At 64.7% G+C, this 56,922-nt stretch carries 52 protein-coding genes (2 of these 52 cut by a window edge); 20 read left to right on the top strand and 32 right to left on the bottom strand.

Features of this window, described 5'->3' with window-relative positions:
• Together ppk2 and WN72_RS14985 are read left to right on the top strand one after the other, a co-directional pair.
• Positions 1–601: the 3' portion of a polyphosphate kinase 2 gene (gene ppk2 / locus WN72_RS14990; RefSeq protein WP_092214849.1), read on the top strand. The gene continues 320 nt to the left of window position 1, outside the view; the window shows 601 of its 921 coding nt (coding positions 321–921); its start codon lies off the left edge, out of view; it ends in the stop codon at positions 599–601.
• Between the two features lie 150 nt (positions 602–751).
• Positions 752–2,161, top strand: coding sequence for a TAXI family TRAP transporter solute-binding subunit (locus WN72_RS14985; protein ID WP_092214845.1), 1,410 nt, complete (start codon positions 752–754; stop codon positions 2,159–2,161).
• Here WN72_RS14985 and WN72_RS14980 read toward each other — a convergent pair.
• The 12 genes from WN72_RS14980 to WN72_RS14925 all read right to left on the bottom strand — a co-directional run bounded on the left by WN72_RS14980 (position 2,139) and on the right by WN72_RS14925 (position 18,149).
• Complete coding sequence (locus tag WN72_RS14980) at positions 2,139–3,218, bottom strand: zinc-binding dehydrogenase (RefSeq protein ID WP_092214842.1); 1,080 nt, start codon at positions 3,216–3,218, stop codon at positions 2,139–2,141. The two genes, WN72_RS14985 and WN72_RS14980, sit on opposite strands and share 23 nt — an antisense overlap.
• A gap of 60 nt (positions 3,219–3,278) precedes the next feature.
• A complete protein-coding gene (locus tag WN72_RS14975; RefSeq protein WP_027558505.1) occupies positions 3,279–4,223 on the bottom strand; it encodes a DMT family transporter in 945 nt (314 codons plus the stop codon).
• Positions 4,224–4,411: 188 nt separating this feature from the next.
• A complete protein-coding gene (locus tag WN72_RS14970) occupies positions 4,412–5,251 on the bottom strand; it encodes an aldo/keto reductase (RefSeq protein ID WP_092214839.1) in 840 nt (279 codons plus the stop codon).
• A gap of 186 nt (positions 5,252–5,437) precedes the next feature.
• The gene (locus WN72_RS14965) at positions 5,438–6,340 is read right to left on the bottom strand and encodes an SMP-30/gluconolactonase/LRE family protein (protein ID WP_092214994.1); all 903 of its coding nucleotides are present in this window, start codon (positions 6,338–6,340) and stop codon (positions 5,438–5,440) included.
• 388 nt (positions 6,341–6,728) lie between these two features.
• Positions 6,729–8,630, bottom strand: a complete 1,902-nt coding sequence (locus WN72_RS14960) for a methyl-accepting chemotaxis protein (protein ID WP_167380743.1) — start codon at positions 8,628–8,630, stop codon at positions 6,729–6,731.
• A 224-nt stretch (positions 8,631–8,854) separates the two neighbouring features.
• Positions 8,855–11,557 carry a nitrate reductase gene (locus WN72_RS14955; RefSeq protein ID WP_092214831.1) on the bottom strand — a complete coding sequence of 901 codons (2,703 nt, stop codon included), beginning with the start codon at positions 11,555–11,557 and terminating at the stop codon, positions 8,855–8,857.
• A 15-nt stretch (positions 11,558–11,572) separates the two neighbouring features.
• Positions 11,573–12,790 (bottom strand): NAD(P)/FAD-dependent oxidoreductase, encoded by a 1,218-nt coding sequence (locus WN72_RS14950; protein WP_167380742.1) that lies wholly within the window; start codon positions 12,788–12,790, stop codon positions 11,573–11,575.
• 10 nt (positions 12,791–12,800) lie between these two features.
• Positions 12,801–13,229, bottom strand: a complete 429-nt coding sequence (locus tag WN72_RS14945; RefSeq protein ID WP_027558500.1) for a globin family protein — start codon at positions 13,227–13,229, stop codon at positions 12,801–12,803.
• Positions 13,230–13,351: 122 nt separating this feature from the next.
• Complete coding sequence (locus WN72_RS14940; protein ID WP_027558499.1) at positions 13,352–14,731, bottom strand: MFS transporter; 1,380 nt, start codon at positions 14,729–14,731, stop codon at positions 13,352–13,354.
• A 338-nt stretch (positions 14,732–15,069) separates the two neighbouring features.
• On the bottom strand, positions 15,070–15,864 hold the full coding sequence (locus WN72_RS14935) for an ABC transporter ATP-binding protein (RefSeq protein WP_027558498.1): 795 nt from the start codon (positions 15,862–15,864) through the stop codon (positions 15,070–15,072).
• Positions 15,865–15,877: 13 nt separating this feature from the next.
• Positions 15,878–16,774 carry a nitrate ABC transporter permease gene (ntrB, locus tag WN72_RS14930; protein WP_092214825.1) on the bottom strand — a complete coding sequence of 299 codons (897 nt, stop codon included), beginning with the start codon at positions 16,772–16,774 and terminating at the stop codon, positions 15,878–15,880.
• Positions 16,775–16,838: 64 nt separating this feature from the next.
• Positions 16,839–18,149: a CmpA/NrtA family ABC transporter substrate-binding protein gene (locus tag WN72_RS14925; protein ID WP_092214822.1), complete on the bottom strand. Its 1,311-nt coding sequence runs from the start codon at positions 18,147–18,149 to the stop codon at positions 16,839–16,841.
• Between the two features lie 673 nt (positions 18,150–18,822).
• Here WN72_RS14925 and WN72_RS14920 point away from each other — a divergent pair.
• Both WN72_RS14920 and WN72_RS14915 read left to right on the top strand, forming a co-directional pair.
• Positions 18,823–19,662: a formate/nitrite transporter family protein gene (locus tag WN72_RS14920; protein ID WP_027558495.1), complete on the top strand. Its 840-nt coding sequence runs from the start codon at positions 18,823–18,825 to the stop codon at positions 19,660–19,662.
• Between the two features lie 67 nt (positions 19,663–19,729).
• Complete coding sequence (locus WN72_RS14915; protein WP_167380741.1) at positions 19,730–21,460, top strand: bifunctional protein-serine/threonine kinase/phosphatase; 1,731 nt, start codon at positions 19,730–19,732, stop codon at positions 21,458–21,460.
• A 55-nt stretch (positions 21,461–21,515) separates the two neighbouring features.
• On the opposite strand, the gene WN72_RS14910 is transcribed toward WN72_RS14915, so the two are convergent.
• Positions 21,516–22,559 carry a medium chain dehydrogenase/reductase family protein gene (locus WN72_RS14910; protein WP_092214990.1) on the bottom strand — a complete coding sequence of 348 codons (1,044 nt, stop codon included), beginning with the start codon at positions 22,557–22,559 and terminating at the stop codon, positions 21,516–21,518.
• A gap of 171 nt (positions 22,560–22,730) precedes the next feature.
• Between WN72_RS14910 and WN72_RS14905 the strand changes: the two genes are divergently transcribed.
• Positions 22,731–23,042 (top strand): hypothetical protein, encoded by a 312-nt coding sequence (locus WN72_RS14905; protein WP_092214819.1) that lies wholly within the window; start codon positions 22,731–22,733, stop codon positions 23,040–23,042.
• A 253-nt stretch (positions 23,043–23,295) separates the two neighbouring features.
• Here WN72_RS14905 and WN72_RS14900 read toward each other — a convergent pair whose 3' ends face one another.
• From WN72_RS14900 to WN72_RS14890, 3 genes are all read right to left on the bottom strand, one after another.
• Positions 23,296–23,715 carry a nuclear transport factor 2 family protein gene (locus WN72_RS14900; RefSeq protein ID WP_092214816.1) on the bottom strand — a complete coding sequence of 140 codons (420 nt, stop codon included), beginning with the start codon at positions 23,713–23,715 and terminating at the stop codon, positions 23,296–23,298.
• 85 nt (positions 23,716–23,800) lie between these two features.
• Positions 23,801–24,493 carry a helix-turn-helix transcriptional regulator gene (locus WN72_RS14895; protein ID WP_092214813.1) on the bottom strand — a complete coding sequence of 231 codons (693 nt, stop codon included), beginning with the start codon at positions 24,491–24,493 and terminating at the stop codon, positions 23,801–23,803.
• Positions 24,494–24,572: 79 nt separating this feature from the next.
• A complete protein-coding gene (locus WN72_RS14890) occupies positions 24,573–25,490 on the bottom strand; it encodes a dioxygenase family protein (RefSeq protein ID WP_092214809.1) in 918 nt (305 codons plus the stop codon).
• Between the two features lie 163 nt (positions 25,491–25,653).
• Here WN72_RS14890 and WN72_RS14885 point away from each other — a divergent pair, with 163 nt between their 5' ends.
• Entirely contained in the window at positions 25,654–26,928 is a 1,275-nt protein-coding gene (locus WN72_RS14885) for a serine hydrolase domain-containing protein (protein ID WP_092214988.1), read from the top strand.
• 52 nt (positions 26,929–26,980) lie between these two features.
• Here WN72_RS14885 and WN72_RS14880 read toward each other — a convergent pair whose 3' ends face one another.
• The 4 genes from WN72_RS14880 to WN72_RS14865 all read right to left on the bottom strand — a co-directional run bounded on the left by WN72_RS14880 (position 26,981) and on the right by WN72_RS14865 (position 30,515).
• A complete protein-coding gene (locus tag WN72_RS14880) occupies positions 26,981–28,300 on the bottom strand; it encodes a TRAP transporter large permease (protein WP_092214804.1) in 1,320 nt (439 codons plus the stop codon).
• Positions 28,297–28,812 (bottom strand): TRAP transporter small permease, encoded by a 516-nt coding sequence (locus tag WN72_RS14875; protein ID WP_027558487.1) that lies wholly within the window; start codon positions 28,810–28,812, stop codon positions 28,297–28,299. Before WN72_RS14875 ends, WN72_RS14880 begins: the two co-directional genes overlap by 4 nt.
• Positions 28,813–28,895: 83 nt before the next feature.
• Positions 28,896–29,894, bottom strand: coding sequence for a TRAP transporter substrate-binding protein (locus WN72_RS14870; protein ID WP_092214801.1), 999 nt, complete (start codon positions 29,892–29,894; stop codon positions 28,896–28,898).
• 387 nt (positions 29,895–30,281) lie between these two features.
• Entirely contained in the window at positions 30,282–30,515 is a 234-nt protein-coding gene (locus WN72_RS14865) for a hypothetical protein (RefSeq protein WP_027558485.1), read from the bottom strand.
• A 138-nt stretch (positions 30,516–30,653) separates the two neighbouring features.
• On the opposite strand from WN72_RS14865, the gene WN72_RS14860 reads away from it, so the two are divergent.
• From WN72_RS14860 to WN72_RS14850, 3 genes are all read left to right on the top strand, one after another.
• Entirely contained in the window at positions 30,654–30,998 is a 345-nt protein-coding gene (locus WN72_RS14860; protein ID WP_092214799.1) for a DUF1236 domain-containing protein, read from the top strand.
• Positions 30,999–31,349: 351 nt separating this feature from the next.
• Entirely contained in the window at positions 31,350–32,807 is a 1,458-nt protein-coding gene (locus tag WN72_RS14855; protein WP_092214987.1) for a sensor histidine kinase, read from the top strand.
• Positions 32,808–32,823: 16 nt separating this feature from the next.
• On the top strand, positions 32,824–33,960 hold the full coding sequence (locus tag WN72_RS14850; protein ID WP_092214796.1) for a mandelate racemase/muconate lactonizing enzyme family protein: 1,137 nt from the start codon (positions 32,824–32,826) through the stop codon (positions 33,958–33,960).
• Positions 33,961–33,973: 13 nt separating this feature from the next.
• On the opposite strand, the gene WN72_RS14845 is transcribed toward WN72_RS14850, so the two are convergent.
• From WN72_RS14845 to WN72_RS14835, 3 genes are all read right to left on the bottom strand, one after another.
• Positions 33,974–34,438 (bottom strand): DoxX family protein, encoded by a 465-nt coding sequence (locus tag WN72_RS14845; protein ID WP_092214793.1) that lies wholly within the window; start codon positions 34,436–34,438, stop codon positions 33,974–33,976.
• A 73-nt stretch (positions 34,439–34,511) separates the two neighbouring features.
• Entirely contained in the window at positions 34,512–35,870 is a 1,359-nt protein-coding gene (locus WN72_RS14840; RefSeq protein ID WP_027558481.1) for an MFS transporter, read from the bottom strand.
• Positions 35,839–36,906, bottom strand: coding sequence for an amidohydrolase family protein (locus WN72_RS14835; protein WP_092214790.1), 1,068 nt, complete (start codon positions 36,904–36,906; stop codon positions 35,839–35,841). Before WN72_RS14835 ends, WN72_RS14840 begins: the two co-directional genes overlap by 32 nt.
• A gap of 177 nt (positions 36,907–37,083) precedes the next feature.
• Between WN72_RS14835 and WN72_RS14830 the strand changes: the two genes are divergently transcribed.
• Together WN72_RS14830 and WN72_RS14825 are read left to right on the top strand one after the other, a co-directional pair.
• Positions 37,084–37,638, top strand: coding sequence for a MarR family winged helix-turn-helix transcriptional regulator (locus WN72_RS14830; protein WP_051378005.1), 555 nt, complete (start codon positions 37,084–37,086; stop codon positions 37,636–37,638).
• A gap of 16 nt (positions 37,639–37,654) precedes the next feature.
• Positions 37,655–38,851: a 3-hydroxybenzoate 6-monooxygenase gene (locus WN72_RS14825; RefSeq protein WP_092214784.1), complete on the top strand. Its 1,197-nt coding sequence runs from the start codon at positions 37,655–37,657 to the stop codon at positions 38,849–38,851.
• 6 nt (positions 38,852–38,857) lie between these two features.
• Here WN72_RS14825 and WN72_RS14820 read toward each other — a convergent pair whose 3' ends face one another.
• Positions 38,858–39,589, bottom strand: a complete 732-nt coding sequence (locus WN72_RS14820) for a cytochrome c biogenesis CcdA family protein (protein WP_084334233.1) — start codon at positions 39,587–39,589, stop codon at positions 38,858–38,860.
• A 206-nt stretch (positions 39,590–39,795) separates the two neighbouring features.
• Positions 39,796–40,062 (bottom strand): hypothetical protein, encoded by a 267-nt coding sequence (locus WN72_RS14815; RefSeq protein ID WP_027558477.1) that lies wholly within the window; start codon positions 40,060–40,062, stop codon positions 39,796–39,798.
• Positions 40,063–40,556: 494 nt separating this feature from the next.
• On the opposite strand from WN72_RS14815, the gene WN72_RS14810 reads away from it, so the two are divergent.
• From WN72_RS14810 to WN72_RS14790, 5 genes are all read left to right on the top strand, one after another.
• On the top strand, positions 40,557–41,606 hold the full coding sequence (locus WN72_RS14810; protein WP_027558476.1) for a LysR family transcriptional regulator: 1,050 nt from the start codon (positions 40,557–40,559) through the stop codon (positions 41,604–41,606).
• Between the two features lie 29 nt (positions 41,607–41,635).
• Positions 41,636–42,007, top strand: coding sequence for a helix-turn-helix domain-containing protein (locus WN72_RS14805; protein WP_027558475.1), 372 nt, complete (start codon positions 41,636–41,638; stop codon positions 42,005–42,007).
• Positions 42,008–42,386: 379 nt separating this feature from the next.
• The gene (locus WN72_RS14800) at positions 42,387–43,739 is read left to right on the top strand and encodes a L,D-transpeptidase family protein (protein WP_092214779.1); all 1,353 of its coding nucleotides are present in this window, start codon (positions 42,387–42,389) and stop codon (positions 43,737–43,739) included.
• A gap of 119 nt (positions 43,740–43,858) precedes the next feature.
• Positions 43,859–44,680 carry an enoyl-CoA hydratase gene (locus WN72_RS14795; protein WP_027558473.1) on the top strand — a complete coding sequence of 274 codons (822 nt, stop codon included), beginning with the start codon at positions 43,859–43,861 and terminating at the stop codon, positions 44,678–44,680.
• Positions 44,681–44,934: 254 nt separating this feature from the next.
• Positions 44,935–45,216 carry a hypothetical protein gene (locus tag WN72_RS14790; RefSeq protein ID WP_027558472.1) on the top strand — a complete coding sequence of 94 codons (282 nt, stop codon included), beginning with the start codon at positions 44,935–44,937 and terminating at the stop codon, positions 45,214–45,216.
• Positions 45,217–45,258: 42 nt separating this feature from the next.
• Here WN72_RS14790 and WN72_RS14785 read toward each other — a convergent pair whose 3' ends face one another.
• The 3 genes from WN72_RS14785 to WN72_RS14775 form a co-directional block, all read right to left on the bottom strand.
• Positions 45,259–46,338: an isocitrate/isopropylmalate dehydrogenase family protein gene (locus WN72_RS14785; RefSeq protein WP_027558471.1), complete on the bottom strand. Its 1,080-nt coding sequence runs from the start codon at positions 46,336–46,338 to the stop codon at positions 45,259–45,261.
• Between the two features lie 131 nt (positions 46,339–46,469).
• Positions 46,470–47,537 carry an alcohol dehydrogenase gene (locus WN72_RS14780; RefSeq protein ID WP_092214776.1) on the bottom strand — a complete coding sequence of 356 codons (1,068 nt, stop codon included), beginning with the start codon at positions 47,535–47,537 and terminating at the stop codon, positions 46,470–46,472.
• 148 nt (positions 47,538–47,685) lie between these two features.
• A complete protein-coding gene (locus WN72_RS14775; RefSeq protein WP_092214774.1) occupies positions 47,686–48,879 on the bottom strand; it encodes a CaiB/BaiF CoA transferase family protein in 1,194 nt (397 codons plus the stop codon).
• Positions 48,880–49,084: 205 nt separating this feature from the next.
• Between WN72_RS14775 and glgA the strand changes: the two genes are divergently transcribed.
• Positions 49,085–50,500, top strand: coding sequence for a glycogen synthase GlgA (glgA, locus tag WN72_RS14770; protein ID WP_092214771.1), 1,416 nt, complete (start codon positions 49,085–49,087; stop codon positions 50,498–50,500).
• 289 nt (positions 50,501–50,789) lie between these two features.
• Here glgA and WN72_RS14765 read toward each other — a convergent pair whose 3' ends face one another.
• The gene (locus WN72_RS14765; RefSeq protein ID WP_167380746.1) at positions 50,790–51,740 is read right to left on the bottom strand and encodes an oxygenase MpaB family protein; all 951 of its coding nucleotides are present in this window, start codon (positions 51,738–51,740) and stop codon (positions 50,790–50,792) included.
• A gap of 84 nt (positions 51,741–51,824) precedes the next feature.
• Entirely contained in the window at positions 51,825–52,973 is a 1,149-nt protein-coding gene (locus WN72_RS14760; RefSeq protein ID WP_092214767.1) for a patatin-like phospholipase family protein, read from the bottom strand.
• 198 nt (positions 52,974–53,171) lie between these two features.
• Between WN72_RS14760 and WN72_RS14755 the strand changes: the two genes are divergently transcribed.
• A complete protein-coding gene (locus tag WN72_RS14755; RefSeq protein ID WP_167380740.1) occupies positions 53,172–54,053 on the top strand; it encodes a LysR family transcriptional regulator in 882 nt (293 codons plus the stop codon).
• Between the two features lie 22 nt (positions 54,054–54,075).
• Here the strand turns inward: WN72_RS14755 and WN72_RS14750 are convergent, their stop codons facing one another.
• A complete protein-coding gene (locus WN72_RS14750) occupies positions 54,076–54,786 on the bottom strand; it encodes a peroxiredoxin-like family protein (RefSeq protein ID WP_092214978.1) in 711 nt (236 codons plus the stop codon).
• An 83-nt stretch (positions 54,787–54,869) separates the two neighbouring features.
• Positions 54,870–55,154 (bottom strand): hypothetical protein, encoded by a 285-nt coding sequence (locus tag WN72_RS14745; RefSeq protein WP_167380739.1) that lies wholly within the window; start codon positions 55,152–55,154, stop codon positions 54,870–54,872.
• A 237-nt stretch (positions 55,155–55,391) separates the two neighbouring features.
• Here WN72_RS14745 and WN72_RS14740 point away from each other — a divergent pair, with 237 nt between their 5' ends.
• Both WN72_RS14740 and WN72_RS14735 read left to right on the top strand, forming a co-directional pair.
• Positions 55,392–55,871, top strand: a complete 480-nt coding sequence (locus WN72_RS14740; protein ID WP_092214759.1) for a cupin domain-containing protein — start codon at positions 55,392–55,394, stop codon at positions 55,869–55,871.
• 141 nt (positions 55,872–56,012) lie between these two features.
• A protein-coding gene (locus WN72_RS14735) for an MFS transporter (RefSeq protein ID WP_092214756.1) crosses the window boundary here: on the top strand, positions 56,013–56,922 show its 5' portion. 293 nt of this gene lie beyond the right edge of the window; the window shows 910 of its 1,203 coding nt (coding positions 1–910); it begins with the start codon at positions 56,013–56,015; the stop codon falls past the right edge of the window.

The raw sequence follows: 56,922 nt of genomic DNA, 5'->3' as shown, positions 1-56,922 counted from the left end.
CATCTGCCGCGTCGCGGCGCTCCCCGCCCCGAGCGAGCGCGAGCGTACGCAATGGTACTTCCAGCGCTATGTGGCGCACCTGCCGGCCGGCGGCGAGATGGTGCTGTTTGACCGCAGCTGGTACAACCGCGCCGGCGTCGAGCGCGTGATGGGCTTCTGCACCGACGAGCAGTACCAGGAGTTCTTCAAGACCGTGCCGGAGTTCGAGCGGATGCTGATCCGCTCCGGCATCATCCTGGTCAAATACTGGTTCTCGATCACCGACGACACGCAGCAGTTCCGCTTCACCATGCGCATCCGCGACCCTCTGAAGCAATGGAAGCTGAGCCCGATGGACGTCGAGGCCCGCACCCGCTGGGAGGCGTACACCAAGGCCAAGGAGACCATGCTGGAGCACACGCATCTGCCGGACTCTCCGTGGTGGATCGTCGATGCCGTGGACAAGAAGCGCGCCCGGCTCAACTGCATCGCGCATCTGCTCGACCAGATCCCGTACCAGGAAGTGGCGCGCGTGCCGGTGGTGCTGCCGGATCGCGTGCGCAATCCCGACTATCACCGCGGCCCGATTCCGCCGGAGATGTACGTGCCGGCGAAATACTGACGGCGCCTGCCGCTAAAGCGCGATGAGATTGGGATGAATCGTCATCGCGCTTTAGATTGTTGCTTGAGCATGATCTTTTCGGAAAACCGCGGCGCACTTTTCCGGATCATGCTTTAGCGGCGGACCGGCTTTTCGGACGAGGACAGCGTGATGCCCGTGCCGAGCGATCTGAGCGTGACCAGGGATTCGACCCGCCGCCGCGCTCGCCTCAGCCCGTGGCTCGCGCTGGCGAGCGCGCTGTCCGTGCTGACGGTTGCGCTCGCCCTGTCCTATTGGGCCTGGCAGCCGGCGACGCTGCGCATCGCCGTCGGTCCTGCCGGCAGCGACGACCAGACACTCATCGCGGCGCTGGCGAAGGCGTTCGACGCCAAGGCCGGCGCGATACGCCTTGTCCCGATCGAGACCGACGGCACGCTGCAAAGTCTCAATTTGCTCGGCACCGGCAAGGCGGATCTTGCGGTGGCGCGCGGCGATCTCGCAATGCCGGCCGAGACCAATTCGGTTGCGATCCTGCGGCGGAATTTCGTGGTGCTGTGGGCGCCGACGGGGCGCAAGGGCGCAGCGCGGTCCAAGGTCACCGAGATCGCATCGCTCAGCGGGCGCCGCATCGGCGTCGTCGGCCTCGGCGATGCCAATGTCGACGTGCTGCGCGTCATCCTGGCGGAATCAGGCGTCAACCCGCAGAAGGTGACGATCACCCAGTTTGGCACCGACCGCATCTCCGAGATGACCCAGGATGCCGCGCTCGACGCCTTCATGATGGTGGGGGCGCTCGACGACAAGGTCATCGCCAGCACGATCGCCACGACCGCGCGGCTGCGCGGCGAGCCCAAATTCCTGTCCGTCGACGTTTCCGACGCGATCGCCGAGCGGCACCCGCTCTATGAGTCCGAGGAGATTCCGGCGAGCGCATTTGCCACGACGCCGCAGCGGCCCGACGACAAGATCGACACCATCGCCGTCAATCAGTTGATCGTCGCGCCCGCGTCATTGTCCGAGGACACGGTCGGCGCCTTCACCCGCGAGCTGTTCGCGGTCCGGCCGTCACTCGCGAAGGATTTGCCCGGCGCCAGCCACATCCAGAAGCCCGACACCGACAAGGATGCCGCGCTGCCGGCCCATCCGGGCGCTGCCGCCTATATCGACGGCAACGAGCGCAGCTTCATGGACAAGTACAGCGACTACATCTGGGGTGCGGTGCTGCTGCTCTCCGGCCTCGGCTCGGTCGCCGCGTGGCTGCGGCATTATCTCAGGCGCGAGGAGCGCAGCCTGAACGCGCTGCATCGCGACCGCCTGCTGACGGCAATCTCCAGCGTGCGCGAGGCGACCTCGCTGGACGACCTCGCGGCGATGCAGGGCGCCGCCGACGAGATTTTGCGCGAGACACTCGCCTGTCACGAGGACGGCGCCATCGAGGACGGCGACCTCGCCGCGTTCGGCCTCGTGCTGGCGCAGTTCCACCAGGCCATCGTCGACCGCCGCGCCGTGATCGCGGAGGCGCCCGCAAAGCCGGGCGGCGGCGCGCTTCAGCCGGTGCCTATCTCCACGGCTGCACGATGATCTTGGTATGCGCCTCGGGATTGGCGAGGTCGGCGAACGCCTTGGCGACGCCGTCGATGCCGACCTCGGCGGTCACCATCGCTGCGGCATCCACCTGCCCTTCCGCGATCAGGCGCAGCGACGCGGCGAACTCGTCCGGCGTGTAGCCGAGCACGTACTGGACGTTCAGCTCCTTCATGATGCCGAGCATGGGCTCGTTTCTGTCGCTCTCCATGCAGACGCCGACAACGACGATCCTGGCATCGCGCGGCGCGCCTTCGAACACCTGCTGGAGCAAGCCGGGCACGCCGACGCATTCGAAGATGATCGCGGGCTTGAGCGCCGGCAGCATGGCCTGGAACGGTGGCCGCGCGGCTTTCTCCGCCTCCGACATCTGGGCGTGCTCGGCCCAGGTCGCATAGGGCTGCGACACCCTGGGATCGACCACGACGTCCGCACCGAGCTTTGCGGCAAGCGCGCGCCGCGCCGGCGAATAGTCGGCGGCGATGATCGGGTGCAGGCCCTTGATCTTCAGCGCCGCGATCACCGCGAGACCGACCGGGCCACAACCGATCACCAGCGGCACCTCGCCGCTCCCGATATTCGCCTTCGCCACGGCGTGAACGCCGACCGCGAGCGGCTCGGTCAGCGCGGCATGTTCCGGCGCAAGACCATTGGGCACTTCGAGCAGGAGCGGCTCGCTCAAGATCATCTGTTCCGCATAGCCGCCGACGAAGTCGTTGGAATAGCCGATGCCCTTGATGCCCTCCGCTGTCAGCAGCGCGGGCAGCGAGCAGACATGCGTGCCCGGCTTGAGCTTGCGCGCGGAGCCGGGGCCGTAGTCGACGATCTCGCAGCAGAACTCGTGGCCGAACACGACGTCGCGCGAAAGATCCATCGGCGTACGCCCAGTCCTCTTCGCCATCTCCACCATGCGAGGAGCGTGCTGACGCGCGTGCAGGTCGGAGCCGCAGATGCCGCAGGCGAGCGTCTTGACCAGCACCTGGCCGGGGCCCGGCGTCGGCTCCGCCATCCGGCCGACGACAATCTCACCGTTCCTGAAAATCGCAGCGCGCATCCGGCCCCTCCCCTGTCGTTGGAGCCGTTGATAGCACGTCTCAGGACGCGCGGACTTGCGTCAGGGGTTCGGGGAACGCTCTTCCAGCACCAGGAGCTGGGCGCGGCGGATGCGCTCGCGATGGGCGATGTAAAGACCGCTGGCGACGATGAAGGCGGCACCGGTGACGGTCCAGACATCAGGGACTTCGCCGAACAGGAAGAAGCCCAAAATGCTGACCCAGAGCAGCTGCGTGTAGGAGAACGGCGCCAGCACGGAGGCGTCGCCATAGCGATAGGCCAGCACCACGATCCACTGGCCGACGGTGGAAGCAACACCGATGACGATGCCGAGCCCGATCGCAGTCCAGCTCGGCGTGACCCAGACGAACGGCACCATCAGGCTGAGGATGGCAACGCCGGTGAGCGCGGAATACGCCATGGTGGTGAGCACGGCTTCGCGCCCGCTCATCATCCGCGTCAGGATCAGCGCGGCCGCCCAGCAGAATGCCGAGACGATCGGGAAGAACGCGGCGACGTGGAACGCGCTCGAGCCTGGGCGCAGGATGATCATCACGCCCATCAAGCCGATCGCGGTCGCGATCCAGCGGCGCATGCCGACCTTCTCGCTCAGGAAGATGATCGAGAGCGCGGTGACGAACAGCGGCGAGACGAAGCCGGTGGCGGAGGCTTCCGCGATGGGAAGAAAGCGAAGGCCCGTGATGAAGAACAGCGAGGAGCCGAGCAGCGCCGCGCCGCGCATCAATTGAAGGCCGAGCCGGTCGGTGTGCATCGCATGCAGCGGCGAGCCCGGCAGCATCACCGGCGTGAACATCAGCGCGAAGGTGACGAAGCGGATCCAGGTGATCTCGATCGACGGCAGGCTCGACGAGAGGTATTTCGCAGTGACGTCGGAGCAGCCGAGAAACACCGTCGACAGCAGCACCAGCGCGATGCCCTTGAAGGGATGATCGACGCGCGCAGGCGCGCGGCGAGCCTCCTGCTTCTTCTCCGGCACGGAAGGCATGGGAATACTGTCGAGCCTTGCGGCTGCGGCGGGCGGCGGGGTCACGGCTGGAACCTGGGAAAACGACGATTCGGGAACGATCGTAAAAAACGACAAAAGCGCCGCTTTCACAACTTCCGAAAACAGGATGCCGATATGCGCTCACGTCCGCGCGCGTCAATACTCCATTAATAATGGGGGGTTGTGCGCTACAACATGGGCAGGCTGCGCGGCTTCGGACCGCGCGGAAACGCCGCATCGAGCGCCGAAATCTCCTCTTTCGTCAGCACGAGATCGCCGGCAGCCGCATTTTCGCCGGCATGTTCCGCGGACGAAGCCTTCGGAATCGCGAACACCGTAGTCACACGGGTGAGGAAGCTCAGCGCGACCTGACGCGGTGTCGCACGACGTGCCTCCGCGATGCGCGCGAGCACTGCGCCGCCCTTGCTGCGCGCATCCGGGAAATCATCGTGGCCGAACGGCGAATAGGCCACCACGGCGACGCCGTGCTGCTCGCACCACGGGATTACCGCATGCTCGATCGCGCGCTCCTTGAGGTGATAGAGCACCTGATTGCAGGCGATGCGGCCCGCGCCGGAGACGTCGAGAATGTCGTCGAGATCGTCGGCGTCGAAATTGGAGACGCCCCAGGATTTGATCTTGCCTGATGTCACCAGTTCCTCGAATGCGGCGACGGTGTCCTCCAGCGGATAGGAGCCGCGCCAGTGCAGGAGATAGCAGTCGAGGCGATCGGTCTTCAGCCGCTTCAGCGAGCGTTCGCAGGCGGTGATGGTGCCGCGGCGCGAGGCGTTGCTCGGCAGCACCTTCGACACCAGGAACACCTCGTCGCGCCGGCCCGCGATCGCGTCGGCAATGACGAGTTCGGCATCGCCATACATCTCGGCGGTGTCGATATGCGTCATGCCAAGATCGAGCCCGCGCTGCAGCGCCGCGATCGCGCGCTTGCGATCGCCATGGTCGAGATACCATGTGCCCTGCCCGATCACGGAGACATTGGCGCCGGTCTTGCCGAAAGGTTTTGTGTTCATGTTTGTCTCCGAACTCCGGTGTTTCTTCCCCCTCTCCCCGTTCTTACGGGGAGAGGGTTGGGGTGAGGGGCAGCTTCCGCAATCAAGGTAGCAGTTGGACTCGTGGAGAGTCCCCCTCACCCGCATTTGCGCTTCGCGCAACTGCGGCCTCTCCCCGCACGCGGGGAGAGGCGAAAAGCCGCGCGCTTACGAGTTCAATGCGCTGATATCCGCAACCAGCACGCTGCCGGTCGCGGACTCCGTGATATAGAGACGATCCTTGTTCGCGCCACCGATGGCGACATTGGTGCAGTTCGCGCCCGCGCAGGATTTGATCCGCGCGATCAATTCGCCATTCGGCGCGAACACGAAGACGTGGCCGAGCGAGGCGTGGCCGACGAACAGGCGTCCCTTGGCGTCCATGGTCATGCCGTCGGGGCCGCTGGTGCCGAACAGCGAGCAGAAGCGGCCGACCTTGGACACGCTGCCGTCCTTCATGAACGGCAGCCGCCACACCGCATTGTCGCGCGTCATCGCGACGAACAGCACGCTCTCGCGGGGATCGAGCACCAGCCCGTTCGGGCTGATGCCGGTGTCGATCAGGCAATCGAGCCGCCCGTTCGGTGCGAGCCGGTAGACGCGGCCGCTCGGATCATGCAGGCCGGTCTGGCCCTGATCGGTGAAATAGATGTCACCGTTGGAAGCGAGATGCAGATCGTTGCAGCCGCGGAAGGATTCTGAGTTACGCGCGGTCAGCACCGGCGTGATGCGGCCGGCCTTGGCGTCGAGCTCCATGATGCCATGCATGTAGTCGGCCACCAGGATGCGGCCGTCGGGCGCGATCTTCAATCCGTTCGGCCAGCCGTCATACTCGATCACAAGCGACCACGCGCCGCCGGGCGCAATCCGGAAGATGCGGCCGAACGGAATGTCGACGATGTAGAGATTGCCGTCCTTATCGAACGACGGCCCTTCGATGAAGCTATCGGTCGGCACACCCGGCCGGTTGGCATCGGCCCAATCGGTCCGCACGCCCTTGCGGCGGAATGTGTCGGGCATGGCGGAGAAGAGTTTTGCTTCGATCAGGCGCGGCGGCGTTTCCAGGTACATCATGGTTGTTATGATTGCTGAGAGGGGAAGTGCGGCAACATAGGGCACAATCGCGGGCGCGTCGATTGGAACGACGGGCATGGCTGCGTTGGCAAGATGGACTGCCGCGAGCCGCCAATCGGGCCCCGTCATCCTGAGGTGCGACGCGAGCGATGCGAACGCATCGAACGCGGAGCCTCGAAGGATGAAACGGCCCCGATGCAGCCGGGCCGTCTATCCTTCGAGGCCTCCGCTACGCTCCGGCACCTCAGGATGACGGGGATGGTTGCGTGCCAGCCGTAGGGTGGGCAAAGGCGCGAAGCGCCGTGCCCACGATCTCTTCGTTATTTCGGGTGATGGTGGGCACGCTTCGCTTTGCCCACCCTATGGCAGTCTTCGCTCGCCCGCCTCAAGCCGCGCGGACGGTGGCCAGGAACTGATCGACCTCACTGCCGAGGCGCTTGCTTTCGTCGAGCAGCGCGAGCGCCGCGCCGTGCACCTGGCCGGCGGCAGCGCCGGTTTCGGATGCGCCGCGCCTGACATCCTCGACGCTGGTGGAGACTTCGGATGCGCCCTGCGCCGCCTGCTGCACGTCGCGCGCGATCGCCCGCGCGGCGGCGCCCTGTTGTTCGACCGCAGCGGCGATCGAGGATGCAATGTCCGCCATGGATTCGATGGTGCCGCCGATCTCCTTGATCGAGTCCACCGACTGCCGCGTCGCCAACTGGATCTGCGCGACCTGACGGCCGATCTCGTCGGTCGCCTTCGCGGTCTGGCCGGCGAGCGCCTTCACCTCCGAGGCGACGACCGCGAAGCCCTTGCCCGCCTCGCCGGCGCGCGCCGCTTCGATCGTTGCATTCAGCGCCAACAGATTGGTCTGCCCGGCCACCGCCGAGATCATGCGCACGACCTCGTCGATGCGGTCGGCCGTCTGCGAGAGCGCATCGATCTGGCCGTTGGTCCGGCTCGCCTGCGCGACGGCAGCGAGCGCCACCTCATGTGACTGCGCGACCCGCCGGCCGACCTCGCCGACCGACGTCACCATCTCCTGGCATGCGGCGGCCGCCGACTGGACGCTCGCCGACGATTGTCCGGATGCGGCAGCGACCGTTGCGGATAAGGCATTGGTCCCCTCCGCCGTATTGGTCAATCCATTGGCCGCCAGCTCGATTTCGGACGAGGCCGCAGTGACCGCATTGACGATGCTGCCGACCGCCGCTTCGAAACGATTGGCAATCTCGAGCATCCCCTGTTTGCGCTGGGCTTCCGCGTCATGCTTGGCCTGCTCGCGGGCATCGGCCATGTGCCGGTTCTCGAGCAGCTTGTGATGGAAGACGGCGAGCGACGTCGAGATCTTGCCGATCTCGTCATGGCGCGCGACCTGCTCGATCGGACGGTCGAGATCGCCGTTCGCCAGATGCTCCATCGCCAGGACCATGCGGGTGAGCGGCGCAGTCAGCCGGCGGCCGAACCAGAATGCGACGACGATCATCACGGCAACCGTGACGGCGATGGACCAGACCACATAGCGCTGCACGACCGTTAGCTCATCGCTGACGGCCTCGAGGCGTTTGCCGGCCGCGGTCCTGACGGTCTCCAGATTGGGCCGCAGCCGATCGTAGATCTGGGCAAGATCCTCGGCTTCCTCGTTGAGCGTGCTCTGGCCGGCCATGAAGGCGAGGAAGCTCGTCTTGTAGCTGTCGATCAGCTTCTTGATCTCGGCCTTGGCGTCATCGGGCAGATCGGATTTGCCAAGCTCGGTCAGGAATTCTCCGACGCGCTTGCTCAGTTCGTCGCCGTATTTCTCGTCGCCGCGCAGCATGAAATCCTTCTCGTGCCGCCGCATCATCAGCATGAGAACGGACAGCCGCGGCTGGTCGAATGTCTTGAGCTTGCTCTCGACCGAATGCACGGCCGCGCGCAGCTTGCCCTGCAACCCGTCATTCTCGTTGAAGCCGACGAGCTTCTGGGCGGAGACCACATTGGCGAAGCGTGTGTTGTAGCTGGCGATGACGGGGCGGAACGACAGCGCCTTGCGCAGCGGATCGTCTTCCGCAAGCGCAGCGGCGATCTCTTCGACTGCCGCCAGATGGCCGGTCGCCGCGCGCAGCGTCTCGTCATGCGCGGCGACCTTCTTGTCGGTCGGCTTCTGCAGGAAATTGGTGGCGAGTTCGCGCCCCTGCAACAGGCTCTCGGACAGGCGCGCGGTTTCGGATTCCAGCTTGGTGAAGCGGTCGGCGGTTGCACGGCTGCGATCCTCGATCTGCCGGCCGGCGAGATAGATCACGCCCACCATGAGGACGCCGGTCACGCCCAACAAAAGCACCTGCGTGCGCAGGCCAAGGTGAAAGCTGTGCAATTGAAAAAGACGCGCCGACCGAAGTCTGCCAAACATGTGTTCCCAGCCCCGAAAGTATCAATTCGCAAAAATTGATCCATTCTAGCTGGAATTGCTTAACAGTCCGGCAACCACCGACCCCCGGTACGCCGTCGGCGCGTGGCCCAAGGTCCCCTTCCGGCCGGCGGACGGCCGAATTAGCCCGCCGCCCCCGCCAGCTTGGCTTGCTTCGCCGGTGCCTCCGTCGTTGCAATCAGGCGCTTCAGCTCGGGGATGCAGGAGCCGCAATTCGTGCCGGCCTTGAGCTTTGCGCCGATCTCGGCCGCCGTACGTGCGCCGGATGAGATAGCGTCACAGATGGTGCCGCGGCCGACGCCGAAGCAAGCGCAGACGATCGGGCCGGTCGAAGCGGCGCCCTCGCTGGACTTGCCCGACAGCAGCATGCGGCGCTGATCGTCCGTGACCTGGTCGGCGACGAACAGGCTCTTCACCACCTCCCAGTCGCCGGCGTCGTGAGCAGGGCCGACGAACAGGCAGGTCTCGATGCGATCGCCCGCGAACGCGGCGGCACGATAAACGCCGCCGCCGAAGTCGCGATACTCGGCGATGTCCTCACCGGCGACGCCCTCGAGCCAGGCCGGCCAGCGCGACAGATCGGCATTGTCTGCGAAGAGATAGCCGAAGCCGCCTGAGACCGTGACGCGGGTCCACAACAGGTTCTGCGGCAGGTCGAGCTGCTTGCGCGACAGCGCGAAGCCGCGGAAGACGTATTCATAGGGCGCGATTGCGGCCGGAGTGGCCTTCGATTCCGGCTGGCCCGAGAACGGATCGGTGAACGACTGAACCAGCGCGCCGACGCGGCCGTGCGAGGCGTTCATCGCGCTCCAGTGGATCGGCGCGAACAGCGTGCCGCGCTGCTGGCGCTCGCTGACGACCACTTTGAGGATGCACTGGCCGTAATCGGTGGTGATGCGGGCATAGCCGTCATCGACGATGCCGAATTTGCCGGCGTCGTCGGGATGAATCTCGACGAACGGCTCGGGCAGATGCGCACCCAGGCGCTGGCTGAGGCCGGTGCGCGTCATGGTGTGCCACTGGTCGCGGATGCGTCCGGTGTTGAGCCTGAGGGGACGCGACGGTCCGGTCTCGCCGCGCAGCAACGGCACCTCCGGCGCGACGAAGCGGCCCTTGCCGTCATTGGTGAAGAAGCCGCCTTGCGCGAAGAAGCGTTCGCCCGGTGCTCCGCCTTCGCGCACCGGCCACTGCACCGGCTTCAGGGCATCGAAGCCTTCGTCGGAGAGCGACGTCAGCGCGCCGATGTCGAAATCGCGACCGCCATTGTTCTCGAACGCCGAGAGCGCGGCATGCTCGCGGAAAATATCGGCGGCGGATTTGTAATTGAAGCTGTCGCCGAAGCCGAGACGTTTTGCGGTCTCGCTCAGGATCCACCAATCCGGCCGCGCCTCGCCCGGCGCCGGCAGGAACGAGCGCTGGCGCGAGATGCGGCGCTCGGAGTTGGTCACTGTGCCGGACTTCTCGCCCCAGGCGAGCGCAGGCAGCAGCACGTGCGGGCCAGCCTCCACCGTGTCGTTGGAGAGCACGTTCTCGGACACCACGAACAACTCGAGCTTCTTCAGCGCCTCGCGGACGAAATCCGCATCGGGTAGCGACACCGCGGGATTGGTGCCCATGACCCACAGCGCCTTGACCTCGCCGCGGTTGATTGCCTCGAACAGCTGCACCGCCTTCAGCCCCTCATGGGTGGCGATGCGCGGCGCGTTCCAGAACCGCCTGACCCGGTCGATGTCCGGCGGCGTGAAGCCCATATGTGCGGCGAGCATGTTGGCGAGACCACCGACTTCGCGCCCGCCCATCGCGTTGGGCTGACCGGTCAGCGAGAACGGCGAGGCACCAGGCTTGCCGATGCGACCCGTCGCGAGATGACAATTCAGGATCGCGTTGACCTTGTCGGTGCCCTGCGCCGACTGGTTGACGCCCTGCGAATAGAGCGTGACGACCCTCTCGGTGTCGCGGAACATCTTGAAGAACGTCGCGACATCCTGCTCGTTGAGGCCTGTCGCGAGCGCGGTCGCGGCGATGCTGCCGGCGATGTTGCGCGCGCGCGCCAGCGCATCGTCGAAACCGCTGGTGTTCTGCGCGATGTAGTCCTTGTCGAGCGCGCCATTGTCGGCGAGATGGACGAACAGGCCGGAGAACAGCGCCGTGTCAGCGCCGGGCTTGAGGCCGAGGAACAGATCGACGTCGCTTGCGGTGTCGGTGCGGCGCGGATCGATCACGATCATTCGCGCGCCGCGCTCCTGGCGGTTCCTGAGCATGCGCTGGAACAGCACGGGGTGGCACCAGGCTGCGTTCGAGCCGACGAACACCAGCAGATCGGCCTGGTCGAGATCCTCGTAGCAGCCGGGCACGGTGTCGGCGCCGAAGGCGCGGCGGTGGCCGGCGACCGAGGACGACATGCAGAGCCGCGAATTGGTGTCGACGTTCGCGGTGCCGACAAAGCCCTTCATGAGCTTGTTGGCGACGTAATAATCCTCGGTGAGCAGCTGGCCGGAGAGATAGAATGCGACCGCGTCCGCACCATCGCGCGCCACGATGTGCTGCATGCGGTGCGCGACATGGTCGAGCGCATCGCTCCAGGCGACGCGCTCAAGCACGCCCTTGCAGCGGATCATCGGATAGAGCAGCCGGCTCTCGAGCCCGACGGTCTCGCCGAGCGCGGAGCCCTTCGAGCACAGCCGGCCGAAATTGGCGGGATGATCAGGATCGCCCGCGATCGCAGCGCCGCCCTTGCCGTCCGGCGTTGCCAGCACGCCGCAGCCGACGCCGCAATACGGGCACGTCGTTCGGGTCGCGCGAAGGTTTGGATCGATCGCCGTCATGTCAGGCCGCCTCCATCAAGCCGCCTTGGACGGAAGCGCGAGCGTGCGGCCGAACATCATGTCGGTGCGGATCGCCGCGACCTTGTCGCGATTGCGGATCAGCTCGAGATACCACAGCGCATCGACAGTATCGCCGATCAGCACGGCGCCGGTCAGCCGGCCGTCGGCGATGACGAGCTTCTTGTAGGTGCCGCGCCTGCGGTCGGTCAGCACGAGGCTCTCGCTGCCCTCGCCACCCATGAAATCGCCTGCGGAGAACACGCTGACGCCCGAGACCTTCAGATTGGTCGAGACCACACTGCCCTGATAGGCGGCGGGCTTGCCGGCGAGATGCCGAGCCAGCACCCGCGCCTGCTCGTAGGCGGGCTCGACCAGGCCATAGCAGGTGCCGCGATGCTCGGCGCATTCGCCGAGCGCGTAGATGTCGGGGGACGCCGTCTGCATCTCGTCGTTGACCACGATGCCGCGGTTGACGGCGATGCCGGCGTCCCTGGCCAGCGCGATGTTCGGCTTGATACCAGCGGCGAAGATCACGGCATCGGCCTCGATGCGGCTGCCGTCGGCGAGCTCGACCGCCTCGACATGGCCCTCGCCATGAATGCGAGCGGTCGAGGCGTTGAGCAGGATGCGGATGCCCTTGCGCTCGACCAGCGTCTTGAGCAGATCAGCGGCCGGCCCATCGAGCTGGCGCTCCATCAGCCGGTCCATCAGATGCAGCAGCGTCACGGGCGCGCCGGCCTTGGCGAGACCGTAAGCGGCTTCGAGTCCGAGCAGGCCGCCGCCGACCACGACGACGCGCTTCTTCGCGGCTGCAAGCGTCAGCAGCAGGTCGACGTCACGGGTGTCGCGAAAGGTGTGCACGCCGGCAAGATCAGCGCCCGGCACGTTGAGCCGCAGCGGCGTCGAACCGGTCGCGAGCACCAGCTTGGAATATTCCATGCTCTCTTCGCCGGCGATCTTGAGCTCGCGGCGGCCGGTGTCGATCTCGGTGACGCGGTAGCCGTAGCGCACGGTGACGCCGCGATGGCGCCACCAGTCCGCCGGCCTGAGCTCGATCTCGTGCGAGCCGGTCTCGCCGGCCAGCACGGAGGAGAGCAGCACGCGATTGTAAGCGAGCCGCGGCTCCTCGCCGATCACAGCGACCGCGTAGCGGCCGAGCGCGGTCTTGGCGAGCTCGTCGACCAGACGAGCTGCCGCCATACCGTTACCGACGATGACCAGCGGTTCACTCACAAGGCATCTCCTATTCGGCAGCCTGCGCCTGCGCGCCATAGGCCTCGGAAATCATGTAGCCGGACAGCACACCGTAGGCGTCGGTCCAGGCGGCGGCGAGCTCGGGCGTCCAGGCCTCGCCAAGACCCTTCTCCAGGGTCCACAGCAAGGTCGCGCCGACCACGGGATAGTGCTCGGCCTTGGCGCCGTAAGCGACGTGGCGCTTGGCGAGCGCAGAGGCCGCGGGAAGAATCGTCTCGAGATTCGACAGGCCGTTGACGACGGCAGCGAGCATGCCCATCAGCTTCTTGCGCTGCTCGGTCATGTCTTCAGGAAACATCGCGCGCACGGACGGCGCCACTTCGAACAGGCGGTCGTAGAACAGTTTTGAGGCTGCTTCCGAAATCGGTGCGACCTTGGAAAAGCTTTGCTGCACGAGGGCGATCTGCTGAGGCGTCATGATGGTCTCCTGTCTGTTTCGGTCTGCCTTTGTCCGCGCCGTTGCGAACAAGGTTCATGGGTCAAACGTCATCAGAGCGGCTTCTCCCCGCGTACGGAGAGAAGCGATTTTCATACCAAGTATTAGACCCTTGCTTCCGCAAGGCTCGGCGCGCCTTCGCCCTGCGGGCTGCGACGCAGGTAGAACCACCAGGTCAAAGCCAGGCACGAGGCGTAGAAGCCGAGATAGATCGCGAGCGCGAGCTGCGGACCGCCGGTCAGGGCGATCGACTTGCCGAAGCCGCTCGGGATCAGATAGCCGCCGACGGCACCGACCGCGCCGATGAACCCGACCGCCGCACCGCTCTCGATGCTCGCCGTCTTCAAGGCAGCCGCACGCGCGACGTCGCCCTGCCCGCGCACCCTGAACAGGTTCTGCTCGCGGAAGATCGAGGGGATCATGCGGTAGGTCGAGCCGTTGCCGATGCCCGTGGTCACGAACAGGATCAGGAACATCGAGAGGAAGCCGACGAAATCCTTCTGTCCGACGAAATAGACCACGCCGACGGTGGCGCCCGCCATCACGATGAAATTCCAGAACGTGATGATGGAGCCGCCGACCTTGTCGGCAAGCCAGCCGCCGAACGGACGGGCCAGCGAGCCGACCAGCGGACCGAGGAAGGCGATCGAGATCGTCACCGACGGAAACAGCGTCTTGAGCAACAGCGGGAACGCCGCGGAGTAGCCGATGAAGGATCCGAACGTGCCGATATAGAGATACGCCATGATCCAGGTGTGCTTGCGCTTGACTACCGCGAGCTGGTTCTTGATCGACGATTTCGCCGTGGTGAGGTTGTTCATGAAGAACACCGCGCCAAACACCGCGATCGCGATCGGCAGCACCCACATCAGCCCGGCGTTCTGGAGGAAGATGCCGTCGACGGGGGAAGCCTGGAACAGGTTGATGACGGCGAGCGTCATCAGGATCGGGGTCAGGAGCTGCACGCTGGAAACGCCGATATTGCCGCCTGCAGCGTTGAGGCCGAGCGCCCATCCCTTCATCCGGTCAGGGAAGAAGAAGGAGATGTTGGTCATGCTGGAGGCGAAGTTGCCGCCGCCGAGACCGGCGGTCGAGGCGACCAACAGCATCAGCCAGAACGGCGTATCGGGCTGGCTGACGAAGTAGGCGAGCGACAGCGTCGGAATGAACAGGATCGCCGCGCTGAAGATGGTCCAGTTGCGGCCGCCGAAGGTCGTCACCGCGAAAGTGTAGGGAAAGCGCATCAGGGCGCCGATCAGGCCCGGCACCGCGACGAGCTGGAACAGCTGGTCGGTGGTGTAGTGGAAGCCCGCCTGCGGCAGCTTGGTGGTGACGATGCTCCAGATCAGCCAGACCGAGAAGCCGATATGCTCGGCCACGATCGACCAGATCAGGTTGCGTCGCGCGATAGTCTTGCCAGTCGCATTCCAGAACGCCTCGTCTTCGGGGCGCCAGTCTGAAATCCAAGTAGGATTCTTCGTCATTGAGTATCCCTTCCAGGCTCACCGCTGCGTCGTTGCAGGCTCAGCCTCCGGTCACGGAGGCACGCTCCGGGGCTTCTCCCCGGTGGCGAGTTCACGATGCTGATTGATGATGTTGAGGGACGTCGTCGTTGGCGTCGGAAAAGGTGTTTCAATTTCCGTGCCAATTGCGCGCACGCTGGAAACACAGGGATTTCAGGACGTTATTCGCATTGCCCGAAATCTTCGCAGGGCTTTTCCGCACGCTAAATTTGCGATTCGCTCAATCCTTGTGCGGCGCACAAGGATTGAGCTTGATGTCAATTATTTAGGCGCGCTCGTCTCGCGCATTAACCTTTGGTTTACGCGGCCTCTACGAAGCGATGACGCTCGTAGAGGAATTCGAGGACGCGCTGCCGGCACTTCAGATACGTCGCGTTGGTCGCAAGCTCGAGCCGCTTGCGCGGCCGCGCCAGCGGCACGTCCAGCACCTCACCGATCCGTGCGCTCGGCCCGTTCGTCATCATCACGATGCGGTCGGAGAGCAGCACGGCCTCGTCGACGTCGTGGGTGATCATCAGAATGGTGTTGCCGAGCTTCTGATGCAGCGCCATCACCGAGTCCTGCAAATGCGCCCGCGTCAGCGCGTCGAGCGCGCCGAACGGCTCATCGAGCAGCAGCACCTTCGGCTCCATCGCCAGCGCGCGGGCGATGCCGACACGCTGCTTCATGCCGCCGGAGATTTCCGAGGGACGCTTGTCCCTGGCATGCGCCATCTGCACCAGGTTGAGATTGTGCATCACCCAGGCGTCGCGCTCGGCCCTGGTCTTGGTCCTGGCGAAGACCTTGTCGACGCCGAGCTTGACGTTCTCGTAGACGGTGAGCCACGGCAGCAGGCTGTGGTTCTGGAACACCACGGCGCGATCGGGCCCGGGCGAGTTGACCTCACGGTTCTCCAGCAGCACGCCGCCGGTGGTGGCACCCGTCAATCCCGCGATGATGTTGAGCAGGGTCGACTTGCCACAGCCGGAATGGCCGATGATCGAGACGTATTCGCCCTTCTCGATCGTGAGACTGATGTCCTTCAGCACCTCGGTCGTCGCCGCGCCGCGGGTGAAGATCTTGTCGATGTGATCGAGCTTCAGATAGGCGGTCATTTGCCCTTCTCCCTCAGTTCTGCGCGGTGCCGCGGGTGACGATCTTGCCGAGGCTCGCGATCAGGCGATCGAGCACGAAGCCGACGATGCCGACATAGAACAGCGCCAGGATGATCTCGCTGATATGCGAGGAATTCCAGGCATCCCAGATGAAGAAGCCGACGCCGACGCCGCCGATCAGCATTTCAGCCGCGATGATGGCGAGCCAGGACAGCCCGATGCCGATGCGAAGTCCCGTGAAGATGTAGGGCGCCGCCGCCGGGATCATGATCTTGGCGAAGAACTCGAGCGGATTGAGCTGCACCACCGCCGCAACGTTGCGATAGTCCTGCGGAATGTTGCGGATGCCGACCGCGGTGTTGATGATGATCGGCCAGATCGAGGTGATGAAGATGACGAAGATCGCCGACGGCTGGCCGTCGCGGAACGCGGCGAGCGAGAGCGGCAGCCAGGCCAGCGGTGGAATGGTGCGCAAGACCTGGAACAGCGGATCGAGCCCGCGCATCGCCCAGACCGACTGCCCGACCAGCACGCCGAGCGCGATGCCGGCGATCGCCGAGAGCGAATAGCCGAGCGCGACGCGCTGGAGGCTGGCGGACAGATGCAAGAACAGGCCCTTGTCGATGCCGCCATGGTCGAAGAACGGATCGAAGATCAACTCCCTGGTGTCCTTGAACACCTTTGACGGCGGCGGTAGCGCAGAGCCTGCACGGCGGCAGACCAGCTCCCAGACCAGCGTCAGCAGCGCGATCACGACCAGCGGCGGGATCACGCGCACGGCGAGCTCCCGCGCCATGCGCGCATAGCTCTCCGCGCGCGGCGGACGCTTTGGCGTCATCGCGACGACTGGCGCAATGGTCGCGGCAGGCGTCGCGGTCTCAACCTCAATCTTCGTGGCAGGCATGTTCATCGAAATCCCTCTCCGGCTTTCCGCAAGGACGATGCGGCCGCCCGAAGGCGGCCGCGAGGCTCCATCAGACTTCGACGCGCTTGATCGCGAGCGACTTCAGATAGGCAGCCGGATTTTCGGGATCGAACACCTTGCCGTCGAAGAAGGTCTCCTTGCCGCGCGAGGTCGAGGCCGGGATATCGGAGCTAACCACGCCGAGCGTCTTCGCCGCATCCTTCCAGAGGTCCTCGCGGTTGACCTTGGCGATCAACGCCTTGGTGTCGAAGCCGGGCTCGTACTTGCCCCAGCGGATGTCCTCGGTGAGGAACCAGAGATCGTGGCTCTGGAACGGATAGGAGGCCTGGTCCTTCCAGAACCGCATCTGCTGCGGCGAGTTGTCGACGACGCGGCCGGTGCCGTAGTCGAACTTGCCCTTCATGCGGTCGGTGATGTCCTCGACCGGGCAGTTGATCCACTGGCGCTTGGCGCAGATCACCGCGGCTTCCTCGCGGTTCTCCGCCTTCTCGGCCCATTGCTGGGCTTCCATCACCGCCATCAGCAGCGCCTTCGCCGCCTTCGGATATTTGTCGACCCAGGCCGCGCGCATGCCGAACGACTTTTCGGGATGCTTGTCCCAGAGCTCGCCGGTGGTGATCGCGGTGTAGCCGATGTCCTGATGGATGAGCTGGAGATTCCAGGGCTCGCAGACGCAGAAGCAATCCATGGTGCCAACCTTCATGTTGGCGACCATCTGCGGCGGCGGCACCACGATGGTTTCGATGTCCTTGTCCGGATCGATGCCGCCAGCGGCGAGCCAGTAGCGGATCCACAGGTCATGCGTGCCGCCCGGGAAGGTCATTGCGGCCTTCACCGCCTTGCCGCCGGCCTTCTTCTTCTCGAGCGCCGCCTTGAAGGGCGCGGTGTCGATGCCGACCTTGAGGTCGGCATATTCCTTGGCGACCGAGATGCACTGACCGTTCAGGTTCAGCCGCGCCAGGATGTACATCGGCGTCGGCTGGTTGTTCTGCGTCACCTTGCCGGCCGAGATCAGATACGGCATCGGGGTGAGGATATGGGCGCCGTCGATGCCGTTGCCTTCGGAGCCGAGCACGAGATTGTCGCGCGTCGTGCCCCAGGACGCCTGCTTCTGCACCTCGACATCGGGCATGCCGTATTTGGCGAAGATGCCCTTCTCTTTCGCAACGAACAGCGGGGTCGCGTCGGTCAGAGCGATGAAGCCGAGCTTGGCGCCCTTGACCTCGGGGCCTGCATCCTGCGCGAAGGCGCCGGCGGGGAAATTCAGCTTGGCGGCGGCGAGAAGAGCGACGGTCGAGCCGGTGGCCTTCAACAATTGACGGCGGCTCAGGCCCGAAGGCTGGCGGGTGCGCTTGGTCATAGGCAGTGTCGTCCTTTGCATCGTTGCAGAATTGTTGGCGTCAGTGCGCGCGAGCAGCCCGTCCGTGGGATTGCGCCGGCTTTGGCGCATGCGGACGCATGGCGGGGGAGACCCCCGTCTGGTGGCGTCAGCAAATCGGATGAGAAGTCTCGCGGGACGGCTTCAATGGCGTCGACATGGAACTATTCAAGCTTCATGCCAAGCCCACGATGGCAAAAAGCCATTCTTGTTGAATGGGTTATAGGCTCTGCGCCAGCCTGCCGCAGGCGAGATCCGCTCGCCGAATTTGCGGCTTGCTCAATCTTTGTGCGGCGCACAAGTCTTGTGCAGTCGCTTATGCAAGAGGCCGGCGGGCGTCCAAAGGCGCGATCCAATGGCGCGCCATCGCACTGATATCACTCGGCTTTCAGAATTCTCGCGCTCGGCACGCAACTTGCTTCTATCTAGGTGTCAACGAAGACTGCGGCTTGCCGCATTGCTGCGGCCTCTGGCGGCCGCAAGAGGAAGCTCAACTTGCTTCGCGGCCCTTCTCGGCTCAGTCGTCGTGACGCGATTCCCAGGGCTTCCAAATCTCCCAACTCTCGTGCGCGGCAGGCCACCCGCACGGCCAATGACGTTCAGCCGCTCTCTTGCGAGAGCGTCGATCTCACTTACGAAGCAAAAGGAACCATTGATGTCGTATCTCGCGCCTTCGGAATTCGTCACCAAGATGGTGGATGCGGGTGAGTCCAAGATCTTCATGTCCACCCGGGATACGGTCATCCGCGCCTATATGGCTGGTGCCATTCTCGCCCTCGCCGCCTGGTTCGCCGTCACCATCAACGTCAACACCGGCCAGCCGCTGGTCGGCGCACTGTTGTTTCCGGTCGGCTTCGTCATGCTGTACCTGCTGGGCTTCGACCTCCTCACCGGCGTGTTCGTGCTCTCGCCGCTCGCCCTGATCGACAAGCGCCCCGGCGTCACGTTCGGTGGCGTGCTGCGCAACTGGGGCCTGGTCTTCCTGGGCAATTTCGGCGGCGCCTTCACGGTCGCGTTCATGATGGCCTTCGTCACCACCTTCGGCTTCACGCAGGACCCCGACAAGATCGGCACCGCCATCGGCAATATCGGCGAAGGCCGGACGCTGGGTTATGCCGCGCATGGCGCGGCCGGCATGGCGACGCTGTTCATGCGCGGCATGCTCTGCAACTGGATGGTCTCGACCGGCGTTGTCGGCGCCATGATCTCGACCTCGGTCCCCGGCAAGGTCATCGCGATGTGGATGCCGATCCTGGTGTTCTTCTACATGGTGTTCGAGCACTCGGTCGTGAACATGTTCCTGTTCCCGTCCGGCCTGATGCTGCACGCGAAGTTCTCGATCATGGACTATCTGATCTGGAACGAGATCCCGACCGTGCTCGGCAATCTCGTCGGCGGCCTCGCCTTTACCGGCATGACCCTTTACGCCACGCATGTCATGACCCTGCCGAAGCGCCAGCCTGGCAAGGTGACGCCGCCCCGCGTCGCGGCCTGATCGCAGGCACCTCAACAAGAGAGCCTCGCCCGGTTAGGGTAAGGCTCTCTTCGCCTTGGTGACGACGATGACGCGCGGACTCCTGATTTCGATCGGCCAGCACTCGGACAAGGGTCGCAAGCCCGTCAACCAGGATTTTCACGGTGTCCTGATTCCGGACGAGCCGCTGCTCAGTCTGAAGGGCATTTCAGCCGTCCTCGCCGACGGCATCTCCAGCAGCACGGTGAGCCAGATCGCCAGCGAGTCGGCGGTCAAGAGCTTCCTGATGGACTATTACTGCACGTCGGAATCCTGGACGGTGAAGACCTCCGCCCGCCGCGTGCTGGACGCGACCAATTCCTGGCTGCACGCGCAGACGCGCAAGAGCCAATATGCCTATGACCGCGACAAGGGCTATGTCTGCACGCTGAGCGCCATGGTCATCAAGGCGACCACCGCGCACATCTTCCATGTCGGCGACTGCCGCATCTACCGCCTCGCCGGCAAGGCGCTCGAGCAGCTGACCGACGATCACCGCATCATCGTCTCATCCGAGCAGACCTATCTCGGCCGCGCGCTTGGCATCAACCCGCAGCTCGAGATCGACTACCAGGCGCTGGAGATCGAGGCCGGCGACACTTTCCTTCTCGCGACCGACGGCGCCTATGAATTCGTCGACCCGCGCTTCGTCACGAGCGCCATCAACGAGCATGCAGGCGAGCTCGACGCCGCGGCGAAGGCAATCGTCGAGGAAGCCTACCGGCGCGGCAGCGACGACAACATCACCGTGCAGATCCTGCGCATCGACGCGGTGCCGCAGCGCGAGCCCTCCGGCATCTTCAATCAGACCTCGGAGCTGCCGCTGCCGCCGTTGCCGGAACCGCGGGCGATGTTCGACGGCTACAGGATTGTCCGGGAGATCCACGGCAGCAGCCGCAGCCACATCTATCTTGCCGTCGACGCCGAGACCGAGCAGCCGGTCGCGCTCAAACTGCCGTCGATCGACCTGCGCGACAACGCCGCCTATCTGAAGCGCTTCCTGATGGAGGAGTGGATCGCGCGCCGGATCGACAGCCCGCATGTGCTCAAACCGCTCTCACAATCGCGGCGGCGCAGCTATCTCTATGTCGCGACCGAATTCGTCGAAGGCCAAACCTTGCGGCAGTGGATGACCGACAATCCACGTCCCGATCTCGAGACCGTCCGCGGCCTCGTCGAGCAGATCGCCGCGGGCCTGCGCGCCTTCCACCGCATGGAGATGCTGCATCAGGATCTCAGGCCAGACAACATCCTGATCGACAAGACCGGCACCGCGAAGATCATCGACTTCGGCTCGGTCAGGGTCGCAGGCGTCGCCGAGGCCGCGCCGCCAGACGAGACCGACGATATCCTGGGAACGGTCCAGTACACCGCGCCGGAGTATTTTCTCAGGCAAGGCGGCTCGCCGCGCTCCGACATGTTTTCGCTCGCCGTGATCTGCTACCAGATGCTGACGGGCAAGCTCCCCTACGGCACCCAGGTCGCCAGGATCCGGCGCAAGGCGGACGTGCGGCGGCTGAAATACCGCCCGGCCGATGACGACCGCAACGTGCCCGCCTGGGTCGACGGCGCGCTGCGCCGCGCGCTGCATCCCGATCCCTACAAGCGCCACGAGGACCTGTCCGAATTCGTCTACGAGCTGCGCACGCCCAATCCGGCCTATCTCGACACGCGGATCACGCCGCTCCTGGAGCGCAGCCCGCTGATGTTCTGGAAGCTGACCTCGGCGGTGCTTGCCTGCGCGGTGGTCGTGCTGCTGGCGCTGCTGCACGCGCGCTAGGGCCGCGGTCCACCGCGGCCGAGACGTCGGGGGTGTATCGTGCCGGCGCGCTGCGTCAGGCGGCGCGCTGGCTGCGTCGCGAGGAGAGATCCGGGCAGAGCACGAGCTTGCCCTCAAGACCGCCAGCCTCGAGGCGACGGTGCGCATCGGCGACCTCCTCGAAGGCGATTCGCTCGGCAATGCGCGGCCGGATGGCGCCGCTTGCCAGAAGCACGAACAGTTGCTCCAGGTCCTCCTTGAACCAGGTGGGATGCCGCGCCCGCATGGCATTTACCGAGTAAAAGCGGGCTCGCTTGCCGCCGGGCAACAGTCTCCACAGGTAAAGGCGCGCGATCTCCATCAAGATAGGAAGCATTCGACGCTGCGCCTGCACGCTCGCCGAAAAGCCGATGGCACAGAGCAGGCCACCTGGCTTGAGCGCCGCGTATGAGCGGCGATAGCCGTCTTCGCCAACGCCGTCGACGATGACGTCGAACCCACCCGGCACAATCCGCGTGAAGTCCTCATGCTGGTAGTCGATCGGCGTTGCCCCGAGGTCATGGACGAGCGCCATGTGCTCGCGGCGTACAGTGCCCCACAGCTCGAGACCGGCCAATCTCCCGAGCACGAGCAACGCCTGGCCGACTGCGCCGGCGGCGCCGTGCACGAGCACACGTTGGCCGCGCCGGACCTTGGCCGCGCGGTGCAGAAGCTGGTGCGCGGTCGTCCAGCTCAAAATGAGCGCAGCCGCTTCAGCCGGGTCGACGTCCGCCGGCACGCGGGCCACGTCGTTCGCCTGAAGCGTCCGATAATCGGCGTTGGACCCGACCACGGTCATGTCGGCCACGCGATCGCCAATCCGAAAATCGTGCACGCCTTCGCCGAGCTGATCAATTGTCCCCACCACGTCGTAACCCATCACGAACGGCGGCCGGAGGCGCATCGTTTGCGGATATAGATGGCGCCTGATCAACACCTCGGTGTAGTTGAGGCTCGACGCGAGTACGCGAACGCGCACCTCGCCCGAGCCAGCGGTCGGCAGGGGAGCGTCGATAACCTCCAGTCTCTCGGGATCACCGAAGCGGCTGACCTGAACAACTCGATTGCGCTGCTCGATCATGGCCCTCTCCATGCAGTGCCGCCATTCAGCGCAAGGACGGTCAGAATGCCGCCGGGCCGGAGAAATGGAATTGATCCAGATCAAGCTTGCGGCTGCACTCTTTGGAATTCTCCTCTAGCCAAATGACCAACCCGGTTGTTTGGCGTCATCATTTGCTCATTGGAGGGGAAAATGCCTGCAGTCATAATGCAGTTCGTTTCGCATCCAAGACCCGGTAGTGATCTTGCGACCGTCTTGCAGCTGGCAAAGGAGGCCGCGTCACTTTGGAAGAAACACGGGGCCGATGTCAGCTATTGGTCGGTGATCGGCGGCGAGATCGGAAACTATGCCTTCGTCGCTCGCTTCGATAGTGTAGAAGCTTATGGGCGCACCTTAGCATCACTGGGTGCCGATCCGGCTTTTGTTGAATTTCAAGCCAAGCGGCTCAAGGCCGGGCAATCGGATTGGGTACGCTCCAACGTTGCCATCCAAGTCGATCTTTGACAGAGCGCCTTCTCTCTCAAATGCGAGACCGCCCTCGGGCGGTCTCTTGCTGCGCGGCCGATGTCGAGCGTTGGTCCAACGCGGATATCGCGTGAGATCGCCGCGGGCCTGCGCGCTTTCCGGAGCGCAGCCCGCTGATGTTCTGGAAGCTGACCTCGGCGGCGCTTGCCTGCGCGGTCATCGTGCTGCTGGCGCTGCTGCACGCCCGGTAGGGCTCAGACTGATCAAGCCGCTGACGTCAGCTTCCAGCTGGCTAGACGATGGGCAGCGACGACGAGCTGTCTTTTGCCCAGACGTTGAACGTCGCTTCCCATTCGGCTATTTCGCCGCCGCGCATGGTGAGGAGCTCAATTCCACGCCCCTGCATCTTGCGGCCGTCTCGCCCGTCATCCCATTCCCCCACCCAGGAGCACGCAATTACATTGCCCGATACCGCGCGCAGTCGTTTCTTCAGCCGGTAATTCTTCTGACGCGCAAAACGCGCGAGCAGAAACTTCTCGAGCGGCGGCCTGCCACGTGTTTCGCGAAAGTCCGCAAACCTGACCACGACATCCGCGGCAAAGGTCTTCATCACGCCGGCGATATCGCCCGCACTCATCAATTGCTGGGCACGATCGAGCACTGCCTCAGCGTCCTGGAGGGTAAGCTGGCTGTTTTGAGATTCTGTCGGCATAGGCGCTCCTCGTAGCCCGGCTGATGCGGCCGGATGGCAGCGCAATCCTAGCGGACTCGAACTGACAGATTCCGTCAGCAGCAGATCAGGCGAGTTCGGGCAATCCCTCGATTTCCCGCCATTCCTTCACGAGTGCGTGGCGGCGTCTCGGATAGGCCTCTCCGGTCTCGATGAACGCCACGATCCGGTCGGTACGGAATTGCCGATAGCCCTCGCGCAGTTCGCACCACGCCGCAAGCAGTCGCACCGTCGCGCAAAAGGTAAGAAGGATCGGCCATATCCTGCGTTCGGTCAGCACGCCCACTTCGTCGCGGTAATGGATCCACAGCTTGCGCTCCAGCCGGATGGCGTCCCGAACGAGTGCCATGTCGACGCTCTCGGCTCCGATCCATTTGACGGGACCTGCAACAACGCCGGAGGCGTTGGCCTCATTGCTTCTCTCCGCAGGCAAGACCGCTGCTATCTTCGCCAATGCGTTGCGCGCGGCCTTCGTAAGCGCAGCGTCCGCGCTCCGCTCCACCATCTGCGAGCCGAGCGCCAGCGCCTCGATTTCGTCACGCGAGAACATCAGCGGCGGCACCGTGAAGCCGGGTCGAAGCACGTACCCGACGCCGGCCTCGCCCTCGATTGGCGCGCCTCTGGCGGTCAGCGTCTGTATGTCGCGATAGATAGTTCGCAGCGAGACGCCGAACTCATCGGCGAGTTGCGCTCCCGCAACCGGACGTCGCCGGGTTCGAAGGAACTGGATGAGTTCGAGGAGCCTCTCGGACCGGGACATTTTGGACAATCCTCCAAGGCGGCCGAACCACGCCGGCACGCCAATAGCGCAGATCGCGCGCCTCGGGAGCGCTGAGCCCTCACGCCGGCTCCGCCGCCTTCACCCCGAGCGGCTTCGGCGCCATGCCGCCGCCGGGCTTGAGGTGGAATTCGTAAGTCATCAGGTGCCACCGCCCGTTCGCCTTGGTGCCGTCGGGCATCTCAGGCTCGTTGCGCGGCTCGACCTTGGCGACGAGGTCGTCCTTGACGCCGAACACCACGTCGGAATCGAGATATTTGTCGCCGTCCATGAAGACGTGGGTGATCAGCGGTTCATAGCCCTTGGCGTTGACCAGGAAGTGCACATGGGCGGGACGCATCGGATGGCGCTTGGTCTGCATGATCATCTCGCCGACCGGGCCATCGGTCGGGATCGGGTAGCTGCACGGCAAGATGGTGCGGAAGAAGAAGCGGCCGTCGCCATCGGTGATGAAGCGCGCCCGAGCGGAGGCGCCGACCTCGTCGTAGTTCGCCTTCTGTGAATCGTAGAAGCCGTCGTCATCGGCGTGCCAGACGTCGACGGGGACGCCCGCGAGCGGCTGGCCCTTCAGATCCGTGACGCGGCTCTGCACGAACATCCGCTCGCCGGTCTGGTTGTTCGGCGAGATATCGGTGCCGTGCGCAGTCACCTTGTGCTCGCCGACATAGAACGGGCCGAGCACAGTGGTCTGGGTGGCGCCGTCGCGATCCCTGTGGTTGACCGCATCGACCAGCATGGAGACGCCGAGCACGTCGGACAGCAGGATGAACTCCTGGCGGGTGTCGGTGCATTTCTGCCCCGTCCGGGTCAGGAAATCGATGGCGTATTCCCATTCCTCGAAGGTGAGACCGGTCTTGCTCACGTAATCGTGCAGCGACTTCACCAATTCCTGGAGCAGGAATTTCGCCCGCGGATTCGGTGTGCTGTCGAAGCTCTTGACGACGGCTTCAGTGAGTTCGGTCTCGTTGAACTGGGTCATAAGCGTTTGCCCTCGCGTTTTTCTCGTTGGCCCGGGTGGGCTCGTTGGAGGCGTTCCAGGGCGGAGCCTACACCAATCGGCGGGGCCGCGTTAAGCGCAACCGGCTTGGAATGGGGGCGCCATTTGGCTATCAACATCCGACAAAACTGCCCGGAGGAACTTGATGCTCGCGCCCACCCCCGCCTCGCCCGAATCCGTCGGCATGTCCAAGGCCGCGCTCGACCGCGTCGATGCGCATCTGAAGCGCCGCTACATCGATGCCGGCCGCTTCCCTGGCACGCATCTGTTGGTCTACCGCCGCGGCAAGGTCGCGCACTCCTCGGTTCAGGGCTTTGCCGATCTCGAGCGCAAGCTGCCGGTCAAGGACGACACCATCTACCGCATCTATTCCATGACCAAGCCTCTCACCAGCATCGCGTTCATGATGCTGGTCGAGGAAGGCCTCGTCGCGATCGACGAGCCCGTCGCAAAATACATTCCGGAATGGAAGGACCTCGGAGTGTTCGTCGCCGGCACCGCGCCGGCGTTCCTGACCCGGCCGCCGTCCCGGCCGATGCTGATCGTCGACCTGTTGCGCCACACCGCCGGTCTCACCTACGGCTTCCAGCAGCGCTCCAATGTCGATGCAGCCTATCGCACCGAGAAGATCGGCGAGGTCGAGAAATCAGGCACGCTCCAGACCATGATCGAGGGCCTCGCAAAAATCCCGCTGGAGTTCTCGCCGGGCGAGTCCTGGAATTACTCGGTCGCAACCGACGTGATCGGCTATCTCATCGGCAAGATCTCGGGGATTCCGTTCGAGCAGTTCCTGAAGCAGCGCATCCTCGACCCGCTCGGGATGACGGACACCGATTTCCACGTGCCGGCCTCGAAGGCGCATCGTTTTGCGGCCTGCTACTCGGCCGATCCCGGCGGTGGCATGACCTTCCATGCCGGTCAGCGCCGCGAAGGGCTGACGCTCCAGGACGACCCGGCGACGAGCTCGTTCCTCACCCCGCCCTCCTTCATCTCCGGCGGCGGCGGACTGTGCTCGACGGTTGCCGACTATCTCACCTTCTGCCGCGCGCTGCTCAATGGCGGCGAGCTCGGCGGTGTCAGGCTGATCGGGCCGAAGACGCTGGCGCTGATGACGACCAACCACATTCCGGGCGGCCGCGCGCTGCCCGAGGTCTCGCGCTCGCTGTTCTCGGAGGCCACCTACAACGGCATCGGCTTCGGCCTCGGCTTTGCCGTCACCATGCGCCCGGCCGAGACGCTGATCGCCGGCAGCCCGGGCGAGTACAATTGGGGCGGCGCGGCCACCACCTCGTTCTGGATCGACCCGGCCGAGGAACTGATCACCATCTTCATGACGCAGGTGCTGCCGTCCAGCGCCTATCCGCTCCGGCGCGAGCTGCGCAGCATGGTCTATGCCGCGATCACCGAGAGCAATCTGTAGACCAGTGGAATCGATCCCGCGGCCGACGGACGCGGGATCGCACGATCAGAGCTCATTTGAGCATCTCCGGCACGATCAGGCGCGGCAGGAACAGCGACACGCTCGGCCAGACGATGACTGCCGCCAGCACGAGCAGCATCGGAACCAGCATGATCACCGTGTCCTTCAACGCATAGCGCAGCCTCACGCCTGCGACCGAACAGGCGATCATGAGACATAAGCCGTAAGGAGGCGTCACCAGTCCGAAGGCCAGCGACACGATCGAAATGATCGCGAACTGGACCGGATGAAGGTCGACGGCCTTGGCCAGCGGCTCCAGCACGGTGCCGACGATGATGATGGCCGGAATGGCGTCGAGGAAGCAGCCCACCACCAGAAAGCAGAAGGAGATGAAGAAGCCGGCGGTGACAGCGTCCATGCCCCATGTCGAGACGTTGGCCAGCAGCTCCTGCGGGATCCTGTAGTAGGCGAGCAGCCAGCCAAACGCGCTTGCGGTGCCGACGCAAAACAGCGCGACACCGGCTAGGCGCCCGGTGTCGAGCAGGGCCTTGTACAATTCGCGCGGCCCCGTCTCGCGGTAGAAGAACGCCGAGAGCGCTATGGAATAAAGCACCGCGACACAAGCGGACTCGGTCGCGGTGAACCACCCGAGCAGAATGCCGCCGACGATGATGAACGGCGTCATCATGGCCGGTATCGACTGCCAAATGGCGCATCGCATCTCGACCCAGGTCGCCTTCGGATAGGTCGGGTAGCCGCGGCGCACCGCATAGATGTGCACCGTGGCCATCTGCGCGCCTGCGATCAGCAGACCCGGCACGATGCCGGCCAGATACATCGCCGCAATCGAGGTCGAGATCAGCCCGCCCCACACGATCATGAGGATCGACGGCGGGATGATGACCGCCAGAACCGCCGACACCGCCGTGATGGCGATGGAAAACGAAAGGTCGTAGCCTTCCTTGGTCTGCGCATCGATGAAGATTTTTGACTGGCTCGCCGCGTCAGCCGTCGACGAACCCGAAATGCCGGCAAAGAAGACCGACAGCACGACGTTGATCTGCGCCAGGGACCCCGGCCAATGCCCGACCATCGAGCGCGACAACGCCACCAGGCGGTCGGTGATGCCGCCGATGCTCATCAGGTTCGCCGTCAACAGGAAGAAAGGCACCGCCAGCAGGATGAATGAATTGTAGGCATTGACGGTCTCCTGCGCGAGCGTCATCAAAGACAGACGCGGCTCGACCAGCAGGATCGGCACGCAGGCAAGCCCGAGCGCGAAGGCGACCGGCACGCGCACGATGAGCAAGCCGATGAAGACGCCGAACAGCACCACCGCAGCCTGTCCGGCTGAGAGTACATTGCCGCTCATCGCGGTGCCCCGACCAGAACGCGCATTTCATCGACGATCTGTTCGCCCGCAAAGACGATCCACGTCGCGCCGGTCAGGGGCCAGGCGACGTGAATTAGCCAAAGCGGCAGATCGGCCAGCTCCGAAGTCCTGTTCCAGGCAAAGCGGGTGAACTCGAGACCGGCCGACACGAACACCAGCGCCAGCGCCAGCACCCCGAGCCGCGCGAGGATCCGCACCGCAGCCTCCGACCGCCGTGCCAGATCGGGCCACACGTCGACCTCGAAATGTTGCGCTTCCCGCACACCGACCATGGCGCCGATCATGATCGTCCAGACGAACAGGAACCGCGCCATCTCCTCGGTCCAGATATAGGAAGGAATGAAGGGCGTGTAGCGCGAGATGATCTGCAGCGTCACGGGGACGACGAGAATGCCGACGCAGGCCGCAAGCAGGATTTCCAGCAGTTTCGCATATGCCGCCGTGACGCGACGCCACAGCGACGGTGGGGACGGGACGGGCATGTCGGACATCGGGACTCCGTGCGGCAACTCATGCGCCACGGCCGGGCAAGAAGCGGGGCTTGCCCGGACATGCGTCGGCAGATGCGACGCGCTCAGGCGACGTTGATCTTCTCGAAGATGCCCTCTGCGCCAATCTCCTTGGCGTAGGTGGCCATCACGGGGTCGGCGAGTTTCTTCATGGCGTCCCGCTCCTCGAAGGGAACGCGCTTGAGCTTGCCGGCCTTCTCGAGCGTGTCGAGCTTGATGACCTCTTCGCTCGATTCCAGCTGACGGCCGTAGTCGCCGGCTTCCTTGCCGGCCTTCATGATCGCGTCCTGCAAGTCCTTCGGCAACGTCTTCAGCGTCTTCACCGAGAAGCAGATCGGCCGGATCGAAACGGCATGCTGAGTGAGGCTGAGATGCGGGGCCACTTCGTAGAACTTCATCGCCTCGACGCCGGCCGCCTCGTTTTCGCCGGCCGATATCACGCCGTTCTGGATCGCATTGTAGATTTCGTTATAGGCGATCACCGTCGGGCTCATGCCGACGGCCGCAAAGGTCTTCGACCAGATCGGCGCGCCCTGCACGCGAACCTTGAGGCCCTTGAGGTCGGCGAGATTCTTGAGCGGCTTGTTGGCGAAGATATTGCGGATGCCGCCGCCGGAATAACCGATCAGAACCACCTCGGCTTTCGCCGCGACCTCGTCGGCGATCGGCGCCAGGATACTGGCTTCGACGACCTTGTTCATGTGCTCGATGCCCTTGAACACGAAGGGCGCATCGATGAACGGAGCCGCCTTGGCGAAGGTCGACATGTGGGCCGGCGAGACGATGCCGTAATCGACCGCCTTGCCCTGCGACATGTACTCGAAATACTGCTTCTCGAGACCGAGCGAGGAGTTCTTGTGTAGGGTGAAATTGACGGGCTTGCCGTAATATTTCTTCACTAGCTCCTCGAACCGGATCAGTGCCCGGTTGAAGGCATGGTCGTCGTTGAACTGGACCGCGCCGTTCAGCGTGATCGGTGCCTGCGCCCTGAGGATCGACGGCATGCCGATCGTGGCCGCCGCAGTGGTTGCACCGATACCAGCGAGGAATGATCGTCGCTTCATCGTCTCCCCTCCCTTTGATGCTCTGGCCCTGTTGCCGGGCCGTGCGCGCAGCCGGTATGCGGCTTGCGAGGGGAAGCGTATGAAAAACCCCGGCGGGACGAAAGTCATTTCGCACGCGCCGGAGGTACTCTTCGTCGCAGGACTGCTCCTGGACGACCTGTTGCACTGCAACTCGCGCTGCTGCCGGCGCGCAGCGGGTCGCATGGGCAACCTCCCCGCTCGCGCGGGATACCGGAAGACGTGCGGACCAGTGCGCTGCACGCAAGTGACCCGCGCGTCTTCCGCGACAGGCCCCTAGTGCATGTGGCCAATCAGATAAATGCCGCCACCGATCACCAGCACAGTTGGCACGGCCCACAAGATCAGAACTGGCATGTGTCATCCTCCTCAGTTCGACGTGCAGACCTTGACGGTCTTCATGCCGCTTTCGGCTTCGGTGCGCGACTTGTAGATCGTGCCCGAGGGGCTGACGACGGTCATGGACGAGTCCATCGGCTTCTTGTCGACGATGGTGCACTTCTTGGTCTTGACGTCCTGCACGACATAGAACTCGTCGGCAGCGAACGCCGGCAGGGACATTGCAGCAACCATCAGTGCCGCAGTTGCGATTTTCAGCTTCATCTTTCTCTCCTCCTCCAGTTCCGGGCATTCGGCCCGGTCGAGTCACAAACGGGAAAAAGCGGTAGTTTGTTCCTGGAGGCGGGAACGCCATGCACGGTGGGATGTTGTTGCGGCGCTTATTCCCATGAGGAGGACAAGATGAAGAAGCTGTTCCTGCTATCCGCGGCAGTGGTGATGATCTCGACCGGCGCGTTCGCGCAATCCACCGTGGTGACCACCACCGGAACCGGCCATGCGGCCGCCGTGCAGATCGAGCCGCAATATCGCACCAAGATCAAATCCTACGTCACCGAGCATCGCATCCGCCCGGTGACGACGAAGGAAAAGATCATCGTCGGCGCGACAGTTCCGAGCGAGGTCGAGCTCGAAGCCGTTCCGGCGGACTGGGGTCCGTCGCTGACGAAATATCGCTACGTCTGTTCTGGCGATCGCGTGATGCTGGTCGATCCCGGCTCGCGCACCGTCGTTCAGGAAATCGATTAAGGCGTAACGGACGGGTGGCGGCCCCAACGGCAGCCGCCCTTTCCGGAGTTCAGCGCATGAGATCGCATCGAGAAGCCCGGATCGCCGGGCTCAGCCTGGCGGCTGTTTACGCCATGTGTCTACTATTGACCGCAATCAGCATGACCTGAAGCGCAGGGCGTCCCGCAACTGCGCTGCAATATCGCTCTCCAAGACCGCTCGCCGCATGCGAAAATCGTGGCGCCGCGCAAAGCCCGCCCGTATGGTCCTGTTCAAAATCATAATCCGGTGCCGTTGCGCCGGAACCGGGACGCCCGCGTTTTGTCAAAGCTCACCCTGCCGGTCCGGCTTGCCCTTCTGGTCACGGGAACGATGTTGCCGCTGATCGTCTTCGCGGTCGGCCTTGCCTATTCCAACTACCGCCAGGACCGCAGTGACGCGACGCAGCGCGTCGTGGAGACGGTGCGAAGCATGCGCCTCGTGCTCGATTCCGAGGTGCAGCGGATGACCGGCGGCTTGCAGGTGCTCGCGCTGACGAACGCGCTGCGCGACGACGATTTCCCGAACTTCCGCCGCATCGCGCTCGGTTTCCTCGATCAGTACGGCAAGGGTGGCCTGCTGCTGATCTCCGACCGCAAGGGCCGCGTGCTGTTCTCCTCGGCGACGGAGGACACCGCAAGCCTGCCGCGGCGCAGCCATCTGGAGACCGTCGAGAAGGTGTTTGCGACCAAGGCGCCGCAATATTCCGACCTGTTCACCGGCGCGATCAACGGGCGACAGGTGTTGACCGTCGAGGTACCGGTCTTCCGCGACGGCGAGGTAATCTACGATCTCTGCTTCTCTCCGCCGGTCAGCATCTTCCAGGAGCTGGTCGAGAAGCAGCGGCCCGACCAGCAGTGGACGGTATCACTGCTCGACACCACCGGCACGGTGTTCGCCCGCGTGCCCAATCCCGGTGAGACCTTCGGCAAGCGCGCCTCGCCCTCGCTGTTTGCGGAAATGTTTCGCACGCCCGAGGCGAGCCTCTCCTCGATCTCGCTCGACGGCGTTGCGCTCGCGTCCGCCTACACGCGATCGCGACTGACCGGATGGACGATCGCCGCGGGCGTGCCGGAAAGCTCGTTGATCGCGCCGCTGTGGCGCAATATTGCGATCTCCAGCCTGATCGGCGGCGTGCTGCTATTGATCGGCCTCACCTTCGCGGTGCGGATGGCGACCACGATCGCGCGCGGCGAGATGCTGCACAATCTGCTGATCGAGGAGCTCAATCATCGCGTCAAGAACACGCTGGCCTTGATGCAGGCGATCGCGGTGCAGACCTTCCGCAGCGCCAGCCGCGACGAGCGGACCAAGTTCGAGGGACGGCTCGGCGCGCTCGCCGAGGCGCACAATCTGCTCAGCCAGGAGAAATGGGCGGGCTCGGAGCTGCGCGAGGTGATCGCCCGCGCGCTCCAGCCGTTCCTGCTCAGCAATCCCGACCGCATCCGCATGGCCGGACCCGACGTGCCGCTGTCGCCGCGGCTTGCCGTGGTGCTGTCGATGATCGTGCACGAGATCGCCACCAACGCCGCGAAATACGGCGCGCTGTCGAACGAGACCGGCCGGGTGACGCTGGACTGGGAGGTCATCGCCGATACACCGAAGCCGCGGCTAAGGCTGATCTGGACCGAGATCGGCGGGCCGCCGGTGACGGAGCCGGTGCGGCGCGGCTTCGGCTCGCGCCTGATCGAGCGCAGCGCCCGCGACCAGCTCGGCGGCGAGGCCACCGTCGACTTCCTGCCGCGCGGCGTGGTCTGCACGATCACCTGCGCGCTGGACGAGACGCGATGAACGAGGAGGATCGGCGATGAAGATCACGAAAGTTCGGGCACACATCCTCGAAGCAAAACTCTCGCAGCCCTTCGCCTATTCACGCGCCTGGTACGACACGCGTACCGCGATGCTGGTGGAGATCGAGACCGACGCGGGCCTGACCGGCTGGGGCGAGTGCTACGGCCCTGAGCGGATGACGGCGGCGGTGGTACAGAACATCGCGCCGTGGCTGATCGGCAAGGATCCGCTGCGCACCGACGTGCTGTGGCAGATGGTCTACGCGCGCCTGCGCGACCACGGCCAGAAAGGCGTCGTGATCCAGGGACTGAGCGGCATCGACATCGCGCTGTGGGACATCAAGGGCAGGCATTTTGGCGTGCCCGCCTACGTGCTTCTCGGCGGCGCGGCGCGCAAGGAGGTGCAGGCCTACGCGACCGGGCTCTATCGGCGCAAAGCGGGCGACCCGCTGAAATATCTCCCGGAGGAAGCCGCCGGTTATGCCGCCGAAGGTTTTCGCGCTGTGAAGCTGAAGGTCGGCTTCGGCATCGCCGAGGACGCCGCGGTGACGCGCGCCGTGCGGGAAGCGATCGGTGGCGATGTCGCGCTGATGGTCGACGCGAACCACGCCTATGACGCGGTTGCTGCGATCCGGCTCGGCCGCATGATCGAGCCCTGCGACATCGGGTGGTTCGAGGAGCCGGTGCCGCCGGAGGACGTCGCGGGCTACCGCGCGGTGCGATCCGCGCTCTCCATTCCCGTCGCCGGCGGCGAGTGCGAATTCACGCGCTTCGGCTTCCGCGACCTGTTTGCCTCGCATGCGCTCGACATCGCCCAGCCCGACACCTGCGCGGCCGGTGGCCTCACCGAATGCAAGAAGATCGCCGACATGAGCGAGGCGTTCGGCATCCGCTACAATCCGCATGTCTGGGGCACCGGCATCGCGATCGCGGCCTCGCTCCAGCTCCTCGCCGTGCTGCCCTCGCACACGCCGACGTCACTGACGCCGCTCGAGCCGCTGCTCGAATTCGACCGCACGGAACATCCGATCCGGCAGGCGATCTTGAAGACGCCGATCGAGCACGCGAACGGGGTCGTGCGCGTGCCGGATGGGCCGGGCCTCGGCATCGAGGTCGACCGCGAGGCGCTTGCGCGCTTTACAGTCGGCGCTTAGGCGTAGCGGGGGATCAGGTCAGCTCGGGAGCACCTTTGGAGCCGGGCTTGATGGCGGCCTGCACGGCATAGGCACCCGGCCCAAAAGAGGCAATGAGCGCAAGAGCGCCAAGCAGACCGAGATTCTTCAGGAAGTTGATGGTCTGCACGACGACCTGCGCCTCCGGCGCAGCCCAGAAATTGTGGAACATCAGCGTCGCCGCGATCGTGAACAGGAACAACACGAGCGCCGCCTGGCGCGCGAACAGGCCGAGCAGCAGGGCCGTCCCGCATCCAAGCTCGACCGCAACGGCGCCGGCGGCGAGGAGCATCCCGAATCCGTCCGCGCCTCCGGGCAGACGGCCGGCCGTCACGGCGAATGCCATCACCTTCCCGATGCCGCTGTAGAGAAATAGCGGCGCGATCGCGACACGCGCGAACAGAAGCACGAAGGCATCGGGCAAGCCCGTGGCCTCGGCGGAACGAGCGGATGTCGGCATTTCGGATCTCCTCTGATAAAGCCTAGTCAGTCAAAGTGTCGTTCTGGTCCCGAGCCCGATCGGCGCGCCCGCATCATTCCGCGGGCGCCGCGTCAGCGCTCGGGAGACGCCTTGCAGCGACAGCGCCAAGCGATCCGATCGCCAGCGCGCCGACGATGGACGCGCCGCCGATCGCCCAGAACACCGCGTCGGGGCCGCCGGTGATCTGCTGCAAGAGGCCGATGACATAGGGCCCGAGGATCGCGCCGACCCGGCCGATGCCCAGCTCCATCCCGACACCGCTGGCGCGGAAGCAGGTCTCGTACGAGCCGGCGGTGAAGTTGTTGAGGACGTGCTGCGCGCCGATGATGCAGAAGCCCGCAACGGCCACGATGGCCAGATTGACGCCGTGACCGCTGACGAAGACGAGCGCCAGCACGGCAATGCCGCCGGTGAGCCACCAGGTCGCGAGATAGCGCGGCGTCAGCGAAAAGTTGCGATCGGCCAGCATCGCGAGCGTGAGGCCGCCGATGAACGACATCGCCTGCATCAGCGCGCCGAAGCCGAACGAGGCCGCAAAGGTCTCCCCGCGCTTGAGCATGACCGTCGGAATCCACCCCGTGAGGCCGAAGATGGCAAACAGGCTGAGGAACGCCGTGACCCAGATCGTCAGCGAGACGCGGCGATAGCGCGGGCTCAGCAGCGCTCCGATCGTGCTCTGTGGCGGCTTGCTCTCGGCCGACGTGAACGTCGCGGTCCGGTAGACCGGCGCCCGCTCAGGCCGCAGCCGCGCGAGCAGCGCACGCAGCTCCGGGATCCGCGACCGGCTCGCCAGAAAGCGCGGGCTTTCGGGGAGAAGCGCATGCGCCACGAAGGTCAGCGGGATCGACAGCGCGCCGATGTAATAGAGGATCTGCCAGCCATAGTGCGGCGTCAGGAACACCCCGACGAGACCGGCGGCAACACCTCCGAGCGACCAGCCGAGCGTCACACCCCAGAGCGAGAACGTGTTGCTGACGCGCTTCGGCGCGAGCTCGTTGATGAAGGTCGTCCCCAGCGGGAGCAGCACGCCGAGGCCGAGCCCGGTGACGAAGCGAAGCGCGCAATAGCTCCAGAAATCGCTTGCGAGCACGGCCGTGAGCAACGTGAAGACGTTGACGATCCACAAGCCCGCGAGCAGCGTGCCGCGCCGGCCGAAGCGATCCGCCACGCTGCCGTGGCCGATCGCGCCGAACAGGAAGCCGACCAGGCCCGAGCTCACCAGAAATCCCGCCTGGCTCGGTGCAAGGCCCCAGGGCTGGGCCACATAGTGGATGACATAGGCCGGATTGAAGGTGTCATAGCCGTCGAACAGGGTGATGAGCGTGATCAGGATGCCGAGCAGCTTGTGGAACGGCCCGATCGGAGCGCCGGACAGTTCCTCATGCACGTCGATTTCGGACGAGATGCTCACGGGATTCCTCCATGGAAATTGATGATCTGTTCTGCTCTGCGGCAGATTGGATTGATGGCTCGCCGAGCCCGAACAGGGCGCGTGCGTTGTCGCGGCCGATCTTGATGCGGTCGCCTTCGGAGATCGCAGCCGTGTCGAACCAGTCGGCGGCGTGGTCGATGTTCTCGAACGGCCAGTCGGCGGAGAAGAGGATGCGATCGGCGCCGATCTCGAGCATGGCGTCGATCAGCGTCTGGGTGCGGAAATTGCCTGACGTCGTGATGTAGAAGTTTTCCCGGAAGTAGTCGGCGATCTTTCGCTTCGCCGGATAGGCATTCTGGGTCCGCATCCACTTGTTGTGATTGTCGACACGCCACATCGAATAGGGCAGCCCCTCCCCCATGTGACCGATGATGATCTGGAGCCGCGGATGGGCGTCGAACAGGCCCGAGCCCATCAGGCGCAAGGCGTGCACCGCGGTTTCCTGTCCGAACGCCCAGGTCGGCCCCAGCAGCCAGCGATGGCCCTCGTAGATCGCCGCGTCCTTCGCGAGCGGATTGCGCGGATGCAGATAGAAGGGGACGCCGAGGCGCTCGACCTCCGACCAGAACGGCCAGAACTCCTTGCGATCGTAATAGATGGCGTGATCGGTGCCGGCGAGCTCACTGAAGCCATTGACGAGCGCGCCACGAAAGCCGAGCGCGCTGACGCAGCGATCGAGCTCGCGCGCGGCCGCGTCGGGATCCTGCATCGGCAACGCCGCGAGGCCCTGGAAACGGTCGGGGCGCCTTGCGACCTGCTCGGCGAGAGAGTCGTTGGCGCGGCGCGACAGATCGATCGCGCGCTCGCGATCGGCAATGGCCTGCACCGCCGGCGCGTTCAGCGACAGCAGCATCATCTCGATGCCGTGGGCGTCCATCTCGGCAAGCCGGCGTTCATGAATGTCGAGCAGCCGCGCCTTGAGCTCGCGCCAGTCGTCGGCCGGCGCGAAGCCGGCGCTGTCCTGGACGGTGTCGTCCATCGCGAAATGCTCCTCGAGCGCAATCTTGCCCTGCATGGCGTCGTTCCTTCGGCTTTGCTTTCGGCGTTGACAAAGCAAAGCATCGGGCGCAAATACTTGTCAATGAGAAAGTTGCATTTGCAAATAATTGAGATGCAAATATTGCCCATGCGAAGGTCGGCGCTTATTCCGGGCGGAGCTCTCCTGCCAGGACACAAGCCCGGACCTAAACTCATGTATCGATTTTCGAATTCGCTTCCCTATCTGCTCGCCCGCCTCGGCGTGCGCATGGGCGACTTGTTCACGCGCGTGATCCGTCACGAGAAGTTGACGCTGCCGATGTATCGCGTGCTGGCCGCGCTCTCGGAGCAAGGCCATCCGCTCCGCCTCGGAGAGATCGCCGAGCTGACGTCGGCCGAGGTCTCCACCCTGTCGCGCATCGTTGCCGAGATGAGTCGCGCGGGCCTGCTGACGCGCGACCGGCCCGAGAACGACCAGCGCAGCCTCCAGGTCGCCCTGACGTCCAAGGGCGCGGAGCTCGCGGGACGGCTGATGCCGCTCGCCGCCTATTATGAAGAGGTCGTCACCGGCAGCATGTCCGCGAAAGAAGCGGCCGAGCTCAAGCGCGTGCTGGTCGAGCTCTACCACAACATTGATCGGCTCGAGCAGGAAGTCGAGGCCGGCCTGATCACCGTCGCGCCGCCGGTCCGGTCAAAGGACGTCCGCGACGAACGAGCCGAGATACGCGCCAAGGCGAGCCCGCCGCGCGGAAAGACATCAAGAAAATAGCGAGACAGGAGAGGACATGCGACAGGATCCCATCATCATTGCCGGCGGCGGCATCGGCGGACTTGCAGCCGCAATCGCACTGGCGCGGAAGGGCTTCCCTGTCACGGTCCTCGAGCGCGCATCGCGCTACCAGGAGATCGGCGCCGGCATCCAGCTTGGACCCAACGCATTCCACGCGTTCGATCGCCTGGGGCTCGGCGATGCCGCGCGCGCCATCGCCGTCTTCATCGACCAGCTCCGGCTGATGGATGCGATCTCCGCGGAAGAGATCACCAGCATCGATCTGACCAGCTATTTCCGCCGGCGCTTCGGCAACCCCTATGCGGTGGTCCATCGCGGCGATCTGCACGGCATCTTCGTCCGCGCCTGCGAAGCGCATCCCAACGTCAGCTTGAGAACCGACTGCGACATCGTCGGCTACGAACAGAACGGCGCGCGGGCCACGGCGCTGTTGAAATCCGGCGAGCGCATCACGGGGTGCCTGCTGATCGGCGCGGACGGACTCAGATCCCGCATTCGCCAGCAGATGGTCGGCGACGGCGCACCGCGGATCGCCGGCCATACCACCTATCGCTCGGTGATCCCGACCGAGCAGATGCCGGAGGATCTGCGCTGGAATGCGGCGACGCTGTGGGCCGGTGCCAAATGCCATCTCGTGCATTACCCCCTGTCGGGCTGGAAGGTGTTCAATCTCGCGATCACCTGTCACAACGATCCCACAGAAGCTTTCGCCGCAAGGCCGGTGACCCACGAGGAGGTCCTCGAGGGTTTTCGCGACGTGCATCCGCGCGCCAAGGCGATCATTCATCACGGCCGCGACTGGAAGGCGTGGGTGACCTGCGACCGCGATCCGACCGATCGTTGGATCGACGGCCGCGTCGTCCTGCTCGGCGACGCCGCGCATCCGATGCTGCAATATTTTGCGCAAGGCGCCTGCATGGCGCTGGAGGATGCGGTGTGCCTCGCCGAACGGCTCGCGGAGACCGAAGGCGACATCGCCCACGCGCTGGAGCGATACAGAAATGCCCGGATGCTGCGCACCGCGCGCGTCCAGCTTGGCGCGCGCGAGCTCGGCGACCACGTCTATCATCCCTCAGGCGTCCATGCGCTGCTGCGCAATCAGCTCATGCGCGAGACCAGCCTGGAGCGCTTCTGCGAAAACCTCGCCTGGCTCTACCAGGACCCGTTCTCCGAACGACCGGCGGCCGCCTGATTGGTGCTACCCGATCGTCTGGAGCGCCGGGAACGTCTCCAGCAGCCAGATGCTCACATTCGAGACCGCGCCGGTGAGGAAGCCGATGCCGGTGATCACCATCAGCACGCCCATGGCGCGCTCGACATTGACGAGCTGACCCTTCATACGTGCGAACAATTTCGAGAACTGCTCGATCATCAGCGCGGCGATCAGGAAGGGAATGCCGAGGCCCGCGGAATAGACCGCGAGCAGGCCTGCGCCCTTGGTCACGGTCGCTTCCGCCGCGGCGATCGAGAGGATCGCGGCGAGGATCGGACCGATGCAGGGCGTCCAGCCGAAGGCAAAGGCCAGGCCCATGACATAGGCGCCCCAGAGGCCGACGGGTTTTGGCGCAGTCAGGCGTCCCTCGCGCATCAGCAGGCCGATGCGCGTCAGCCCCAGGAAGTGCAGGCCCATGACGATGATCACGACGCCAGCGAGGATCGACAGCTCGGCCGACCAGGCGCGGATCAGGGAGCCGATCAGCGAGGCGCTGGCGCCGAGCGCCACGAACACGGTGGAGAAGCCGAGCACGAACAGCAGCGCCGCCATCATGATCGCGCGCTTGGAGGTCGAGGCCGGTTCCTCGCTCTCGACATGCTCGATCGTGGCGCCCGTCAGATAGATCAGATAGGGCGGAACCAGGGGCAAGACGCAAGGGGAGAGGAAGCTGACGAGGCCGGCAATCAGCGCCGCCGGGATCGAAACATTTTGCATGATGCAGTCGGAGCCATCTCAGGCTCTTGGGCCGCGCGCGGGGGATGCGCGCGCACCGGAGCCGAACGGCTCTGGTGTAGCCGATGCGGCACAATGCGCAACAGAGGCGCGATCAAACCAGGGCTCCTCCCGATGCCGTCTGCGATCACAGATACGGCATCGGGACGCGCACAAACCTCGCCAAAAAGCGAGATTCGGCGGCGCGGCTACTTCACCACGCGGAGCAGCGGACGCCGGGGCTGGTCCTGCGTCTGCTTGGACGGGGGCGGCGGTTCGCTTCCGGCGTTCCGCAGCATTTCGTCGCACAGCGCCTTGAGATCGGCACTGTCAATTCCTTTGAGCTTCATCCGCACGTCGAGAATGACGATGGACAGCAGTTCGGCCGACTCACGGCTGTTGATCTCGTTGAGGACCTTGCGGCACCCCTCGAGGGTTTCCAGCACCGACTGCAACTGTTCGTCTGAATGCGACACTTGCGTTCTTTCCGTTAATTCGGCCGGTGAGACGTGTTTGCGACCACCCCTTCGGCCCCCATGGGTCGCCGAAGATAGCATGAGGCCGTGGCGCCTCCGAACATGATTTCAGTGTGTTTCTGCCTTGAAACCGCGGTTTCGGCGAATATCGCCCGGCTACGCTGCCGGCCGCTGCCGAGGCGGCCCGTGGTCAAACGCCCGGCGCGCCGTGATTGATCCATCCCGAAGGGCCGCGCCAATCCTTGCGCAAGGACCACCATCGGGGGCAGCGCCGACAATCCCGCAGCCATGTCTCGGCTCGCAACGGAACTCACGCTACACCCCTCACCCGGGCAATTGTCCGCCCGATTCCCAGCCTTTGTCCCAGCTCCCGGCAGCACTCCAATACCTCCCGGTAGGTAGTAAGGATGACGTTCAAAACTCGTCATTCCCCAACCCGTCGTGGTTGTGGTTCGCGCCAGATTCTGCCAGTTTAGCGGACCGAAGGGACTTGTATGCACTCCTTGGCGGAAAGGGGCGTTCCTCTGGGGGAACGCCCGAAGACAAATCTCAGCGGCCTCTCGGATTGGGATGCGGCCCGCATATTTCTCGAAGTCGTCCGTTGCGGCAGTTTCCGTTCGGCGGCCGAACGCTTGTCGCTGTCGATCAACGCAGTGCGCCGCCGGATCGATGATTTCGAACGCCAGACCGGCGCCACCCTCTTCACCCGCGACGTCCACGGCACTCATCTGACCGACGAAGGCTCGCTTGTGGTGTCCGCCGTGGAGCGGATGGAGGCGGCCACCTTCGACGTGCTGCGCGCCAGCGATTCGATGGCCAACGTCCTGTCCGGCGAGGTCCGGGTCGCCGTCACCGAAGGGCTCGGCACATTCTGGCTCGCTCCGCGCCTCGTCGAATTCCAGCAGGCCTATCCCAAGATCCTGGTCGATTTGCATTGCGCGATGCGCTCGGCCGACGTCTCCCGCCACGAGGCCGACGTCGCCATCCACCTGTCGCGTCCTTCGGCGCTCGACATCAAGCTGGTGCGGCTCGGCCGCATGCATCTGATGTTCTGGGCGTCGGAAAAATACCTTGAGAAATACGGCACGCCGCGCTCGGCGGCGGAATTGATCAAGCACCGTTTGGTGCTGCAATTCGCCGACCAGCTCGCTGCCAAGGAAACATTCGAGAGCTTCTTCCCGGGCGTTCAGGAACGTGACCTCCTGGTCATGAAGACCAACGTCTCGAGCGCCAACTACTGGGCGGTCGCGAACGGCGCCGGAATCGGCGTATTCCCGAGCTACGCCATTGCGCTTGGCGGGAAGTTGATTCCACTGGAGGTCGAATTGAACCGACCGCTGGATATCTGGTTGTCCTACCATCCCGGTAGCGGCCGGATTCCACGCGTGCGGCACATGATTGACTGGCTGATCGAGGCTTTCAATCCGGCTCGCTTCCCGTGGTTTAAGGAAGAGTTCGTGCATCCGCATGAATTCAAGGACTCGTATATGGGCGAACCCCTGACCCAGCTCTTCGGGGGATTTTCAACCGAAGAACAAAGGTGAAAACTAAAATGAAAGCAGCGGCGAAAAGGATGAAGCAGCGCAGTGCCGGCAAGCCGGACATTGAGCTTGGCAAACGGATCCGTCTGCGGCGTGTCGAGATGAAGATCTCGCAGGCCGAGCTGGGCGAGAAGCTCGGCGTCAGCTTCCAGCAGGTCCAGAAATACGAGAAGGGCGTCAATCGTGTCGGCGCAGCTCGGCTTCAGCAGATCGCCTCCGCGCTCGATGTGCCCGTGACCTTCTTCTATGACGGCGACAACAAGGCTCGCGAAGTCGAAAGCCTCCTGTTCCTGGACTCCGCTTTCAGCCTCCGCCTGCTGCGCGCCTACAGCAAGATCAAGGACCAGACGGTGCAGCGTCAGCTCGTCTCGCTGATGGAATCGATCGCAGCGAACGAGGGCTGAGATCGGGTCTGGCTGCTACGGCCGATGTTCAATCCGCCGCGTCGCGGGGACGTGGCTGGATTGAACGAGACCGACGGCATCAGATTTGGGCTCGCGCGCGTGCGCGCGGCCTTTCTCGGGGCGGCTTGGCCGCCCTTTTTTCTTGGCTATTGAGCCGCCATTCGTCGCGGATATCGCGAACCCATCCCACCCCTGGCGCGACCCAATCGAGAAGCCCCGCATCGGACGCGCGGGGTTTTCGCCTGCCGAATGGGACGTCAACTCAGGTGCCGTAATTTCCCGCCGGTTTGACCAATCGGCGCAAGCGGCGCGGCGGGCCTTGGAATTGCCAATGCGAGGGCCCGTTGCGGGCCTCGTTCTCAGGGGGAAGACGGGACACATGTCGAAACGCGTTGCGATGATCATTGCCCTCGGCGTGCTCACGAGCGCCTCCGCGCTGGCGCAGACGGAGACCATTGGACAGGCCGGGCCCAAGCCGGCGACATCAGCCACGGTGCCGGCCGCGGCGAACCCGGCCCATGCGGCTGCGCCGAAAGCGGCCGCGTCGACGCCCGCCTCGACGGCGGAGAGCCGCTCGGCTGCAGCCCTCGCGATGACGCATGAGCCAACCTATGACGAGGGCTCTGCCCAGCGCATCAAGGATGCGGCGCTGAGCTATTCGGACCTCGCCGTGCGCGGCGGCTGGCCGACGATCCCGGCAGACGCCAAATTCGCTGTCGGCGTCCAGGGCGCCAACGATGATCTGTTGCGCAAGCGGCTGATCGTCTCCGGCGATCTCTCGGCCGAGAAGGCGACCGGCGCCTTCGACCAGGATCTCGCGGACGCCGTGAAGCGTTTTCAGGCCCGTCATGGCCTCGCCCCGACCGGCATGATGACGCCGCGCACGATCGCGGCGATGAACGTGCCGGTGCAGAAGCGCATTCGGCAGCTCGAGGCTTCGCTGCAGCGGCTCGAGAACATGAATTTCGGCTTTGGCCAGCGCTATGTCGTGGTCAACATCCCCGCCGCCTTTGCCGAAGCGGTCGAGAACGACGTCGTGGTGCGGCGCTATCGCGTCATCGTCGGCAAGACCGAAAAGCCCTCGCCGACGCTGACAGCGCAAATCACCAGCGTCGTGCTCAACCCGACCTGGACGGTGCCGGCCTCGATCGCCAAGACCGAGATCTCCGCGCATATGCGCAAGGACCCGACTTATCTGTCGCGCATGCACATGGAGGTGCTCGATGCCCACGACAATCCGATCGATCCGCATTCGGTCGACTGGTCGGGCACGCACACGCCGAACTTCACCGTGCGCCAGCACAACGGCAGCTTCAACGCGCTCGGTGCGGTGAAGATCGACATGCCGAATTCCTATTCGGTCTACATGCACGACACCAATCAGCGCAATCTGTTCAGCGACGACTATCGCTTCGATTCCCACGGCTGCTCGCGCGTCGACAATGTGCGCGATCTCGCGGCCTGGCTGCTCAAGGACCAGCCGAAATGGAGCCGCGCCGCGATCGACGCGGAGATCGCCAGCGGACAGCATCTCGACGTCGCCATGGCGAAGAAGGTGCCGGTGGCCTGGATCTATCTAACGGCGTGGATGACCAAGGACCAGACCGTCCAGTTCCGCAACGACGTCTATAACCAGGACGAGCAGCTGCTGGAGGCCACCGCCGAGGAGGCGGCGTTCTTCAGCAATGCCGGCAGCCATCCGCTGACCGCGCACATGCACGTGACCCAATAAGCGCCTCTCGCGCCATGCAATCGCGGCACAGGCGGGTGCAAAGCCGCATGCCTTGCCGCGGTTGACCTGGGCCCTGTCGGGGCCGCACATTGCGCTTCGCAATGACGAGCGAGCGCGCGATGCCTGACACTTCCAGCCCGACCGAAACACCTTACGCCGACGGCAAGATCCTCAAGCAGGTCACCGACGGCGTCGGCGTCATCATCTTCAACAATCCCGACAAGCGCAATGCGATGTCGCTGGAGATGTGGGAGGGATTTGGCGAGGCGCTGACGGCCTTGCGCGACGACGATGCGGTCCGCGTCGTGATCCTGCGCGGCGCCGGCGGCAAGGCCTTCGTGTCGGGCGCCGACATCAGCCAGTTCGAGAAGACGCGCCACAATGCTGCGGCGTCGGAGGAATACAGCAAGCGCAGCGCCGCCCAGCGCGCGCTGCTCGCCGACTATCCCAAGCCGACCATCGCCTGCATCCAGGGCTTCTGCCTCGGCGGCGGCATGCAGGTCGCGATGCTCGCCGACATCCGCATCGCCGCGCATGACAGCCAGTTCGGTATTCCCGCCGCGAAGCTCGGCATCGCCTATGGCTTTGACGGCTTGAAGCACCTGGTCTCGCTCGTCGGCCCGTCCTGGGCGCGGCTTCTGATGTACACCGGCATGCGGATCGATTCCGCCGAGGCGCTGCGCATCGGCCTCGTCGAGCGCGTGTTCCCCGATGATCAGCTCTGGGGCGAGACCATGGCGGTGGCCGAAACGATCGCGCACAACGCCCCGCTCGCGATCAAGGCCGCGAAGCTCACCATCGCGCAGGTATTGAAGGACGAAAGCCAGCGCGACATGAACGCGATCAAGGCGATCGGCAACGCCTGCATGGACTCGGCAGATTTTCGCGAGGGCCGTCAGGCCTTCATGGAGAAGCGCAAGCCGAAATTTTCGGGGAAATAACACCGTCGTTGCTGCGGGCGCAGCCCTCTCCCCATCGTCATTGCGAGGAGCGCAGCGACGAAGCAATCCAGACTCTCGCCGTGGAAAGACTCTGGATTGCTTCGCTACGCTCGCAATGACGCGCGGAGAGATCGCGGAACTTCCGACGAAGCTGAACCGTTATTCAGGAAGATTAAATTCCTCTCCTTCCCGCATCGCGATAGCAACTACTTGATCCGCCGCAAGTTCTCTCGCCACCAACGAGGGAGATTGCGATGAAACTGAAATTTGCTGTTCTCGGTCTGGCTGCCCTGGGCGGAGCTGCGCTGGCGTCGGGACAAGCGCTCGCGGCGATGCCGAACGGCATTCCGCAGGCCGACAAGGTCGCAAGCGGCCCGGCGGCGAATGTCGACCAGGTGCGCATGGTCTGCAATGCCTGGGGCCGCTGCTGGTGGCGTCCGAACTACTATGGCGCCTATGGTTACTATGGCGGCCCGCGACGCTTCTACGGTGCACGCCCGTGGGGCTACGGCCATCGCCACTGGCGCCGCTGGTGAGCAACGAAGGGGCCGCAAGGCCCCTTTTCTTTTCGCGACTGTCTACAGCGCTCCCAGCACCGCTTTCGTGATATCCGCCGTGCCGTTGCTGCCGCCGAACTCCATCGGCTTGATGCCGCCGGCATAGACCTGGTCGATGGCGCGCTCGATGGTCTCGCCGGCTTCCGCTGCGCTTTCGACGCCGTGCTTGTCGGCGAGCCAGTCCAGCATCATCGCCGCCGACAAGATCATGCCGGTGGGATTGGCCTTGCCCTGCCCCATGATATCGGGCGCAGTGCCGTGGCACGGCTGGAACACGGCGTATTTGTCGCCGATGTCGGCCGACGGCGCCATGCCGAGGCCGCCGATCAGGCTCGCGGTGATGTCGGAGACGATGTCGCCGAACATGTTCTCCATCACCATCACGTCGAAATCCCAGGGCCGCTTCACCAGCATCGCCGAGCAGGCATCGACATAGAGGCGATCGGTCTTCACACCAGGATGCTTCTTCTCGATCTCGTCGAAGATGCTGCGGAAGAACGCAAAGGCCTTGAACACGTTCGCCTTGTCGACGCAGGTCAGCGCACCCGGCTTGCCGCGCGCCTTGCGCCGCTCGGCGAGGCGGAACGAGAACTCGAACAGGCGCTCGGAGGTCTTGCGCGTGATCACCATGGTCTCGCGCGCGTCCTCGTGGGTGACGACGCCCTTGCCCATCGAGGCAAACAGGCCTTCGGTCGACTCGCGGATGACGACGAGATCGATGCCGCGCTGGTCAGCGCCGACGATCGGACTCGGAACGCCGGGAATGAGACGCGCCGGACGCACCCCGGCATAGAGGTCGAAGATGAAGCGCAGCTCGATCTGCGGCGCGATCTCGGTGTTGTCCGGATAGCGCACCGACGGCAGGCCGCAGGCGCCGAGCAGGATCGCGTCTGCCTCCTCGCAGAGCTTGATGGTGGAGTCGGGCATCGACTTACCGGTCGCGAGATAATTGTTGGCGCCGGCCGGCGCCTCGGTGAAGCGGAAGCGCAAGTCCGATTTCTGCTCGATCTTGCGCAGCACCTCGATGGCCGGCGCCATGACTTCGGGACCGATGCCGTCACCGGCGAGCACGGCAATGTGGAAGGCGTTGTTTGCGGACATGGGGGTTCCTGAGAGAGAGTCGTCATTCCGGGGCGGTCCACAGGACCGAACCCGGAATCTCGAGGTTCCGGGTTCGATGCTCCGGGCCGCGCTTCGCGGTCCCGTTGCATCGCCCCGGAACGACAGACACACTACGGCGTCAGCACCGTGCGGCCGACCACCGCGCCCTGCTGCAATTGCAGCAGCGCGTCGTTGGCCTTGGCAAGCGGGGCCGTCGTCACCGGGATCGGCGGCACCTTCTTGGTGCGGACGAGGTCGAGCAGCTCCTGCGTCTCGCGCAAGTTTCCGACATAGCTACCCTGGATCGTCACCGCCTTGATCGGAATCAGCGGCAGCGCCCAGGTCGCGCCACCGCCGAACAGGCCGACGATGATGAGCTTGCCGCCCTTGGTGAGGCAGTCGAAGCCGAGCTGCGTGGTGGCGGCATTGCCGACGAGATCGATCACGGCGCGGATCGGGCCGCCCGCTTTCTTCGCAAGCTGCTCCAGCGCATCCGGCGCCTTCGGATCGACGGTGGCGAGCGCGCCGGCCTTCTCCGCCGCCTCGCGCTTCCTGGCGTCGATGTCGACCATGATCGCGCCCTTGCCGCCCATCGCCTTCAAGAGCGACAGCGCCATCAGGCCGAGCCCGCCGGCGCCGAACATCACGATCGGCGTGTCGAAATGCTGCTCGACCTTCTTCAGCGCGCTGTAGGTGGTCACGCCCGAGCAGGCATAGGGCGCGGTCGTCGCGGGATCGAGTCCCTTCAGATTGAGCAGATAGCGCGGATGCGGCACCAGCATGTGATCGGCATAACCGCCGTCGCAATAAACGCCGAGCGAGCGCGGCGTCAGGCACATGTTCTCGTCGCCGGCGAGGCACGTGGCGCACTTGCCGCAGCCGATCCAGGGATAGACGAGGCCGACATCGCCGAGCTTGAGGTCGCCCTGGTCGGTCGGCTTGACGTCGGGACCGAAGGCGAGGACTTCGCCGACGGTCTCGTGGCCCATGGTCAGCGGCAAATTGATGCCGCGGTCCTTCAGCGACAGCGGCTTGCGGCCGTGGCCGAGATCGTAGCCGCCTTCCCAGATGTGGAGGTCGCTGTGGCAGACACCGGCGGCCTTCACCTTGATCAGCACCTGCGTGCCCGACGGCTGCGGCGTGGCTTCGTCGAACTCCCGCAGCGGCGCCTTGAAATCGGCAACCTTGAAACTCTTCATCGGCGTCCTCCCGCATGCTTCTTGTTGTCGCGCCAGCATGCCATGGCAGGCCGGGCGAGACAAACCTGGACCTGTCTAGTTGACACCGGTGGACCGTGGCAAGCCGCACGCCTGCAGGGCCGGATTGCTTGCCGCAGAACGATATTCGTCAGCCCTGCGCGGCGGTCTTGCCGGGCGGAATAGACGCGTCGGTGAGTCCGACCTCGTCGCGCAATTCGCGCGTGTGCTCGCCGAGCACGGCCATCGTCCTGCCCGGCGTGGTGTCGGCGCCCGACATCCGGAACGGCAGATTGAGCACCTGGAACGAGCCGCCTTCGTCCTCGACCGGCGAGAGCGCCCGGCGATGCGCGAGCTGCGGATCGGCCAGCGCCTCGGCCACGGTGCGATAGGCCGACGCCGGCACGCCGGCCGCGGCAAGCGCAGCGAGACAGGCCTCGGTCGATAGCTGCCGCGACCAGGCTTCGACGCCGTCCATCAGCTCAGCCCAATTGTCGCGGCGCGCGCCATAGGTGGCGAAGCGTGCGTCAGTGATCCATTCGGGGCGGCCGATCACCTCCATCAACAACTGGAACGTCTTCTCGCTCGCGATCGTGATCATGACATAGCCGTTCGCGGTCTCGGTCGGCCCGAACATCGGCCGCGGCGGCGGCTTGACCGCAAATTGCGAGCTCTGCAATTCGATCACCGTCAGGCTCAGCATCGACTCCAGCATGGAGACGTCGATGTGCTGGCCCTGCCCCGTCACGGTGCGCTGATAGAGCGCGGAGGCAATCGCGCCGAAGCCGTAGGTGCCGGTGACGACGTCGGCATGATAGATGCCGCAATAATCAGGGCGGTTGCGGCCGGGCTGGTAGGCGAGATGCGCCATGTCGTAGCCGGAGGCCGCGTGGATCACCGGCGCATAGGCCGGAAGCTCGGCGGACGGCCCGGTCTGGCCGTAGCCGGAGATCGAGCAGTAGATCAGCCTCTCGTTGACCGGACGCAGGCTGTCGTAGTCGAGCCGCAGCCGGCGCATCACGCCGGGGCGGAAGTTCTCGACCAGGATGTCCGCGGTCGCGGCCAGCCGGCGGACCGCCTCCCTGCCGTCCTCCGACTTGAGGTCGAGCACCACGCTCTTCTTGCCGACGTTGAGCTGACCGAACACGGTGCTGCAGCCCTTGCGCAGCGGCGGCCGGGTCCGCATCGTCTCGCCGCCGTCGGTCTCGATCTTGATGACCTCCGCCCCCATGTCGGCAAGCATGCGCGCGCAGTGGGGGCCGGCGATGGTGGTCGAAAAATCCAGGACCCTGAGGCCGGCGAAGGCCTTTGTCGTCGTCCCCTCATGCTTATCTGCTAGCTGCATGCCTGCCGCGTCCTCGCCTGTGTCCTTGAGTCGCTTAGGAACAATCAATTGTTCTCTATTGTTGGTGCGTCGACCCTAGAGGGCGGCGGCTGAGTAGGAAAGTCTTTACCGAACGGACGCGACGTGTAGGCGGGCTTGGGAATTCCAGGACAACTGGACCCGTTCTTGCATAGCAGCAAACGGGATCGGAAGAGGGCAGCTGTTCTTGAGGGTCTTGTTCGTTACGACAGAGATGGACGACTTCGTCCGCGTCGGCGGGCTCGGCGCCGTTTCCGCCGCCCTGCCCCGCGCGCTCCGACCCTTTGCCGATATCCGGGTGATGCTGCCCGGCTACCGCGACATCATCGAACAACTCACGCATATTCAGATCGTTGGCCGCTGTCCCGCCTTCGCCGAGATGCCGGCCTGTTCGCTCGGCCGGGCCGCGACCAAGGACGGCCTGCCGGTCTATGTGCTGTTGTGCTCACAACTCTACGACCGGCCCGGCAACCCCTATGGCGACGAGTCCGGGCACGATTGGCCTGACAACGACATCCGCTTCGCGCGCTTTGCCTCGGCCGCAGCTGAGCTGGCCATGGGCAAGCTGGACAAGAATTGGGCAGCAGACCTGATCCACGCCAATGACTGGCAGGCCTCACTGGTGCCCGCCTATCTCGCCTGGCGCGGCGCCAAGCTACCGTCGATCCTGACCATCCATAACCTCGCCTATCAGGGCCTCTTCCCGAAGGACTCGCTGCGGCGGATCGGCGCACCGGAAAGCTCCTTCCATATCGACGGCGTCGAGTTCTACGACCAACTCTCCTTCCTGAAAGCGGGCCTGGTCTACGCCTCGCACCTCACCACCGTCAGCGGCACCTATGCGCGCGAGATCACGACGGAGGAATTCGGCTGCGGCCTCGAAGGCCTGCTCCGCGTCCGCTCGGACGCCTCCGAGCTCACCGGCATCCTCAACGGCATCGACGAGAGCTGGGACCCGCGCTATTGCGCCCAGCTCGCCCAACAGTTCGGCGCCGGCGACTGGGTCGGTAAGAGGGCCAATGCGGATTACGTGCGCAAGCAGTTCGGCCTTGCGGTCTCGCGCGGGCCGATGTTCGCGATCGTCGCCCGCCTCGTGCACCAGAAGGGCATCGACCTCGTGCTCTCGGCCGCCGACGAGATCGTCGATGCCGGCGGCCAGATCGTAGTCACTGGCTCCGGCGAGCCGGCGCTCGAGCAGGCCCTGATCAACGCGCATCGCCGCCGCCCCGACGCCATCGGCGTCACCATCGGCTTCAACGACGCCCAGGCGCGGCGCATTTTTGCGGGCAGTGATTTCACCTTGATGCCGTCGCGGTTCGAGCCCTGCGGCCTCAGCCAGATGTACGCCCAGCGCTTCGGCTCGCTGCCGATCGGCCACCAGACCGGCGGCCTTGCCGAGACCATCACCGATGGTGAAACAGGATTCCTGTTCTCAAGACCTTCGCACGAATCCTTCCTTGGCGGCGTCCGCCGCGCCTTCGAGGCCTTCATGGCCCATGACCAGCTCGACACCATGCGCCGCAGCGCCATGGGCCGCTCGTTTTCGTGGAGCATCTCGGCGGGCAGCTACAGCGCGCTTTATCGGAAGCTGGCGTCGGTGTGAGGCCGGGGCGCTACACATACTCCGTCATTGCGAGCGGAGCGAAGCAATCCAGACCGCCTCCGTGGGAGGACTCTGGATTGCTTCGCTGCGCTCGCAATGACCACGTGGAGAGAGTGTCCGCCTCAAACTCCTCTCTCGTGCCCCAGACGCAGCGCAGCGCGTCGCCCTTTGCGACGTGGTGCGCTGCTGAGCCGAGGCCCATCTCTCGCGAAGTTCGTGGCCCTGGGTCCCGGCTCTGCGCCGCAACGCTCCCGCGTTGCGGCTTGTCCGGGACACAAGAGATTGGGCCTCACCCCTTCCCGCGCTGATCCATCTGCGGCCGACCGATCCAGGCGCGGTTGAGGCAGCGGGTCATCCAGTCGGGCTGAACCTCGCCCCGCAAGCGCGCCTGCGCTTCCTGATAGGGGCTGGCATAGCGCAGCCTGTCGGGCAGTTTCGGATAGACGCGCCGGATCCATCGCAGCGCGCGGTCGGCAGACCTGACGTCCCGCTCGTCGAGCGTAAGATCGAAGCCGGCGCGCAGGCGCTCCGGCAGCATCCTCGCCGTCTGCGCACGATACCAGCGCGGCGGCCGCAGCCACGGACGTGCGCCGTCAAGGATCTGCGCGGCGATCTCGCGCGCGGCCGGGCTGACCGTCAGCGTCTCCGACTGCGCCATTGCCGCGGTGTAGGCCGCAAAGCCAGCCCAGTCCGGCGGCAGATCATCGCCCGTCAGCCCGAACAGCGCGCCAAAGGTCCGGCTCTCCGTCCAGTAGCGCTCGCGTTCCTCGATCGAGAGCGGCGGCAGAACCAAATCGTGTGCCATCAGCGCAGACTCGGTCAGCGTGGCATGAACCCAGCGCAGCGACGGGATGTCGTTGGCGCAGTAACGCGAGCCGGCCGCGAAAGGGCCGACGGTCTCGGGCATCTCGCCGACGATCATGGTGTGGCGCCGATGCAGTTGCCGGGCCGACAGCAAGGCACGGTCGAGCGAGCCGAACACCATGGCGAAGACGACGTCGAAGGTGCGATGGAAGCGACCGATCGGATCGGCAAGCGTGGTCGAGTGCTCGGCGATGGCGGCCGCGACCCAGGGATGCGCCAGTTGCAGCAGCAGCGCGCGGCCGGCGCCGAGAAAGACGGCGGCCTCGCGGTCGATCCGCCAGGTCAGCGTGTCAGGACCGAACACGCCCGCAACCGGCCCCGCCGCATCAGCACGGACCTTGTCGAGAGCGAATTCCAGATCGTTCGCGGACACCAATTGCAGGACCTTTCGAGGTCGAACCAAGGCCGACGATCCGCGCGGCCTGTGGCAATTCGATGAAGCGCGCGATCGCTTATGGCCCTATTCCGCAGCCATCGGCATCTCGTCCGTATGCTCGTGCAGCACCACGCCGGCGAGCGGATCGAATTCGCCGATCCACGGCCTGCGCGCCAGCACCGACTTCGTGTGGGCATAGCCGGCGTGCCAGCGCCGCGTGATGCCGGACGGGCTGAAGTCGATGTCCTTGGTGTGGGTCTCGCGCTCGAGCTGCGGCGCCAGCAGCCGCACCACATGCATGCGGGTCGGACAGCCGTAGCTCATCAGCTCCATCACCGCGGGATCGTTGCGCTCGCCTTCGGGCAGCCGCGCGGCAAGCTGATTGATGACGTGGCGCAGGCGATGGGCCTGCTGCTGGCGCACGATTTGGCTGGCGATGCGGCTGGAATATTGCACGTCCTTGTGCCGGTTCAGCACCTCCGCCATCGTGGTCGGCTCGGGGCCGACGGGATTCCACAGATGCACGGAGAAGATCAGCGAATCCCTGCGCGGGTTGTCGTCGAACACGGCTTCCGTCGGCGTGTTCGACAGGATGCCGCCGTCCCAATAGAGTTCGCCATCGATGCGCACGGCCGGGAAAGCCGGCGGCAGCGCGCCCGAGGCCATCACGTGCTGCACCGTCAGCTCGCCGTCGCGGCTGTCGAAATAGCGCATCTCGCTGGTGCCGACATGGGCCGCACCGACCGTCAGGCGCGGCGCGCAGCGATTGGCCAGATCGAAATCGACCAGCTCGCTCAGCGTCGTCTCCAGCGGCGCGCTCGAATAATAGCCGGCGTGATCGGCGCCCAGCGGATAGGAATCCCCGGCATGCGCCAGCGGATTGGGACGAAAGAAACCCGCGATGCCGTGGGTCACGGTCGACCAATAGGCCAGCTTCTCATTGAAACCGGGAAACGCGGCGCGCCAGTCCCAGACCGGCTGCTGCTCCATCCGCTTCCAGAATTCCCTGAGACGCGCGAGCCGGTTCTGCGGCGCGTTGCCCGCAATGAGGCTGGCGTTGATCGCACCGATCGAGGTGCCGATGATCCAGTCCGGCTCGATGCCTGCCTCGTGCAGCGCCTGGTAGACCCCGGCTTGGTACGAGCCGAGCGCGCCGCCACCCTGAAGCACGAGAACGACCTGACCCGGCAGGTCCATACTCTTTCGTTGCGGGTTGTCCTGCATGCCGTTCATGTCTCGCTCCTGTCGAGCCTATGGTTATCATTCGTCCGGCGTAAGGCCATTGTTACGTCTTGCCGTTGTCCGCGATTGTCGGGCCTTTTGGAAATGCCGGCTGGCTTCCGAAACCATACGCGCGTGCTATTGCCGCCAGCATATCATTTCCCGCCCCGATCGGTTAGATTTCCGGCCGATCTCGCCGGGAGCCGATCCATGGAAATGCATCAGGTCCGCTATTTCCTCGCGGTTGCGCAACTGTTGAATTTCACGCGCGCCGCAGAGGAGTGCAACGTGACGCAGCCCTCATTGACGCGCGCGATCAAGCAGCTCGAGGCCGAGCTCGGCGGCGACCTGTTCCGGCGCGAAAGGCCCGCGGCGCAATTGACCGAGCTCGGCCAGCGCATGCATCCGCTGCTGAAGCAGTGCTACGACGCCGCGGCCGGCGCACGCTCACTCGCCTCTTCATTCAAGAGCGGAGAAATTGGCGCGCTCCGTATCGCGCTCACGCATTCGATCGACCTCGCGCTTCTGATTCCGCATCTCAGCGAGATCAAACGGCAGTTCAACCGGCTTGAGCTTCGCTTCCTGCGCGGCTCGAGCCGCGAGGTCGCCGAGTTCCTGAAGAAAGGCGAAGCCGAGCTTGGCATCGCCGCCGAGATCGACGAGTCCTGGGAGCGGCTCGACGTCTGGCCGCTGTTCACGGAGGGTTTCGAGCTCGTCGTCAGCAGCGGACACCGGCTCGCCGGCCGCTGCAACGTCGAACTCGACGATCTGCGCGCCGAGCAGTTGCTGGGCCGGACGTTCTGCGAGCACTCCAGCCGGATCGCTGCAAGCCTGCGCGAGCACGGCATCGAGCATGGACACGAGATTTCGAGCGAGCGCGATCTGATCGAGCTGGTCGAAGCCGACGTCGGTGTCGCCATGGTGCCGCACACGTCAACCGTGCCGGAGAAGCTGACGCGCACTGCGGTCACGGGGCTGGACGCCCGCCGCACCGTCAGCCTTTACGGAGTGGCCGGCCGTCAGCGCACAGCGGTCGCCAACGCCGTGATGCGGATGCTGCGCGGTGCGGACTGGCGGGAAATCGCGGGGTAGGGTCAGAATGATAGCGCGAGATCTAGCCTCTCGCGCGCTCCAGCGCTGCTAGCAGATCGTCGATCTCCATGCGCTTGCGGAAATCCGGATCAACGAAACGCGCTTTGACAATCCCATCGCGACCGACCACGAACACGGCCGGGATCGGCAGCATCCAGCCGTCATTGCCGTGAAATTTCGCCATGTCCTGATAAGACAGCAGGTCCTGGATTTCGGTACCGAGCCAGATCGCGAGATTGAGCGACAGCGCATAGCCGTTGTCGAGATCGGTCAGGACCGGAAATGGCGCGCCGGACTCGGCCTTGAGCTGCCGCGCATATTCCTGCGTCTCCGGCATGATCGCGACGACGCGCGCGCCCATGGCCTCGATGCGGTCGAGCGCCTGGACGACCGCGCGGACGTTGAGCCGGCAATAGGGGCACCAATGCCCACGGAAAAACATCACCGCGACCGGGCCAGTCTTCAGCAGCGCAGTCAGGGTGACGAGACGTCCGCTGTCGTCCGGCAGCATGAATGGCGGCATCGCATCGCCCGGGCGCGGCGCGGTCTCGCCACCGCCGTTTCCGCCCAATCGCGTCACCAGGCGATCGACCGCCTCGCCATAGGCCGGGAAGACCTCGCGGCTGGCATCGGCATAGGCGCGGAGCTGTTCGTTCAGTGTGCCGTCCATATCGCGGCAGCGCAGGAAGGCAGACTTGAGCCGCTCGGCGTCGGTTGGCGAGAGAGACGTCATCTTCCGCTCCGGCATTCGTGAGGTGAATATTAGTTCCCTGGTTCGGCCGCCCGCAAGGGGGCGGCCGCAACGCCGGGACCGGTTCAGTTCACGTAGAAATTGCCGGTCGGATCGAGCCGCCCCGAGGTCGAGTACAGCGTGCCGTTGTCCATGAAGAAGACGGTGTTCTCCGGCACTTTCTTCGCGTTCTTCATCATGGCCTCGTGGTTCTTCTCGGCCGGGGCCATGGCCATCGCCGACATCTTGCCGGGGCCGCCATAGACATAGGCCATGCCGGCCTTGAAACCCCAGGTCGCCTCCGAGAAGGCCGATGTAGCGATCACCGCGAAGGCGGCGGTAAAGATCAGGGTCTTTGACACTTTCGTCATGAGATGCTCCTCCGGATTGACGTGAACGCCCGCCAATCGGGCGCACTGCCATCGGACGCCAGACACAGGAGAAGCGGAAATGCCGATGCCCAATCGGTTCGATAGCCGATGTGCATCAACATAGCGCCCAGCTATCGCATCGAGAGCAAGCCGGTATTTCAACATCGACGCGGCTTCGACGAAGCTCCTGCCATAGCCGGCAACCAGCGAGGTTGCGGCCAACACAGGAGACTTCCCATGTCTAGGCATCACGTAATGTCGCGCACGGTTTGGACAGGCCTCGCCGTTCTCGGATCGCTCACACTTGCGCAGCCGGTCCTCGCCGGCGAATGCCCGGCCGACAAGATCAAGCCGAATGCGCAGCAGATGGTCGACTACAAGCCCGTCGGCGTCACCGACGTCACGCTCGGCGCAATCGATCTCGGCAAGCAGCCGGCCCATATCGAGGGCCGCGAGCTGCGCTTCCGCAAGCTGACCATCGAGCCCGGCGGCATCGTGCCGTGGCACAGCCATGACGACCGCCCCGCCCTGATCTTCGTGCAGCAGGGCGAGATCGTCGAACACGCCTCCAACTGCATCGACCCGATCGTGCACAAGGCCGGCGACATTCGTCCCGAGATCTACGGCACCTCGCATTGGTGGAAGAACCTCGGCAAGGAGACCGTCATTCTCTATGTCGGCGACATCCGCAAGGATCCCAACGACCATCACATGTGATGGGTGCATTCCGGCCCCGTCATTCCGGGGCGATGCGCAGCATCGAACTATGGTGCGCAATTGCGCACCTGAGAATCTCGAGATTCCGGGTCTGGTGCTGGCGCACCAGCCCGGAATGACAGATCAAAAGTGAGCCATGCCATGACCGATCTTTCCGCTCCGATCAAACCGGCCGCGATGACGATGGATGCGCATTCGCCGGGTATTGCCCTTCGCTCGCTCGTGATCGGCCTCACCGCATTCCTGACCGTCGTCGACCTCTTCGCGACGCAGGCGATCCTGCCCTCGCTGACGCGCCACTACGGCGTCACCCCTGCAGCAATGGGCTTCGCCGTCAATGCCAGCACCTTCGGCATGGCCATCGCGAGCCTCGTCGTCGGCTTCTTCAGCCCGCACATCAACCGTCGGGCCGGCATCCTGGTCAGCCTCCTGCTACTGGCAATCCCCACCAGCCTGCTGGCGTCCGCACCCAATCTTGCCGTCTTCACGGCCTTGCGGGTCGCGCAGGGCCTGTGCATGGCGTCTGCCTTTGCACTCACCCTCGCCTATCTCGGCGAGCAATGCAGCGCCATGGACGCCGGCGGCGCGTTTGCCGCCTACATCACCGGCAATGTCGCCAGCAACCTCTTTGGACGGTTGATCTCGGCGGCGCTCGCCGACGGCTTCGGCCTTGCCTGGAATTTCTATGTCTTCGCAGCGCTCAATCTGGCCGGCGCAGTACTGGTCTATTGCACCATCGGACGCGTGCGGCCGATGCATGCGATGATGCCGGCGGCTTCGCCGCTCGCCGCCATCATCGCGCATTGGCGCAACCCGCGGCTTCGCGCCGCCTTCGGCATCGGCTTCTGCATCCTGTTCGCGTTCATCGGTACCTTCACATTCGTCAATTTCGTGCTGGTGCGGCCCCCGCTGTCGCTGGGCATGATGGACCTCGGCCTCGTCTATTTCGTCTTCCTGCCGTCCGTCGTCACGACGCTTCTGGCCGGCAAGGTGGCCGCACGGCTGGGAACGCGGCCCACGATCTGGGGCGCGCTCGCTGTCGCCGGGCTTG

The sequence above is a fragment of the Bradyrhizobium arachidis genome (genome assembly GCF_015291705.1).
In the GTDB taxonomy this organism is placed as follows: Bacteria; Pseudomonadota; Alphaproteobacteria; order Rhizobiales; family Xanthobacteraceae; genus Bradyrhizobium; species Bradyrhizobium arachidis.
This window is presented reverse-complemented; position numbering and strand designations above follow the sequence as displayed.

What these genes read in the sequence shown, in the direction of transcription:
- WN72_RS14985 (WP_092214845.1), top strand. Translation starts at nt 752, where the DNA reads ATGCCCGTGCCGAGCGATCTGAGCGTGACCAGGGATTCGACCCGCCGC.
- WN72_RS14980 (WP_092214842.1), bottom strand. Translation starts at nt 3,218, where the DNA reads ATGCGCGCTGCGATTTTCAGGAACGGTGAGATTGTCGTCGGCCGGATG.
- WN72_RS14975 (WP_027558505.1), bottom strand. Translation starts at nt 4,223, where the DNA reads ATGCCTTCCGTGCCGGAGAAGAAGCAGGAGGCTCGCCGCGCGCCTGCG.
- WN72_RS14970 (WP_092214839.1), bottom strand. Translation starts at nt 5,251, where the DNA reads ATGAACACAAAACCTTTCGGCAAGACCGGCGCCAATGTCTCCGTGATC.
- WN72_RS14965 (WP_092214994.1), bottom strand. Translation starts at nt 6,340, where the DNA reads ATGTACCTGGAAACGCCGCCGCGCCTGATCGAAGCAAAACTCTTCTCC.
- WN72_RS14955 (WP_092214831.1), bottom strand. Translation starts at nt 11,557, where the DNA reads ATGACGGCGATCGATCCAAACCTTCGCGCGACCCGAACGACGTGCCCG.
- WN72_RS14945 (WP_027558500.1), bottom strand. Translation starts at nt 13,229, where the DNA reads ATGACGCCTCAGCAGATCGCCCTCGTGCAGCAAAGCTTTTCCAAGGTC.
- WN72_RS14940 (WP_027558499.1), bottom strand. Translation starts at nt 14,731, where the DNA reads ATGACGAAGAATCCTACTTGGATTTCAGACTGGCGCCCCGAAGACGAG.
- WN72_RS14935 (WP_027558498.1), bottom strand. Translation starts at nt 15,864, where the DNA reads ATGACCGCCTATCTGAAGCTCGATCACATCGACAAGATCTTCACCCGC.
- ntrB (WP_092214825.1), bottom strand. Translation starts at nt 16,774, where the DNA reads ATGAACATGCCTGCCACGAAGATTGAGGTTGAGACCGCGACGCCTGCC.
- WN72_RS14925 (WP_092214822.1), bottom strand. Translation starts at nt 18,149, where the DNA reads ATGACCAAGCGCACCCGCCAGCCTTCGGGCCTGAGCCGCCGTCAATTG.
- WN72_RS14920 (WP_027558495.1), top strand. Translation starts at nt 18,823, where the DNA reads ATGTCGTATCTCGCGCCTTCGGAATTCGTCACCAAGATGGTGGATGCG.
- WN72_RS14915 (WP_167380741.1), top strand. Translation starts at nt 19,730, where the DNA reads ATGACGCGCGGACTCCTGATTTCGATCGGCCAGCACTCGGACAAGGGT.
- WN72_RS14910 (WP_092214990.1), bottom strand. Translation starts at nt 22,559, where the DNA reads ATGATCGAGCAGCGCAATCGAGTTGTTCAGGTCAGCCGCTTCGGTGAT.
- WN72_RS14905 (WP_092214819.1), top strand. Translation starts at nt 22,731, where the DNA reads ATGCCTGCAGTCATAATGCAGTTCGTTTCGCATCCAAGACCCGGTAGT.
- WN72_RS14900 (WP_092214816.1), bottom strand. Translation starts at nt 23,715, where the DNA reads ATGCCGACAGAATCTCAAAACAGCCAGCTTACCCTCCAGGACGCTGAG.
- WN72_RS14895 (WP_092214813.1), bottom strand. Translation starts at nt 24,493, where the DNA reads ATGTCCCGGTCCGAGAGGCTCCTCGAACTCATCCAGTTCCTTCGAACC.
- WN72_RS14890 (WP_092214809.1), bottom strand. Translation starts at nt 25,490, where the DNA reads ATGACCCAGTTCAACGAGACCGAACTCACTGAAGCCGTCGTCAAGAGC.
- WN72_RS14885 (WP_092214988.1), top strand. Translation starts at nt 25,654, where the DNA reads ATGCTCGCGCCCACCCCCGCCTCGCCCGAATCCGTCGGCATGTCCAAG.
- WN72_RS14880 (WP_092214804.1), bottom strand. Translation starts at nt 28,300, where the DNA reads ATGAGCGGCAATGTACTCTCAGCCGGACAGGCTGCGGTGGTGCTGTTC.
- WN72_RS14875 (WP_027558487.1), bottom strand. Translation starts at nt 28,812, where the DNA reads ATGTCCGACATGCCCGTCCCGTCCCCACCGTCGCTGTGGCGTCGCGTC.
- WN72_RS14870 (WP_092214801.1), bottom strand. Translation starts at nt 29,894, where the DNA reads ATGAAGCGACGATCATTCCTCGCTGGTATCGGTGCAACCACTGCGGCG.
- WN72_RS14865 (WP_027558485.1), bottom strand. Translation starts at nt 30,515, where the DNA reads ATGAAGCTGAAAATCGCAACTGCGGCACTGATGGTTGCTGCAATGTCC.
- WN72_RS14860 (WP_092214799.1), top strand. Translation starts at nt 30,654, where the DNA reads ATGAAGAAGCTGTTCCTGCTATCCGCGGCAGTGGTGATGATCTCGACC.
- WN72_RS14855 (WP_092214987.1), top strand. Translation starts at nt 31,350, where the DNA reads ATGTTGCCGCTGATCGTCTTCGCGGTCGGCCTTGCCTATTCCAACTAC.
- WN72_RS14850 (WP_092214796.1), top strand. Translation starts at nt 32,824, where the DNA reads ATGAAGATCACGAAAGTTCGGGCACACATCCTCGAAGCAAAACTCTCG.
- WN72_RS14845 (WP_092214793.1), bottom strand. Translation starts at nt 34,438, where the DNA reads ATGCCGACATCCGCTCGTTCCGCCGAGGCCACGGGCTTGCCCGATGCC.
- WN72_RS14835 (WP_092214790.1), bottom strand. Translation starts at nt 36,906, where the DNA reads ATGCAGGGCAAGATTGCGCTCGAGGAGCATTTCGCGATGGACGACACC.
- WN72_RS14830 (WP_051378005.1), top strand. Translation starts at nt 37,084, where the DNA reads ATGTATCGATTTTCGAATTCGCTTCCCTATCTGCTCGCCCGCCTCGGC.
- WN72_RS14825 (WP_092214784.1), top strand. Translation starts at nt 37,655, where the DNA reads ATGCGACAGGATCCCATCATCATTGCCGGCGGCGGCATCGGCGGACTT.
- WN72_RS14820 (WP_084334233.1), bottom strand. Translation starts at nt 39,589, where the DNA reads ATGCAAAATGTTTCGATCCCGGCGGCGCTGATTGCCGGCCTCGTCAGC.
- WN72_RS14810 (WP_027558476.1), top strand. Translation starts at nt 40,557, where the DNA reads ATGCACTCCTTGGCGGAAAGGGGCGTTCCTCTGGGGGAACGCCCGAAG.
- WN72_RS14805 (WP_027558475.1), top strand. Translation starts at nt 41,636, where the DNA reads ATGAAGCAGCGCAGTGCCGGCAAGCCGGACATTGAGCTTGGCAAACGG.
- WN72_RS14800 (WP_092214779.1), top strand. Translation starts at nt 42,387, where the DNA reads ATGTCGAAACGCGTTGCGATGATCATTGCCCTCGGCGTGCTCACGAGC.
- WN72_RS14795 (WP_027558473.1), top strand. Translation starts at nt 43,859, where the DNA reads ATGCCTGACACTTCCAGCCCGACCGAAACACCTTACGCCGACGGCAAG.
- WN72_RS14790 (WP_027558472.1), top strand. Translation starts at nt 44,935, where the DNA reads ATGAAACTGAAATTTGCTGTTCTCGGTCTGGCTGCCCTGGGCGGAGCT.
- WN72_RS14785 (WP_027558471.1), bottom strand. Translation starts at nt 46,338, where the DNA reads ATGTCCGCAAACAACGCCTTCCACATTGCCGTGCTCGCCGGTGACGGC.
- WN72_RS14780 (WP_092214776.1), bottom strand. Translation starts at nt 47,537, where the DNA reads ATGAAGAGTTTCAAGGTTGCCGATTTCAAGGCGCCGCTGCGGGAGTTC.
- WN72_RS14775 (WP_092214774.1), bottom strand. Translation starts at nt 48,879, where the DNA reads ATGCAGCTAGCAGATAAGCATGAGGGGACGACGACAAAGGCCTTCGCC.
- WN72_RS14760 (WP_092214767.1), bottom strand. Translation starts at nt 52,973, where the DNA reads ATGAACGGCATGCAGGACAACCCGCAACGAAAGAGTATGGACCTGCCG.
- WN72_RS14755 (WP_167380740.1), top strand. Translation starts at nt 53,172, where the DNA reads ATGGAAATGCATCAGGTCCGCTATTTCCTCGCGGTTGCGCAACTGTTG.
- WN72_RS14750 (WP_092214978.1), bottom strand. Translation starts at nt 54,786, where the DNA reads ATGACGTCTCTCTCGCCAACCGACGCCGAGCGGCTCAAGTCTGCCTTC.
- WN72_RS14745 (WP_167380739.1), bottom strand. Translation starts at nt 55,154, where the DNA reads ATGACGAAAGTGTCAAAGACCCTGATCTTTACCGCCGCCTTCGCGGTG.
- WN72_RS14740 (WP_092214759.1), top strand. Translation starts at nt 55,392, where the DNA reads ATGTCTAGGCATCACGTAATGTCGCGCACGGTTTGGACAGGCCTCGCC.